Raw genomic sequence first — 55568 nt, forward strand, 5'->3', positions numbered from 1 at the left:
GGCGGTGTTGCCCGCCGCGCAGGCGGCACCGGTGCGCGACCAGCGGCCCGCGCCCTCCGGCACCTACCGCATCGATCTGCACGCGCATTTCCTGCCCCCGGACTACCGTGCCGCCCTGATCGAACACGGCCACCTCACCATCGGCGGTTACCCGACACCGGAGTGGTCGCCGGATCAGGCGCTGGCCTTCATGGACTACTACGGCATTCAGGCACAAGCACTTTCGGTGTCCGACCCGGGTGTGTCCTTCCTGAGCGGGAAGGAGGCCAACGATATGGCGCGCTACTGCAACACCTATGCCGCCGGCCTGTTCCGATCGAATCCGACGCGGTTCGGCGCCTTCGCGGTCCTGCCGATGCCCGATATCCCCGCCTCGATCGCGGAGGCGATCTACGCCCTCGACGAACTGTATCTCGACGGGGTGATCCTGCTGTCCGCCTACAACGGCGTGTACCTGGGGGATCCGCGATTCGAGCCGTTGATGGCCGCGCTGAACCAGCGCAACGCCTACGTTTTCGTCCACCCCGCGGCGATTCCCGACGGCGCCAAACCCACACTGCCGCTACCGGATTTCCTGGAAGAGTTCACCTTCGACACCACCCGCGCGGCGACCATGATGATGGTCACCGGTGTCACCCAGCGATATCCGAACATTCGCTTCCAGTTGGCCCACGCGGGCGGCACGGTGCCGTTCTTGTCGCACCGGATCAGCGTGGCCTCTCAGACCGTGCTGGGGCAGTTGTGGCCGCAGGACCTACCGAAACCCTCCGTGCTCGACATCCAGCGACAGATCTCGACCTTCTACGTCGACACCGCGCTGAGCGGCTCGGCCGCCGCGATGGCGAGTGCCACCGCGGTGATGGGCCGTGAGCACATCGTCTTCGGTTCGGATTGGCCGTTCAGCGCGTTGACTCTGCCACAGTCGGGCAGCCACGATCCGGCGCCCGGTCTCGGCGACATTTTCGACGCCGACCAGCGGATGGAGGTCGAGCACCACAACCCGCTGCGGCAGTTGCCCCGCCTGGCCCGAGCCGTGAGCGGGTAATCGTCCGATTGAGCGCCGCTGCGCTGGGTAGGTCGTTGCATGTCAGGAAATTGCGACGGAAGGGGACTCCGTGTCCGACCACAACAGTGGCCCGCGTGAAGGAATCAAGGGCGTCGTCGAGGATGTGAAGGGGAAGGCCAAGGAGGCGGCGGGCATCGTCACCGGCAACAACGACCTCGAGTCGGAGGGCCGGGCCCAGCAGGACAAGGCCGAATCGCAGCGCGAGGCGGCCGAGAAGGAAGCTCAGGCCGAGAAGGCCCGGGCCGAGGCCAACGTCGACGAGGCGCGTCAGCGGTCTCACCAGCAGGGCAGCTAGCTTCCCGACCGTTCACCCGTTCCGTGCCGGAGGAGGTTCCCGTGGTTTCACACGACGTCATCGCCCAGCTTCGCCAGGACATCACCACTGCGTCCGATGCCGGAGACGAGGCGGAAGTGCAACGGCTGCAACGCGAACTCGACACCGCGCTGCAGGCGTACCGCGAGAGCGGCGACGACGGCACGGAACGGGGAGCGGAATGAGGGAGGACACCGTGGCCGCCCGGGAGGCGGGGCGATGACCGAGGGTGCCGCCGAGCGGATCGCCGAGCTGGCCGCGGCGGCCGGTTCGACGATCGCGGTGGCGGAATCGCTCACCTCGGGCAAGATCGCCTCCGCCCTCGGCGCGGCACCGGATGCGGGACAGTGGTTCCGCGGCGGGGTCGTCGCCTACAGCCCGGAGGTCAAACGCACCGTCCTGGATATGCCCGATGTCCCCGTGGTGTCGCGGCCGACGGCCGAAGCGTTGGCGGCCAACGTGCGCAAGCTGCTCGGCGCGAGCTATTCGGTGGCGGTTACCGGTGTCGGTGGGCCCGAACCGAGTGACGGCGAACCGCCCGGCACGGTCTGGTTCGCCACCGCCTCCGAGACCGCCGTCACCGCCTGCCGGGCCGAATTCGACGGTGAGCCGGAAGAGGTGCTCGAGCAGACGGTGCGGTTCGCGCTGAGCTGTCTGCTGGACCGTTTGACCGCCGATCGGTGAACGGTTCGCGGACGAGCGCATTGTCCGCAATATTCGCAACTTCGCCGGATCGATAACGCATAACTAGGCAGTTGCAACGTATTTCGACGGGTACCCGTCCTGAGTAGCGTCCGAATCATGCGATTCACCGACGTTCTCGGGAGGTCCCGACTGTGAAGAATCACCTCGTTCGCACGCACCGCTCCGCCGAGGTGTTCCCGCGGGCCGAACACCTGGCGTGGCGCATCGCCGAGGTCGCCACGGATCCGGTCGCGGTGGCGCCGGAGACCGAAGAGATGATCGTCAACCGGATCATCGACAACGCCGCCGTCGCCGCCGCATCGATCACCCGGCGTGCGGTGGCCGACGCTCGCGCGCAGGCACTGGCGCACCCGTATCGGCCCGGTGCCCCGGTATTCGGCGTTCCCGGCACGTATTCCCCGGAGTGGGCCGCGTGGGCCAACGGCGTCGCGGTGCGCGAACTCGACTTCCACGACACCTTTCTCGCCGCCGAATATTCTCATCCGGGCGACAACATTCCGCCGATTCTGGCCGCCGCCCACCATGCCGGACGCAGCGGCCGTGATCTGATCCGCGGCCTGGCCACCGGCTACGAGATCCAGATCGATCTGGCGCGGGCTATGTGCCTGCACGAACACAAGATCGACCACGTCGCGCATCTGGGCCCTTCGGCCGCCGCCGGAATCGGTACGGCGCTCGGCCTCGATACCGAGACGATCTATCAGGCCATCGGTCAGGCGCTGCACACCACCACCGCGACCCGGCAGTCCCGCAAGGGTGAGATCTCCAGCTGGAAGGCCTACGCGCCGGCCTTCGCGGGCAAGATGGCGATCGAAGCCGTCGACCGGGCGATGCGCGGCGAGGGTGCGCCCGCGCCCATCTGGGAGGGCGAGGACGGGGTGATCGCCCGGTTGCTGGCCGGGCCCGACGCCGAGTATTCGGTACCGCTGCCGGGTCCGGGCGAGCCCAAACGAGCGATCCTCGACTCCTACACCAAGGAGCATTCGGCCGAATATCAGAGCCAGGCGCCGATCGATCTGGCCCGGCGGATGCGCGACCGCATCGGGGACCTCGGCCGGGTGGCCTCGATCGTGCTGCACACCAGCCACCACACCCACGTGGTGATCGGCACCGGTTCCCACGATCCGCAGAAATTCGATCCCGAGGCGTCGCGGGAGACCCTCGACCACTCGGTCATGTACATCTTCGCGGTCGCCCTCCAGGACGGGACCTGGCATCACGAGCGTTCCTACACGCCCGACCGTGCCCGCCGGCCCGACACGATCGAGCTGTGGCGCAAGATCTCCACCGCCGAGGACCCGGAATGGACCCGCCGCTACCACTCCACCGATCCCGCCGAGAAGGCCTTCGGCGCCCGCGCCGAGGTTACGCTGACCAGCGGTGAGTTGATCGTCGACGAACTCGCGGTCGCCGACGCCCACCCGCTCGGCGCGCGGCCGTTCGCCCGCGAGCAGTACATCGCCAAATTCCGCACGCTCGCCGAGGGCATCGTCGACGCGGCCGAACAGGATCGATTCCTCGACGTCGCGCAGCGGGCGGGCTCGCTGTCGGCGGACGAACTGCCGCAACTGACGTTCACGGTGTCCGACGAGGTGCTCGCCCGCGCCCCGAAACTGTCGAAGGGATTGTTCCGATGACCGGACTGCTCGCCGCCGCCACCTCCGCCGCCGACAAACGCGTCGCCTTCCGCGCCGGACTCGCGTCGGGGTCGATCCAGCGATTCCCCGGCGCCTTCAATCCCTTGGTGGCCAAGCTGATTCAGGACATCGGGTTCGAAGGTGTCTATGTCTCGGGGGCGGTGGTGTCGGCGGAACTGGGGCTGCCCGATATCGGGCTGACCACACTGACCGAGGTCGCGAGCCGCGGCGCTCAGGTGGCCCGGGTGACCGATCTGCCGGTGCTCGTCGACGCCGATACCGGCTTCGGGGAACCGATGAACGCCGCCCGCACGGTGGCGCTGCTCGAGGAGGCCGGCCTCGCGGGCTGTCACCTGGAAGACCAGGTGAATCCCAAGCGTTGTGGCCACCTCGACGGCAAGGCGGTAGTGCCCACCGACGAGATGGTGCGCCGCGTGCGTGCGGCGGTCTCGGCGCGGCGTGATCCGAATTTCGTCATCTGCGCGCGTACCGACGCCGCCGGGATCGAGGGCGTCGACGCGGCGATCGAACGGGCCCGCGCCTACGCCGACGCCGGGGCCGACCTGATTTTCACCGAGGCATTGAGCGGCGCGGCCGATTTCGAGAAATTCCGGGCCGCGGTCTCGATTCCGCTGCTGGCCAATATGACCGAGTTCGGAAAATCCGAACTGTTGCCGGCGCGGACCCTGGAATCGATCGGCTACAACGCGGTGATCTATCCGGTGTCCACTTTGCGCCTGGCGATGTGGGCGGCCGAGACCGGATTGCGCGAAATCCACGAGACCGGCACCCAGGCGGGACTGCTGGATCGGATGCAACATCGCAGCCGCCTCTACGAACTGCTGCGATACGAGCGCTACAACGAATTCGATTCCGACATATTCACTTTCACTCTCGGAAGGAACCAGTGATGACGAAGTCCGCGACTCCGGCGATCAACAAGGGCCTGGCGGGCGTCGTCGTCGACACCACCGCGATTTCCAAGGTGGTGCCGGAAACGAATTCGCTGACCTACCGCGGATATGCCGTCCAGGATCTGGCGGCGCACTGCACTTTCGAACAGGTCGCCTATCTGCTGTGGTACGGCGAACTGCCGAACGACGCTCAGCTGGAACGGTTCTGCCAGCAGGAACGCGCGGCGCGACGGGCCGATCGGTCGCTGCTGTCGCTGGTGACGAAACTGCCCGACACCTGCCATCCGATGGATGTGGTGCGCACCGCGATCAGCTACCTCGGCGCCGAGGATCCGCTCGAGGACGACAATTCGCCGAAAGCCAACCGCGCCAAAGCGTTACGCATGCTGGCGGTGCTGCCGACCATCGTGGCCGCCGACCATCGCCGTCGGCACGGACTCGATCCGATCACGCCGCATTCGCATCTGGGATACGCGCAGAATTTCCTGAACATGTGTTTCGGGACCGTGCCGGCGCCGGAGCTGGTGAAAGCGTTCGAAGTCTCGCTGATTCTCTACGCGGAGCACAGTTTCAACGCCTCGACGTTCGCCGCGCGCGTGGTGACCTCGACGCAGTCGGATATCTACAGCGCGGTCACCGCCGCCATCGGCGCGTTGAAGGGGCCGCTGCACGGCGGGGCGAACGAGGCCGTCATGCGCGATATGCTCGAGATCGGCGAGCCCGAGCGAGCCGAAGCATGGTTGCGGAAGAAGCTGGCGGACAAGGACAAGGTGATGGGATTCGGCCACCGGGTCTACAAGCACGGCGATTCCCGGGTGCCGACGATGAAGCGGGCATTGCTCGATATCGCCGCTGCCACCGACGGTGGCCGGTGGGTGCGCATATACGAGATACTCGAACGCACGATGGCCGAGGCCACCGGGATCGCGCCGAATCTCGACTTTCCCACCGGCCCGGCGTATTACCTGCTCGGATTCGACATCGAGACCTTCACGCCGATCTTCGTGATGAGCCGGATCACCGGCTGGGCCGCGCACATCATCGAACAGGGCGCCTCGAATGCGTTGATCCGCCCACTCGGCGAATACGTCGGGGTTGGGCAGCGCTCCGTTCTGACCTGATCGGCGTCCGGACGACTCAACCGTGCCGGATCCGCGGGGAGGCGAGGGCGGTGGGCGGCACGTAGTCGCCGACCGCGTCGCGGTGCCACCACACATGGTCGCGGCGCAGCTCTTCCCGGGTGCTGAATCGGTAGAGGTACTGGCGCACTCGCACATGGGCCGGCGGGAGGTCCGGGAAAGGGTTGTGCCGCAACAGGTGCAGGGTGGCCGGGTCGTTGATCAGCAGCCGCCGCAGGAACGGGCCCAGCCAGGAGCGGGCGTAGATCGGGGAGATGGCGGCGAACCACATCAGCCAGTCCAGGCGCAGATGGTAGGGCGCCCATTGGCGGGGCAGCCGATGCGGATCGCCGGGCTTACCCTTGAAATCGTATTCCTCCCAACGGGTTTGCTCGGTGATGTGCCGGTCGTGGGTGCCCTCGACCACCAGTTCCCATCGCCGGCGCTCGATCCGCCCGAACGCGCCGTAGGTGTTGATCAGGTGGTACCGATTGAAGCTGGCGTTCATTCGCTGGTGCCCGGACAACAGATTGCGTATCGGCCAATAGCTGAGAACGGCCACCGCGGCCGTGAAGGCGCAGACCACCGCGACGAACCATATCGGCGGATCCGCGAAGGCGGGCTGAGCGGGTAGCGGCAGAACGGTCGCGGCCGAGCGGGCGTCGATCGCGGTACAGGCCAGCAGGATCGTCAACCAGTTGAGCCAGGCGAAATTGCCCGAGGCGACCAGCCACAGCTGGGTGATCACGACGACGGCCGCGGCGACACTCGCGATCGGCTGCGGGGTGAACAGCGCGAACGGCACGACCAGCTGGGCGATGTGGTTCGCGGCCACCTCCACGCGGTGCAGCGGTTTGGGCAGGTGGTGGAACAGCCAGCTCAGCGGGCCGGGCATGGGCTGGGTTTCGTGGTGGTAGTACAGGCAGGTCAGATCGCGCCAGCAGGGGTCGCCGCGCAGTTTGATCAACCCCGCGCCGAACTCCACCCGGAACAGCAGCCAGCGCGCCAGCCACAGCACGAGAATGGGTGGCGCGGTGTGACCGTTGCCGAGAAAGACCGCCAGAAATCCCGTCTCCAGCAGCAGCGATTCCCAGCCGAACGAATACCAGGCCTGGCCCACGTTGACGATCGACAGATACAGGACCCACGCCGCCAGCCACAGCAGCATCGCCGCCCACAGCGGCACCTGATCGCCCGCCCCCGCCGCCAGTGCCACCGCCAGCGCCGCACCGGCCCAGGAGACACCGGCGAAGAACCGGTCCGAATAGTGCAGATGGAAGATGCTCGGCGAGCCCCGGAACGACGACCGGGCCAGGAAGGCGGGCACCGGCAGCATGCCCCCGGCGCCGATGAGCGCCCGGAACTGCCGCGCGGCGCCCACGAACGCGATCACATAGACGACCGCGAGGCCGCGTTGGAACACCTCGCGCGCGAACCAGTACTCGGGCGCCGTGAACCACTGCATGCTCAGGGCATACCCGCTGCGGCCCGTCGCGATGCCGGTTCAGTCCTTGAAGTAGACCAGCTGATGCGTGGTGGCCAGCGGCCTGCCGCCGGCGCCCCACAGTTGTGCGGACTGATCGAAATAGCCGCCGCCGAAATGCTGTCCCCGCGCGGTGGCGAGCACCGGACGGTCGCCGTGGGCGGCGAGAGCGGCCGCATCGGCGTGGAAGTAGACGGTGAGCGAGACGGTACTGGCGGCGACCATCCGGCCCTGCCGCACCATCACCCGCGGGATGAAGACGTCGGCCAGGGCCGTCACCGCTGGAAAGTCCACCGGGCGAGCCGGGAGGTCTCGCACCCAGAGCGTGGTCGTGGAGGTCGGTTGTTCCCGCGGATCCGACGCGATCGGCCCGCCGCCTTCGACGAATCGCATCTCGTAGTTGCGCATCCACACCGGGAACTCCGGCGGTTGCGCCACGGCCACCGATTCGGCGGGCGGCGCGGCGGGCGGTTCGATCTCGGTATCGGACCAGGTGGGCCGCCGGGCACCGCAGACGACGGTCGCGGTGGTGGTCACCGCGTCGTCCTGGGTCAGCGTCAGCAGCCAGTGCTGGGTGCTGCGGTTGGTCCGGACCGGCGTGCTCTCGATCGTGAACGGGCCGTCGGCGATGGCGCCCGCGTAATTGACGGTGATCGACACCGGTTCGGCCGCGCACCGCGGATCGTCGAGGACCGCGCGCAAGGCGGTGGCCGCGGTGACTCCGCCGAAGGGGCCGACCATATTCGAGTACTCCGCCGTAGTGCGGCCCAGATAGCGGCCCGCACCGGCGGGCGCGGGCGCGGTGGCGAGATCGAACGGGTGGGTGCCGATATCGGTCGGATTCACGAGCGGGTACTCCTTGTCTCATGCGTGCGGCCTCGGCGGCCTCGGCCCACCGACTATAACGATCGTCATAGGCGCGGTGCCCGTCCGGGTCCGAGCGGAGCCGGGACGAGTCTGGTTCGATGGACGATGTGACCCTGTTCGTCGGGACTTCCGGCTGGCAGTACCGCGACTGGCGCGGAGTGCTCTACCCGCCGGGCGTGCCGCAGCGGCTGTGGCTGGAACGGTATGCGGCCGCCTTCGCGACCGTCGAGAGCAACAACGCCTTCTACCGGTTGCCCAGTCGTGAGGTCTTCGCGGCCTGGCGGGAACGCACACCTGAGGATTTCGTCGTGGCCGTGAAGGCCAGCCGCTTCCTCACCCACGTCAAACGCCTCCGCGAGCCGGCCGAGCCGGTGCAGCGGCTCCTCGATCACGCCGCGGGACTGGGCGACCGGCTGGGGCCGATCCTGGTGCAACTGCCGCCGACCCTGCGGGCGGACGCGGGCCTGCTCGACGACTGTCTGCGACAGTTCCCCGCGACCGTGCGCGTGGCCGTCGAACCGCGCCACGAGTCGTGGTGGACACCGCGCATCCGCACCGTACTGGAGGAACGCGGCGCGGCACTGTGCTGGGCGGATGCGCGCTCGCGCCCGGTGACGCCGCTGTGGCGCACCACCGACTGGTCGTATCTGCGTCTGCACTCCGGATTGGCGCGGCCGCAACCCCGGTACGGCCGGCGCGCCCTGACCGCATGGGCGCATCGGCTGGCGGACACCTTCGGTCCCGCCGACGGTTACGTGTACTTCAACAACGATCCGGGCGGCGCGGCCGTCCACGACGCCGTGGTGTTCGCCGGGCTGGCGCGGGCTGCGGGACTGACCGTGACTCGCACCGACGTGCCTTCCTGACCGGTCACCGATTCACCCGAGGTGGTCGAGGACGGCCCGCGGGAGCGCTATCGCGTTCTGTCCCAGGGTATTTCGCGCCGTGTCGGCGGAGAGTCGCCGGACGACGGCGAGCAGTGCCGGGCCCTCGTCGAGCAGCGGGCGCACCAGCCCCACTTCGACGCAGCGGCGCAGGGCCGGCGCGAGGACCGCCTCCGCCTCCTCCGACCGGCCCACCGTCTCGAGACAATTCGCGGACAACAGTGTGGCGCACAGGGCGGCGCGCGGGCGCGCGGCGGCGTCGATCGACTGTCGCAGGGCATCGGCGCGGTGCGGCGCCCGTTCGGGATCGACCCGCAGCAGCCACCGGACGGCCGCTTCCTCGGTGAGTTCACGAATCGTCGTGGCCACGCCGTCCTCCGCTGCGCGGGCGCCGGCCGGCTCGCCGGGCACGATTTCACCGATCCCCAGCCGAATCCGCTCGAGTTCGATCCGTGCCGACAGTCGCGGGAGGGCGTGTGCGGTGGCGACCTCGGCGCCGGAGGCGAGCAGTCGCTGCGCGGCCGCGCGATCCCCGCGCAGCGCCTCGATCCGCGCACCGGTGCCGTAGACCCCGGTCAGGAAATCGACTGTGCCGCCCTCGAATCCGAATTCCACCGCGACGTCGAGCAGCTGGTGCGCCTCCGCGATCTCGCCGCGGTCGTAGAGGAAATCGCCGAGTGCGGCCGAGGCCAGGCGGGCGGTGAAGGAACTCTCCCCGGTCGTGGTGCGCGCCAGATGCAGCGCCGTGCGGAAATGCTCCTCGGCCGCCTCCTCGGCGAGTTGCTCACGCGCCGCCATCCCCGCGAAGCAGTGGCTGTACATGATGCTCAGCGCTCCGGTGATGTCGCGGAAATAGATCCGGCCCCACCGGTGCCATTCGTGGACACGGTCGAAGTCGAATCGGTGCAGCGCGGCGAAGGCGCCCAGGTTGGCCGCCGCCGCCAATACGAACGGCGGCAGCGAATCGGCGCGGGCGCGACTCTGCTCGACGGTGTCCTCGAGGCCGTCGAGGTGATCGGCGAGCGCCGCCTCCACTCCGCACAGAATCGACGCCTCGACCGCCAGATCGGATTTCCGATGTCCCGGAGGCTGTTTCGCCGAATCGGCGGCCAGCGCCAACTGCAGTGCGGTGTGCATGCGGCTCGGCCGGCGCAACAACACCGCCGCCCAGGCCAGCGCGATCTGCAGGGTCGGGTCGGCCGCCGCGTCGGTGACGGGCAGTTTCGCCGCCAGTGCCGCCAGGGTGGCCAGATGCGAATGCTGCACGAGTTCGCGAGCGTGGGCGGAGACCAGCGCCACCGCCCGCTCGGGTTCCCCGGCTGCCATCGCATGGTCGATCGCCTCGCTGAGCATGTCGTTGGCGGCGAACCATTCGGCGGCGCGACGGTGCAGCCGCGGCACGCGTTCGGGATGGTCGCGCTCCAGCCGCTGCCGCAGGAAATCGGAGAACAACGTGTGATAGCGGAACCATTCGCCGTCGTCGTCGAGGCGGCGCAGGAATAGGTCCCGCCGCTCGATGTCCTCGAGCAGCGCCCGTCCCTGCGGCCGTCCGGTCAGCGCCGCGGCGAGCGGTCCGCAGATCTTCTCGGTGACAGCGGTTTCCAGCAGTGCGGTCAGCAATCCGGGCTCGAGTGCGTCGAGCACGTTGTCGGTCAGATATTCGCTGATCGCCTGGTGCCGTCCGGACATGGTGGCGATCGCGGAACCGGGGTCCGCGCGGCCGCGCAGCGAGATCGACGCCAGTTGCAGCCCGGCGACCCAGCCGTCGGTGCCGGTCCGCAGCCGGTCGATATCGGCGTCGTCCAGTGCGAGCCCGCCCACCCGGGTCAGGAAGTCCGCCGTCTCGGAGTCGTCGAAACGCAGGGCGGCGGAGTCGATTTCGATCAGCTCGTCGCGCACCCGGATGGCCGAGAGCGGTAGTCCGATCATCTCGCGGCTGGTGATCAGCAGTTGCAGATGGTGGCAGGCGTTGTCGAGCAGGAAACGCAGCGCGGCGGTGGTATCGGCATCGGTGACGCGATGCCAGTCCTCGATGATCATCACGAGCCGCTCGCCGTCGGCGTGGATGCGGTTGATCAGCGTGGTCAGCACGTAGCGCATCACATCGTTGCCGTGTTCCTCGACCACGCGCAGCAGTTCGGTGGTCAGGGCGGGTCGCGCCCGGCCGACGGCTTCGATCAGATGCAGCAGGAACCAGACCGCGTTGTTGTCGTCGTCGTCGATGTTGAGCCAGCATGCGGCGACCCCGCGATTCACCATCCGCTGCGCCCACTGCGCGGCGAGCGTGCTCTTGCCGAAACCGGCAGGCGCGTGCACGACGATCAGGCGCGGCCAGCGCTCGGGATCCATCGAGTCCAGCAGACGGGGACGGCGCACCAGCGGGCGCGGGGAGAGCGCGGGATGGAATTTGGTTTCGGCGGTCGGTGGTGTCGTCACCAGGTCGGCCGGGGGAAGCAGGCCGAGTCGGGTCGGTTCTCCGACGCGATCGGCGGGCGCGGGTTCGGCCGCCGGAATCTCCGGTGTCGGGATCGCCATCTCGTCCACGCGCAGTCCGCGGTGGCGTTGCAGCTGCTGGGCTCGCTCACCGAATTCCATCGCGGAGACCGGGCGCCCGCCCGGGTCGGCGGCCATACTCTCCTCGATGAGTTCGCAGATGTCGTCGGGGATGCCGCCGGGGCGCAGGTCGGGAATCGGTTCCTCGGTGATGCGCAGGAACTGGGCGACCAGTCGTTCACCGGAGCGGCGCTGGTAGGCGGCGTGGCCGGTGAGCATGCAGAACAGCGTGGCGCCCAGACTGTAGATGTCGGAGGCGACCGACGGGGTGCCGTCGCGCAGGACCTCGGGAGCGGTGAACGCCGGTGACGCCGTGACCACTCCGGTGGTGGTGCGGAAGCCGCCCTCCACCCGGGCGATGCCGAAATCGGTCAGCTGTGGTTCGCCGTAGTCGGTGAGAAGAACGTTGCCCGGCTTGATGTCTCGATGCAGGATCCCCGCCCGGTGCACGGTCTCCAGCGCACCGGACAGCTTCACCGAAATGCGCAGCGCGGTCGTGATATCCAGCGGCCCGCCGTGCTGGATCCGCTGTTCCAGCGAGCCCCTCGGGTGATACGGCATCACCAGATAGGGCCGTCCGTCGCCGGTCGTGCCGACCTGCAGGATCGCGACGATATTGGGATGTTCCGGCAGCCCGCCCATGGCCCGCTGCTCGCGGAGGAATCGTTCGACACTCTCGTCGCCGAAATCGGCTGCGGCGCTGAGCACCTTCACCGCGACGATGCGGCCCAGTGCGAGTTCGCGGCAGCGATACACCACGCCGAATCCGCCCCGTCCGATGATGTGGGCATCGGCGAACCCGGCCGCTCGCAGACCGTCGTCGATCACCAGGGAGCGGTCGCGCTGGGTCGCCATGGAATCCTTGTCGGCCATCGGAACCGTTTCCGTCTGTACTGCTTGTCGCGGAGCCCGTCGCGCTGGCATGTCAAGTATAGGCTCGGCCTGCGCGGATGCCGGTGGCCGAGACCGCTCGCCCGCCCGTTCGGCAGGCGCCGTTCGGGCCGTGCGGCGCGCGCGTCGAAGGAGCAGGCGGCGCAACGGGATTCGCGCGCGGTGCCGGGCGGGGCCCGGTGACGGGGATGGTCACCGCCCGGGGCTGCTGGCATGCTGTCCGATATGGCCGACATCCGCTGGGAAATCTCCGACTCCATCGCCACGATCACGCTCGATCGCCCGCAACAGCTCAACGCCTTCACCACCGCGATGGGCGAGGAACTGATCGCCGCCTTCGACGACTTCGACCGCGACGACCGGGTGCGCGCGATCATCGTGACCGGGGCGGGACGCGCGTTCTGCGCGGGTGCGGATCTGTCGGCCGGAGCCGAAACCTTCGCCGCCGAGGCGACCGACACCTTCCGTGACGGCGGTGGTGAGGTGGCGCTGCGGATGTTCGAATCGCAGAAGCCGATCATCGCCGCGGTCAACGGACCCGCCGTCGGCGTGGGCATCACGATGACCCTGGCCGCGGACTTCCGGCTCGCCGCCGACACCGCGCGGATCGGATTCGTCTTCAATCGGCGCGGCATCGTGCCGGAATCCTGTTCGAGCTGGTTCCTGCCCCGCCTGGTGCCCATGCAGACCGCGTTGGACTGGGTGTACTCCGGCCGGCTGGTCGAGGCCGACGAGGCCTTGGACGCGGGTCTGTTCTACGCCTTGCATCCGGTTGCCGATCTGCTGGACCAGGCCCGGGCACTGGCGCGACGGCTCACCGAGCATTCGGCGCCGGTGTCGGTGGCGCTGTCGCGGCAGATGCTGTGGCGCGGCCTCGGCGCCGAACATCCGATGATCTCGCATCGCGTCGAATCGCGCGGTATCAACCAGCGCGGTGCCAGTGCCGATGCCCGCGAGGGCGTCTCGGCGTTCCTCGAGAAGCGGCCCGCGCAGTTCCCCGACAGCGTCGAGCGTGATCTGCCCGATGTGTTCGCCGGTGAGCTCGCGACCCCGCCCTTCCGGCCCGCCTGATCCGTCCGACGAGCCTGGAGGAGTGCATGATTCGCTGGAGCTGGATGTACATCGACCGGCCCGCCGCACGTTTCGACGAGGCGTTCGCCTTCTGGTCGGCGGTCACCGGCACCCGGTTGTCGGCTCGCCAGGGTGAACACGCCGAGTTCGCGACCCTCGACCCGGCGACCGGCGACGCCTACCAGGCGGCGCAGGCGGTCGGCGGGGACGGGGGCGCCCATCTCGACATCGATGTCGTCGATCTCGACCGGGCCCGCCGCGCGGCGCGCGATCTCGGCGCGACCCTGGTCGCCGATCACGACACCTGGTCGCTCGTGCGTTCACCGCACGGCCTGCCGTTCTGCCTGACCACCGGTGACGGGCGGCATATCCCGGCGCCGGTGGCCGGGCCGGACGGCACCCTCAGCCGCGTCGATCAGCTCTGTTTCGACATTCCGCCGTCGGGCTACGACGGCGAGGCCGCCTTCTGGTCCGCGCTCACCGGCTGGCCCGTGCGGCGCACCGGCCGGTCCGAGTTCGCCCGGCTGCTCGTGCCGGCGCGATTGCCGATCCGAATCCTGCTGCAGCGCTTGGACGCCGACCGGGAGCCGGGCGCCCATATCGATATCGCCTGCGCCGATGCCGAGGCGGTGGCGGCCTGGCACGAATCCCTCGGCGCCCGGCGTGTGCGGCGCGGTGCGCAGTGGCTGGTGATGAACGACCCGGTGGGCGGGGTGTACTGCCTCACCGAACGAGACCCGTTGACCGGCAAGGTGTTCCGGCGCGGGCGCGGCTGAACGGATTGCTGCAGGACGTTCCCGCGCAGCGCTCGCCGACGTCGGGGCATCGCGGTCACCGCGCTCCGCGGGCGCGCCGGGTTTAGGGGCGGGCGGCGAAACGGCGGCGAGCCGGCGGGGATCGGCGCATCCTGGAAGGGACATCGCACCAACGACCGCGCCCGAATCCGGCGATCCCGCCAGGACCGGCGCAGAGGAGGGCAGATGACCGATCAGGAGATCCGCGGGGACGGCCCCCGCAACGTCGCGCAGAAATTGATCGGCTCCCACCTGGTGTCGGGGCGAATGCATCCGGGGGAGGAGATCGCGCTGCGTATCGACCAGACCCTCACCCAGGACGCCACCGGCACCCTGGTGATGCAGGAACTCGAGGCACTCGGCCTCGACCGGGTGCGCACCGAGCTCAGCGCCCAGTACGTCGACCACAATCTGTTGCAGACCGACGACAAGAACGCCCAGGATCACGAATTTCTGCTGTCGGCCTGCCGTCGCTACGGGCTGTGGTTCTCGAAGCCGGGCAACGGGGTTTCGCATCCCACCCATATGCAGCGTTTCGGCAGACCCGGCGCGACGATGGTCGGCTCGGATTCCCATACGCCGGCCGGCGGATCGCTGGGCATGCTCGCGATCGGCGTCGGCGGTCTCGAGGTCGCGCTCGCGATGGCCGGTGAGCCGCTCTACATCACCATGCCGCAGATCTGGGGCGTCGAGCTGACCGGTGAGCTGCCGCCCTGGTGTTCGGCCAAGGACGTGATCCTGGAAATGTTGCGCCGCCACGGTGTCAAGGGCGGGCTGAACCGGATCGTGGAATATCACGGCCCCGGTCTGGAGACCCTCACGGCGATGGACCGGCACGTGATCGCGAATATGGGCGCCGAACTCGGCGCCACCACCACGGTCTTCCCCGCCGACGACGCGGTGCGCGACTTCCTGCGCGCCGAGGATCGCGCCGGCGACTTCACCGAACTGCGGGCCGACGAGGGCGCGACCTACGACGTCGACGAGCACATCGACCTGTCCACGATCGAGCCGCTGATCGCCAGGCCGTCCTCCCCCGGGGATGTGGTGCCGGTGCGCGAGGTCGCCGGCGAGCCGGTGGCGCAGGTGGTGATCGGATCCTCGGCCAACCCCGGGCTGCGTGATTTCGCGATGGCCGCCGCCATCGTCTCCGGCCGCCAGACCCACAGCGACGTCAGCTTCGACGTCAACCCGTCCTCGCGCGAGATCTTCGAGGACCTGACCAAGATGGGCGCCACCTTCGAACTGATCCGCGCCGGTGCGCGCATCCATCAGTCCGGATGTATGGGGTGCATCGGTATGGGGCAGGCGCCGGCCGTGGGCCGCAATTCGTTGCGCACCATGCCGCGCAACTTCCCGGGGCGCTCGGGCACCGACGAGGACGCGGTGTGGTTGTGCTCCCCGGAGACCGCCGCCGCATCGGCGCTGACCGGGACGATCACCGATCCGCGCGATCTGGCCGACGAGCTGGGCCTCGACTATCCGGTGCTGAATCTGCCCGCACAGGCATCGGTCAACACCGCGATGCTCGTGCCGCCGCTGCCGGTGGCGCAGGCGCGCACGGTGGAATTGGTGAAGGGCCCCAACATCTCCGCGCTGCCGGACTTCGATCCGCTGCCCGACGTGATCGAGGCGCCGGTCCTGCTGGTGGTCGGCGACAACATCTCCACCGACGACCTCTCCCCGGCCGGAGCGCGGGCGCTGCCGTTCCGCTCGAATATTCCGAAACTCGCCGAATTCGCTTTCACCCGCATCGATCCGGACTATCCGCGGCATGCGGCCGATATCTCCGCCACCACCGGGCATGTCATCGTGGGCGGAGACAACTACGGACAGGGCTCGTCCCGGGAACACGCCGCGATCGCGCCGAGGTATCTCGGGTTGCGGGCGGTGATCGCGAAATCGTATGCGCGCATCCACTGGCAGAATCTGGCCAATTTCGGCATCGTCGCGCTCGAATTCGCCGATCCCGCCGATTACAGCCGCATCGGAGTGGGCGACGTGCTGCGCATCGAGGGGCTGCGTTCGGCACTCACCGCCGGTTCCGCGATCACCGCCCACGATGTCACCGCGAATGTGGATATCCCGCTGCGGCACCGGCTTTCGGACCGGCAGGTGGAAACGGTCCTGGCCGGCGGCATCATTCCGCGGCTGGCGGCCGCACAGGCGGCGCGGGAGATGTCGACCCCATGAGCTACTCGATGAGCTTTTCGCTCTTCAACCAGTCGTAGGCGACGTCGGCGGGATCCTCGCCGTCGATATCGACGCGGCCGTTGAGTTCCTGCATCAGATCATTGGTCAGGCGTTCGGAAATCGTACCCAGCAGCTGTCGCAACTGCGGATAGCGGTCCAGGATCTCACCGCGCACGACGGCGGCGCCGCTGTAGGGCAGGAAGAATTTCTTGTCGTCGTCGAGCACGACGAGATTCAGATTCTTCACCCGGCCGTCGGTGGTGTAGATCATGCCGAAATTGCACGGCGAGCTCTTGGCCGTGGCGGTGTAGACGACGCCGGCGTCCATCCGGGTGACGTTGCCGGTGGGCACGCCGTTCGGATCGTTGTAGGGGATGCCGTATTTCTGCAACATCGGAATGAAACCGTCGGCGCGACTGAAGAATTCGTCGTCGACACAGAACGTGCGCTCGCGCACCGGCAAGGCTGCCACATCCGACAGCGACTTCACCCCCAGCCGTTGCGCGGTCGGCGTGGACACACCGAACGCGTAGGTGTCGTTGAAATTCGCCGGTGGCAGCCACTCCAGATTGTGCTCGCGCTTCTCGATGTCGTGCACGCGCTGCCAGAGTTCCTGCGGATCGGAGATCGTCTCGGTTTCGTTGTGGTAGTTGACCCAGCCGGTGCCGGTGTACTCCCACAGGATGTCGGCGTCGCCGTTGAGCTGAGCCTGCCGCGACGACGCCGAACCCGGTGCGCCGGTCAGGTCGGTGACCTTCGCACCGGCCGCGGCCAGATAGGTCGCGGTGATCTTGCCCAGCAGCACGCCCTCGGTGAAACTCTTCGACGTCACCACGAGTTTCGCGCCGTCGAGCGGTCGCTGCCCGCCGGGCAGGCTCGCGTCGTGAAAGGTTCCCGACGAGCTCACCAGACCGCATCCGCCGAGTATCGACACCGCGAGGACGGTCGCGCACACCGCCAGTGCCCGTGCCGATCTCATGACACACCTCGCGGGGTCGCGGCCAGTTCGACGAGTCTGCCCAGCCAGTCGATGATCAACGCCAGCAGTCCGACCAGGATCGCTCCGGACACGAGCAGTTTCGGCAGGAACAGCGTGACGCCCGTGGTGATCAGCGTGCCGAGGCTGGTGGCGCCGATGAAGGTGCTCAGGGTCGCGGTGCCGACCAGGATCACCAGGGCGGTGCGCACCCCGTTGAGGATCACCGGCACCGCGAGCGGTAACTCGACTCGGACCAGGGTGCGGGTGGCGGAGAACCCGATCCCGCGCGAGGCCTCGATGGTGCGCTGATCCACCTGCCGCAGGCCGATGATGGTGTTCTGCAGGATCGGCAGAATTGCGTACACCACCAAACCGACGACCGCCGTACGGAATCCGGTGCCCAGCCAGAAGGTGAACAACACCAGCAGCCCGACCGCCGGCGCCGCCTGGCCGATATTGGCGATGTTGACCGCGATCGGCTCCAGGCGTTTCAGCGCGGGCCGGGTCAGCGCGATACCCAGCGGAATCGCGACGACGACCACGATCACCGTGGCCACCACGGTCAGCTCGATATGCGACCAGATCGTGGTCTGCAGGTTGGACCAGGCCAGCGAGGCCTGTTCGGTCGGGGTGAATGTGGTCGACCGATACCAGACGATGTAGCCGATTCCGATGACGAGGATGATCAGCGGCTCGAACCAGACGTCCATCGGCAGCCGGCGCAGGCGGGTCATGATTGCCCGGCCGATTCGTGTTCGTCGTCGTCGGCGGCGACCACCGGCGTGGGCGCGGGATCGGTTCCGTCGACGTAGGTTTCGTACGAGGTGTCGTGTTCCTCGGAGCGCACATCGGCGAGTGCGGCCTGGATGGTCTCGGTCACCGCGCCGATGCCGATCGAGCCGACGACCGCGCCGCGTCCGTCGGTCACCAGGGCTGCACCCTGACTGGCCGCCAGCATCGCGTCGAGGGCGTCGTTGAGGGTCGAGGAGCGAGCGACGACCGGCAACCGCCGATCGAGGTAGTCCGAGACCTCCGGTTTGCTCGCCAGTTCGGTGAGCGAGGGCCACGACCGTGGCCGTCCGGCATCGTCGACGACCACCACCCAGGTCTGCCCGGCGGCCCGCGCGCGCTGGATCACCGCCTGCGCCGGCTCCCCGATGCGGGCGGTGACCACGTCGTCCCACTCCACGTCGCGCACCCGCTGCACGGTCAGATAGGCGAGTTTGGCGCCGGATCCGACGAATTCCTCCACGAACGGCGTGGCCGGTGCGGTGAGGATCTCCTCGGGCCGCGCGTACTGCTCGACGTGCCCACCCTCGGACAGGATGAGCACCTTGTCGCCGAGTTTGGTGGCCTCCTCGAAATCGTGGGTGACGACGACGATGGTCTTGCCGAGTTCGTGCTGAATCGCGATCAGGCTGTCCTGCAGGCGAACCCGGGTGATCGGGTCGACCGCGCCGAACGGCTCGTCCATCAGCAGCACCGGGGGATCGGCGGCCAGCGCCCGCGCGACACCGACCCGCTGCTGCTGTCCGCCGGACATGTCCTTGGGCAGGCGGTCGGCGAAGACGCCGGGATCCAGGCCGACGAGTTCGAGCAGATAGTCGGTGCGCTCGGCGATCCGCTTCTTGTCCCAGCCGAGCACTCGCGGGATCGCGCCCACGTTCTTGCGCACCGACCAGTGCGGGAACAGGCCGCCGGATTGGATGACGTACCCGATCGACTGCCGGAGCTTGTCCGGGTCCTCGCTGGTGACGTCGCGCCCGCCGATGAAGATGCGGCCCTCCGTCGGTTCGATCAGCCGGTTGATCATCTTCAGCGTGGTCGTCTTGCCGCAGCCGGAGGGGCCGACGAAGGCGACGATCTGTCCGGCCTCGATCTCGAGGTCGAGGCGGGCGACGGCCGGCTTGTCCTGGCCCTTGTACCGCTTCACGACCGAGTCGAGGACGATGGAGGCCCCGGTGACATTGCGTTCCGGCGTCGCCGGTCCGGGCCGGTCGGTCACAGCGTCGGTCATGAGAGTCCTTTTGCGATGGTGAGGCGGCCCAGCAGAACGAGTAGCGCGTCGAACACCAGCGCCACGATGACGATGAGGATCGTGCCCGTGGCCGCCGTCTCCAGGGCGTTCGCGCCGCCGAGGCGCGACAGGCCGTTGAAGATCAGCGATCCCAGACCCGGCCCCAGGACGTAGGCGACGATGGCGGCGACACCGACGATCATCTGCGTGGAGACCCGGATACCGGTCAGGATCACCGGCCACGCGATCGGCAGTTCGACGGTGAGCAGGATGCGGGTGCGGGAGAATCCGATTCCGCGTGCGGATTCCACCACCGAGGCCGGTACCGAGCGCAAGCCGACGATCGCGTTGCCGATCACCGGCAGCGCCGCGAAGAACGCCAGCATGATGAACGACGGGACGACGCCCAGCCCGAACGGCACCAGCAGCAACGCCAGCAGCGCGAGCGACGGAATGGTCAGCGCGACCCGGCTCGAGGTGAGCGAGAGCTGCGACAGCAGCGGCAGCCGGTAGACCGCCATCGCGATGAGCACGGCGACGATCGTGCCGACGAGAACCGTCTGAAACGCCAGTGACGCATGCTGATAGGTGAGGAAGGCCAGAGTGTCACCCCGCCCTCGGATGTAATTCCACAGGTTCACGGGACTCCCATCGTCAGCCCTCTGCCGGCACCCGTCCGCGCGCCGCCGCCGGACGCCGGTGTGTCAAAGACTAAATGACAGTACGGCTCCGGTTCCGCACGCCGCGCGGTTCACGCCGCTCGCGGGAGCGACTCCACGCGGGAATAGGCCTGCGCGTCACCGGCGATCACCGTGCTCGCCCGGCCGTCGACGCCGACGGGTATGTCACCGGCCAGTGTGATGCGGGTGAGCCGGCGGTGTTCGGCGCCGTCGTAGTCGTCGATCGCGTAGTGCTGGGTGGCGAGGTTGTCCCAGATCGCCACATCGCCGGGCGCCCAATCCCAGCGGGTGGTGTGCTCGAGCCGGGTCACCCGATCCTGGAACAGGCGAAACAGCGCGCGCGATTCGGCGGTGGACAGGCCGACGATCTCCTTGACGAAGCAGCCCAGCAGCAGGGCGCGTTCACCGGTCTCGGGATGGACGTGCACCACCGGATGTTCGGCCTCGAAATAGCGGGACTCGAATTCGGTTCGGTACGAACGAGTTCCGTCGTCCGGTCGGTCGTCGGTGTCGGCAGCGTAGTCGTAGCGATTGGTGTGGCGGGCACGCAGATTCTCGGCCAGCACCCGCAGCGGGTGCGGCAGTCTCAGGCCCGGCCGCGTGCCTCGAGCTTGCGTTCCAGCCCGGCGATCACGAGCTCGAGGTCGAATTCGAACTGCTCGCCGACGCGCGCGGCGCTCTCGCGGGTGGTCGCGACCTGGCGCAGGAGTGGGAACTCTTGTCCCGCTTCCGAATTCAGGGTCCGGGCGACATGTTCGGCCTGGATGTCGACGTGGCCCCGGGTCGCCTCCGCGGCCTCGCGCGCCGCCGAGTACGCGATATCGGCGAGCAGTCGCAGCGTGCGCCCGGCCTCCATCGGCTCGAATCCGGCGCCGACCAGCGACTGGAATATCCGCTCGATCGCCGCCAGCGTCGACAGGCCGCCTCGGCCACCGAATCGCACATAGGAGATCAAGACGCCGACCTGGGTGAGGGCCTCGGCGACTGCGGCGGCGAACAGCCGCAGCAGTTGCCGCCAATCGCCCTCGGCGGGCAGGGCCAAGCGGCGGAACTCGGTTTCGAAGGCGTCCAGCGCGACCAGTTCCAGCAATCCGTCGCGGTCGCTGACGTAGTAGTTCAGCGATTTGCGGTCGACGCCCAGCGCGTCGGCGACCGCTTTCATGGTGAGTGTTTCCGGCGGCAGCGCGCGGGCGGCCGCGACGATGCGATCCCGGCTCAGCCGGGGCGGACGCCCGCGGCCGCGCCGCGATGTCTGCACGATTCCAGTCCCGGACCCGGTTGTATTCCCGCCGCTCACCCCTCTCAGGCTACGGCTGCCGGCGGCGGGTCCGGACAACACGCCCGGTGGATGGATACGAGTTCGGCCAATATTTTCTCCCGCTGGGGGAAAATAAACTAGTCTCTGCTCGGGCGATGTGGGCCGCCCGAGGCGGGGGAAGGCAGTGGTGGTTGTGATCGGAACGGAAGTGCTATGTCTGCTGTGTCGCACCGGTACCCAACGAACGCCCACGCGGCGGAAGCTCCGCGCGAATGCGCCGTGGCCGAATCCGGCCGGCGCTCGCTGCGATATCAGCTGGTCGTGGTCGCGGACAATCCTGTCGAGGTCGTCTCGCGCGCCGGCGGCTGGCTGTTCGACCGAGCGGTCGCCGGCTGGGAGGTCACCGTCGCGGTCGATGCGCCCGGCGACATCCGGCCGCTGACGATTCTCGGGCTGGGCGTCCTGGATCTCGGATGTGTGCTGCGCTGCCGGCGGCAGGTGCCGATACCGCATGCTTTCGCGGTCGCCGGAGATCTGTCCGCACTCGGCGAACCGGCGCGCGAGTGGGCCCACCGATATCTGGGCAGCGCACGCACCGATGTCCGGTTCTGGGGCGATACGGAGTACCGCGACACATCGTTCGCGCAGGCCTCGCCGACGCAGTACGTGCCGACCCGTGCGGCACGAGCCTTCAAGGCCTACGCGCTCGAGGCGGTGGGCATGCGGTCGCCCGCCACCGATGTCGAATTCTTCCGCGCGGTGGTGGGTGCGGTGGCCGCGGGGTCGGGGGTGCGCACCCTGCCGGCCGGTTGAAGCGAATTACCGGACGGCCGCGATCGCCCCGTCGAGTGCGCGCTGCATCCGGCTGCCGACCACCCGGGTGATTTCGGCCGGTCGATCCGGGAAATCCGGCAGCGGCTCGTCGAGGTAGAACGTGGCGCGGCCGTCGGGGCCGTAGGTCAGGCCGAGGAAGACGAAAACCGGTGCCGCCCCGGCCTTTCGGGCGCGTGCGGCGATGTGGCCGATGCCGGTGCCGATGGTCTGCACGCGGGCCGGATCGGTTTCGTTGCAGGTGCCCTCCGGGAACAACGCGAGGTCGTCACCGTCGACCATGCGCCCGACGCAGACGTCCATCAGTTGCTGCCCGGCGGCGTAGGCGGCGCGTGGGCCGTGGTCCTTGCCGCGGAACACCGGGATGGCGCCCATGATGTCGATGCGCGACCGCTGCTCCGGCTCGGTGAACAGTTCGTCCTTGGCCAGCACACGGATATGGCCGATCCGCGGCCGGAACACGCTGCGCCAGGCGAAGGCGGCCACCGTGCGCGGATCTTCCACGCTGACATGGTTGATCGCGATGATCATGCGGCGGTTGTCGCGAATCAGCTGCCGGATCGCCGCGCGGGCACCGTCCGCATAGCGGACCGTGGGACGTTTGCGATACGCGGTGATCGCGTAGAACAGGCGCGCGCGGGTGCGGGGCGCGCGGTGGGTGCGGTAGTACTCGTAGACGGCATCGCGATTGTCGAATTCGACCGACGGGGGCGCAACGACGGGATCGGCGGTCGAGGTCGGGACGTTCATTCAACCTACGCTACCGTAACCTACGGCTGCGTAGGCAGAGGTGGGCGCAGCGGCCGTGGCGAGCCGGCGAAAGACGCCGCTCCCGTGACTACCCTCGAATGCGGGAAGCGGGGGACCGGCGATCCCGCGCCGCGGGTGCCGGACGATACGGCCGACCGAAGGGAGCAGCGCGATGGCGAGTGCACGACCGCGGGTTCAGGTCCGGCGGATCTACGACGATCCCGATCCCGACGACGGAATGCGGGTGCTGGTCGATCGCCTCTGGCCGCGCGGGATGAGCAAGGAGAACGCCCACCTCGACGAGTGGTGCAAAACGATCGCACCCTCGACCGAGTTGCGCACCTGGTACGGGCACGATCCCGCCAAATTCGACGAGTTCGGTCGCCGCTACCGCGAGGAGCTCCGAAATCCGGAACGCGCCGGCGACCTCGACCACCTCCGCGAACTCGCCGGGCGCGGCATGCTCACTCTGTTGTCGGCCACCAAGCGGATCGACATCAGCGAGGCGGCCGTACTCGCCGATCTGGTCGGGAAGAAGCCGGCGTCGCACTGAGGTGGCCGGGTGCACACCTGCCCGCTCACAGCGGATTCGCGGTGTGCCGCACGGTCCAGGCGGCGCCGCGGCCGTGCAGTGTGGTGGCGCTGAGTGGCGGAATGTCGATGCGCCAGAACGATTCCGGCGGCGCGGCGAGGGCGAGGAGCACACTCGCGCGGACGACGGCGGGATGGGTGATCGCGACGATCCGGCTTCGGTCGGCGACCATCGATTCGAGCCAGTCACGCACCCGTTCGAGCAGGTCGGTGATCGCTTCACCGCCGTGGTCGCGGTAGGCGGGATCGGACATCCAGGCCATCAGGTCGGCCGGGTCGAGAGAATCCATCTGCCTGCCCGCCCACTCGCCGCAGTCGAGATCGCGCAGGGCGGGTTCGGTGGTCGCCCGCAGACCCAGCAGGGTGGCGGTCGCGGCGGTCCGCAGTTCCGGCGCGGCCAAAACCCGGTCGGCCCGCGGCGCCGCGGGGGAGGCGGCGTCGCGGGGAAGCTCGTCGAGTGGTTCGTCGACCGGGAAGCGGGCCGTCCGCATCGCCTCGGTCATGCCGTGGCTGATCAACGTGAGCCGGGTGACGGTCGCGCTCATACCGCCGCTGCCGGCGCGGCCGCGGCCGATTCGTCCGCGCGCCGGAACAACCGCGGCGCCAGTGTCGCGAAACCCACGCCGATGACGGACCACAGAATGACCTGCGCGGCAAGGGAATAGAAGCGGAAGTAGTACAGATCGTCGGCGGGGAAGCCCGGATAGACGATCCGGCCGCTCGAATCGGTGAGCGGCCCGGGTGTTTCGGTGGCCGCGTCGCCCGGAGCCCGGTTGGCGGCCAGATGCCCGAGTGCGGGCAGCAACGCCGCGATCGCGGTCACCACCACCACGAAGGCCAAGCCCGCGGCGATGGTCGCCGTCCAATTGCCCAGGCGCGCTTGCAGTTTCCGCCCCAGCCACACGGCGCCCACCGCGCAGACCGCGGCGATCACCACCATCGACAGGTAGAGACCGGTGCGTTGCCCGATCGTGTCGGGATTGCCGATCGAGGGCGGATTGGCCGGATATTTGAGGAACGGCACGGCGTACAGCACGCCGAACATGCCGCCCGCCACGCACAGTGCGAGATTGCGCGGGCTCAAACTGCCGACACGGCCCATGAACAGGCAGTACACCACCGCGAACAGCGCGCCCATCGCGGCGCCGAAGACGACCGTGCCGAAGCCGAGGCCGATGGTCGACTGCACCGACCGGGTGAACAGTTCGCTCTCTTCCATGCCGGCCATCGAATGTCCCGCGGCCGCTTCGAGTGTCGTGTGCGCCGCGTCGCGCCCGCCCTCGTAGTCGATGGCGCGATCGATGATCGGCTCGGCCAGGATCCGCGCGAAGACGAAGGCCGCCAGCCCGCCGATCGCACCGACCAGCACACCGCGGGCGATGATTCGTTTTTCCATTGTGGGGGCTCGATCCCGCGGTCAGTGGCAGGGGTAGCCGAGGAAATGCCGTGCGTCGTGGACGAATTCGTGCACGTGCATATCGTCTCCGAAGATCGAGACCGCGCCCTGATCGATGCCGATGAAGTAGAGGGCGAGCAGAGCCAGGAGCGTGGTGCCGCCCAGCCACAGGGCCGTCGTGGGAATGGAGAGCCGAATCGACTCCAGGCCGGACCGGGGAACATAGGACGTCGCCATGTGACTCTCCTCCGGGGATTGCGCGTCCCCGCTCGATGGTGGTTACCACGCGATCCGAGTATCTGACTCACATTCCGCCCGGCGAAACGCTCACAGTGGCGCGACCGTCCCGGATTTTCACCGGGTTCCTCGAATCGTCGCTCGCACAACCATACGAAATTGCCGTTCGGCTGGTCAATCGGCGGGTTGCGAGATCGGGTCGTGACTGAAATGTCAGCGTCCTCGTCGCTGTAAGAGGAGGATTTCAGGGTAGTAACCAAGAAATAGCCATTGATCGAAAGGCGGGCGCTCATGAGCGGATTGCCGCGATACGCGGCGATGCTGGCGACCGCCGGCGCTCTGCCCGCCGACAGTGCGGCCTGGGCGTACGAGGTGAAATTCGACGGTATCCGCGCCATCGGTTACGTCGAGCGGGAATTGCGGCTGATCTCGCGCAACGGCAACGATGTCACTGCCGCCTGGCCGGAGCTCGCCGACCTCGCGCCCGCGGTGCCGCCGATCGTCGTCGACGGCGAAATCGTCGCCTTCGCCGCCGACGGCCGCACCTCCTTCGCCGCCCTGCAACCGCGGATGCACCAGCGCAATCCGGCCATGATCCGCGCACTGATGCGCTCGGTACCCGCCACCTACCTCATCTTCGACCTGCTGCACATCGGCGACCGCCCGCTGATCGACCTGCCGTACGAGCAACGCCGCGGGCTGCTGGAACAACTCGGCCTGCGCGGCCCGAGCTGGCGCATCCCGCCGCGGCTGACCGGTACCGGCGCCGATGTGCTCGCCGAATCGGCACGGTTGGGGCTCGAGGGCATCGTGTGCAAGCGGCTCGACAGTCCCTATCTGCCGGGCCGGCGCAGTCCGCTGTGGACCAAGGTCAAGAACGTGAACGATCAGGAGATCGTCATCGTCGGGTGGCGGCCCGGCGCCGGCCGTCGCGCGGGACGCATCGGCTCACTGCTCATGGGCGTGCACGACGAGACCGGGGAATTGGTCTACATCGGCAATGTGGGGACCGGTTTCACGCAGGCCATGCTCGACGATCTCCAGGCCCGGTTGCATCCGCTGCGGCGGCAGACCCCCACTGTCGCGGCGCCGGTGAAGGACGCGATCTGGGTGGAACCCGAACTGGTGGGCGAGGTGTCGTTCACGGAGCGGACCGGCGACGGGCGCCTGCGCCACCCGTCCTGGCGCGGCTTGCGGCCGGACAAGACGCCGGACGAGGTCGAAGTGCCTGGGCGCGCCGACAGCGCGCTCGATTCCTGAACGGGAAAGGGACGATTCGCCCACTGCTGCGGCTTGGGAAATCACTATAGTGACCGGGTGTCTGCTCGTGATGCATCGTGGAATCGGTTGAACCGTCTCGCGTACACAGCGCAGGTCATTGCCGTCGGCGCGCTGGCTGTGGCGTGGCTGGCGATCGGGCGGGGACTGTTCTCGGGACCGGATCTCGATGCGGGTGGCCAATTCGCCGTCAACTTCTCGATCTATTGGCCGTTCCTGTTCGTGATCAGCCCGGTGCTGTTCGTCACCGCCATTTTCGGGCTGTTGCCCTACCCGTTCGCGCCTGGCGGCACCATCGCGGGTGGACTGATTGCCAGTTTCTTCGCTCAGTGGGTGGGAACCGAGCTGTCCTTGTCCGACTACAAGCCGGAGCTACCCGGACGCCTCGACACGAGCGTTGCCGCGGCGTGCTTCGCCGTTGCCGCAGCGTTCACGGCAGCCTTCTTGCACCTGTACGGCAACCGATCCGGTCGGACGCGTTCCGCCTCGATGCGAGGCGGGGCAGCGCTGGCAGTCGCCGTTCTCGTCGGTGCGGTGGTCACGATTCCGCCGCTGATCGCGGGCAGCGGCACCCCGTCCGGTGTCCTGGCCGGGCTCGTCACCAACTCCCATTGCGGCAGGGAAGTGTCGGACTGGACGGACGAGGGACAGGCGACCGTCTATGCGGGCGACGCGACACAGTGGTCTCCGCCGAAGAACGGGCCGGACAACGTGTTCGGGGTCCTGGTCACTCTGCGTAACGGCACGGGCAGCGTCGAAACCACCCCGCCGACCGCGCTGTCGTTCCGAGACGAGCTGCCGTTTCGGTCGGGTCCGCCGGCAACCGAATTGCTGCTGCATCAGCCCGGTACCGGCAGCGGGTTCGCGTTTACTCGCCTGCGTGATCCGAAGTGTGAGGACGGCAGTAGCCGGGTGGTCTCGGCGACCTATCACTATGAGGAGTACGGCGGAACGAGCGACACTCGGCTTCGGGGCAAGGTCTCTCGTAGCAAGTAACACGCGGTGCCACGCGGTGGCGAAACGCGTGGTTCAGCGTGTGGTCGGGGCGCGCGGGGACGCTCACAGGTCCGCGCCCCAGCGGTCGACCGGGTCGGTGCCGCCGACACCGGAGGCGAATTCTCGCACCCGCAGCCGCCCGCCGGCGTCGGACGCCAATGGTGGTGTGGCGCCGCCGGATCCGTGACTCATACCGGTGAGGACTTCGCGCAGGGCGGACAGGGCGTCGATGCGCGGCGTCCAGCCCAGATCGCGCCTGGCCCGGGTGGTATCCATGATCGGCAGGCGCATCATCGCGTCGAACAGGTCGGGCGGGGCGGGGACCAGGCGCAGGCGCCAGCCGACTGCCAAGGCGGCTCGCACGGCCCCAGGTGGTACGGAAACCGTTGGCGCATCGAACAATACGCCGAGTTTCGCGCGGTCGATCACCGGATCGGCCGCGAGGTTGAAGGGGCCGTGCACACTCGGGTCGACGATGGCGAGACTGTAGGCGCTGCCGATGTCGTCGGCGTGCACCGCCTGCAGCCGCAGACCCGCCGGCACGGGCAGCACCGGAATCAGCGGCGGGCGCAGCACACTGCCCGGAACCAGCGGGCCCGCGAACAGGCGGCGCTGCTGGCTCGCGGAGGCCTGCTGGAACGTGAAGGCGGGCCGCATCCGCACCACGCGCCGGTCCGGATGCTCGTTCTCGAACAGATCGAGTAGACGCTCGACGTAGGCCTTCTCTCGCATGTACCCGGCCGGAGGCCAGCCCTCCGTGGGCCAGTCCTCGCCGACGGGATCATCGTGGTGCGCAGGGGAATACGCGCCGACCGACGACGCGTACACCAGCGACGGAACACCGGCCTGCGCGACCGCGCGCAGTACGCGTTCGGTGCCCTGTACGTTCGCGCGCCAGGTCTCGAGCGGCCGATGCGTCGGCTGGAACAACCACGCGAGATGGACCACCACATCGGCGCCGCGGAATTCGGTGAGCAGATCGTCGCAGCGTATGTCGGCACGCGCCCACCGCACTCCGTCGATCGGTTGCCGCGGCAGCCGCCGGGCCAATCCGACGATCGCGTCGATCTCGGGACGCCGCGCCAGCGCGGAGACCACCGCGGTACCGACGTTTCCGGTGGCGCCGACCACGACCACACGCATGACCGTCACCTCCCTCCCGGCGAATGCGACTGCGCCGCTTGGAGCGCGCGGGCCCGCGCGGTGAAGTCGATGCGGAAGTTGTCGAAGGTGATCGGCAGCGCCGCCGCGGGGGTGGGCTGCGGGTGCGAGCGCAGCTCGAGATCCAGTTCGTCGATCAGATGCGCCAGCAGGCTCGTGGTGAGGAACAGGACCAGATCGCGACCGGGGCATCGGGCGGGCCCGGCACTGAACGGCACCAGCTGCGGATACCGCTCGGCGCGCCCGTCGAGCCAGATATCGGGGTCGAAGCTGTGCGCGAACGGCAGGAGGTCGGGGTCGCGGTGGAAGGCAGGCACCGGAATCAGCAGGCCCGCACCGGCTTCCACGGTGAACCGCTCGGCGCCGCGGCCCCATTCGGTGTCCTCGGTGGTGTCGCGCAACACCGCGGGGGTGGTCGGCCACAGCCGTACCGACTCCAGAACACAGGCCCGCAGATAGGGCCGCGGCATGGCGCGCTCGGGCTCGTGCGCGTCCAGCCGCGCACGGGACAGGTGCTCGGGATGGGTGGACAGGACGGCGAGGGCGCGCAGGGTCGCCATACCGGCAGCGTCGAAGGCGAACAGCCAATGCGGGATCTGGCCGACCGGATCGACCGCCCCTGCGGCCGGCAGTTGCGCCAATGCGCCTGCGAGGCTGTCGGTTTCGGCCGTCTGCACGTAGTCGTAGAGTTGTTCGTAGAAGCGCTCGCGCAGGCGACGATGCGGAAGCGCGGCATAGGACCAGTTGCCCGCCGCGCGCAGCCGCCACAGCCGATCGGTGATCGAGTCGTCCTCCCGGGCGCGCCGGCCCAGCACGATCCGGCGCACCAGCCGCCACCAATCGGTGGTGAAGTGCGCCGCGTCGAGACCGCCGCGCTGCACCGCGGCGCGGATCTGTTCGCGGGCGGCATCGGCGACCACCCCGGCGAACGGATCGGCCAGGTGGTGGATCGGCCGGTCGGTGTCGAGCGCCTGTTCGTTCAGGCGCCGGCGCTGTTCGCGAGCCGCACCCTCGGAGATGAGAACCCCGTGCGGCTGGAAGGTGCGCAGCGCGGCGATCTTCTCGCGATTGGCGGGATGGAACGGAGTCGGCGCGCCGTCGAGGATCCGCGAGACGTCGGCGGGATCCAGCGGCACCAGCACCCGCCGGCCGGGCAGCACCAGTTCGACCGGGCCGCTGCCGAATTCACGCCGCAAGCGATGCATCCTGCGGACCGCGCGGTCGTCGGCGCCGACTCGCTCCAGCAGCGCCATCATGCCGCGGCGCCGGGCGATCACCCCGGCGGCGACCGGTGCCAGGCCGAGGTCGGCCAGTGCCGCCGCGGCGCGCAGTCCGGTCAGCCGGTGGGGTGATCGCCCGGGGGCCGGCGGTGGACGGGCAGGGTCGGCTGGGCTGCGCGAATCGGTTTCACCGTGCGGATCGGGTTCGCGGTGCACATCGGCCTCCTTTGGTCCTCAGCGACCGCCTACCCGGGAGGACCGGGGCGAAACGACACCCCGGGCCCCGATCGAATATTCGCCGAGAGGCCGGGTAGTGCCACGGTGATCGGGTAGTGCGACGGTGACGAGCGCACGACGAACGGGCCGGAGGTGACGATGGCACGCGAGGTCGACCCCCGCTGGAGTGACCCGCCGAGTTTCCGGCGGGCGGTGCGGTATGCGGTCGGTGTGCTGGTGGTGGCGGCGATCGTCGCCGGGGTGGCCCTGGGCTGGGCGGCCTCGCGGGATCAGTGCGCGAACGCCGACCACGTGGCCTGCGATACCGCGTCCCGGCTGGCCGTGGGACTGGTGCCCGGAATCGTGTTGTTGCTGGGCGGCATCGGCGCATTCGTCATCACCGTGCGGCAGTGGCGCGGCGGGCGGCCGTGGCCGGTATGGCAGGGCGCGGGCTGGTTTCTGTTCGCGGTGATGGTCGTGTATCTGGCGATGGCGATGGCCGCCGGCTGAACCCGGCCCCTCGTTTGGAGTAGCCGGCAGCGGGTAGGTCGTGCACGCAAGCAGTCGCCTAGGTGATGACTGTCAGCGAGGAAGGAGACCATCGTGGCCAAGACCTCCACGACCACCGATCCGATCGCGACGGTGCTGGAGCCGGAACAGCAACGGATCGCCGGTGACGCGCTGTGCGCCACCGTCGTCGATCTGATCGATCTGAGCCTGATCGGCAAGCAGGCGCACTGGAATGTGATCGGCCCCCGATTCCGCACCGTCCACCTGGCGTTGGACGAACTGGTCGAGACCGCGCGCGGCTTCACCGACGCGGCGGCCGAACGGGCCACCGCGATCGGCGTCAGCCCGGACGGGCGCGCGCACACGGTCGCGGAGAGTTCCAGCGCCGAGCCGTTCCCGGCGGGGTGGCAGCAGGACGGCGACGTGGTCAGCGCGATCGTCGCCACCCTGGCCGCGGTCGTGCGCAGGCTGCGCGAGCGGATCGACGCCTCGGAGAAGGCGGATCCGGTCACCCAGGATCTGCTCATCGATATCGCCGCCCGGTTGGAGCAACTGCATTGGATGTGGCAGGCCCAGGCCGCGTAACGCGCGCGCTGCGACGATATCTGGTTCCGGCGGCGGCCGTGCTGGCCGTCGCCGGGTGCTCGGCGCCGGGGTCGCGATTGGAAGCACCCGACGCCGTGCGGGTGACACCTATCGGGGCGATCGTGCACGCACCGGTGTGGTCCTACCGATCGGGAGCGCTCGTGGCGCTGGCGCCCGACCGCGTGGTGAAGGTGAACGGCCTGGCCGACGGCCGCGGCGACACGGTCGGTTCGGCACGCCTGCCGGCCTTGGGGCCGAACCTGCAGATCAGCCCGGTGGACGAGGGCACGGCGCTCGTCAGCGCCACCGATCGGCAGGCCGTGGCCTCGATTCGGCTGTCCGATCTGGTCGATACCGGCACGCTGTCCGCCGGACCGCGGCCGTCGTATCTCGCCCTCGATTCCGGGGAGCGGATGCTGCTGGCGCTCTCCGAGGACGGCGCCACGGTCACGCCCGTGGATCTGCACCGCCGCACCGCATGGGCGCCCACGGTCGTGAACGCGGGTCCGCAAGCCCGTCTCGACGGGGCGAACCGCAGCCGTGAAGTGGAGTTCCACATCTACGGACCGCGGGGGAGCGCGCACTACAAGGGCAGTTCCTCACCCGCGGACGAAACCGGCGCCGACGACGAACCCGTACTCGCGGCGGCGGGGGACGGCACGAAGGTCACCCGGTTGTACGTGGCGCGGCCCGGGGGCAGGCTGGTCGCCCTCGACTCCCGTCGCGACGGATCCGGAAGCGAGACGGTCGGATCCGTCGACCTGGGCGCGCCGATCCGCTATCTGGCCACCGACGACACCCGCATCTACGCCGCGACGGACCGGCAGCTGGTGGTGCTGGAAACCCGCAGCTTCGAGGGCTACGCGAACGGCACCATTCCCGTGCTGCGCCGATTCGACCTGCCGACGCGCGGAGCGCAGGGATCGGCGTGGTCGGGGATCGCCGTGGGGCCGCATCGGGTCTATCTGACCGTCCGCGACCGGCCCGAGGTAGTCTCCGTCGCCAAGCCGCAACTGTGAGAGGTGTCGCCGTGTCCGAAAACCGTGCCGGCACAGTGGATGTCGGTGAGGATCTGGATATCTTGAGTGAGCAGCTGCGGGGGTTGCGAGAGTTGGCCGCCGACCCGGATCTGACCGCGGCGGACGGCGTCGTGTACGACTTCGGCATCCGGTGGGGTGCGATGATGTCGGGACGGCTGCCGCGCGTGGTGTACTACCGCGAACGTGACGCCCTGTCCGCGGCCGACCGGGGCCGGTTCGACCGGCTGGCCGGCGAATTCGCCGCGGCCGCCGCGACGATCGAGCGCTTCCGGCTGGCCCCGGCGCGAACGGGCGGCCGGTCCGAGCCCGCCCGCTAGGCCACCGGTTCGAGCCACAACTGAGCGCGGCGCATCCGGATTCCGGTGTGCGGCACCGGACATGCGGGATTCGCGCAGGTCAGCGCGACCATATAGGAGTCGAGTTCCTCGTCGAGAAACAGGAACCCCAGATACAGCGCATCGCCGACACGGAAATCCGTTGCGCCACAGGCGGGGCAGCGTGCACGCCGTCGGTCGAGGTAGGCCAGGACGCGATCGCGTTGCCGTTCGGTCAGTTCGATGTTCTCCGGTCGCCGCGGCGGGGTCGTCGTCTGCTGGTTCGTCATATCTCGACGTCCTTGTCGTAGTAGATGTTGTCCTCCCGCCAGCCGCCCATCCCGCGGCCGATATGGGAGTAGTCGGAGACGAATTCGATCCGGTCGATCCATTTCGCCATCTTGAAACCGACCTGGTTCTCCACCCGAAGCCGAAGCGGCGCACCGTGTTCGATGGGTAGCGGCTCGCCGTTCATGCGATAGGCGAGCAGCGTCTGCGGGCTGTCGGCCAGCTCCAGATCCAGCACCTCGTAGAACTGGCCGACGCCGTCGGCGCTCGGATCGTCGCGACCGGTGTCCTGCATGGTGAGGAAGCACAGATACTTCGCGTCCGGCAACGGGCCGGCCCGGGCGACGAGTTCGCGCAGCGGCAGTCCGGTCCACTCGCCGATACTCGACCAGCCCTGTACGCAGTTGTGCAGCACCCGCTGGGTCTGCGGTTCGCCGATCGCGCGCAGATCGTCCAGGCTCAGGCGCATCGGGTGCTCGACCAGACCGCCGACGTCCAGGCGCCAATCGGCGAAATTGTGCGCGGCCATCACCTTGTACGGCAGTGCCGTGGGCGGTTTGCCGTTCACCCGATGTTCCGGCGAGAGGGCGCGGGTCGAGTAATCCTGTCGGGGTGTCAGCGGCCGGAGCAGGCCCAACCGCAGCCGGCGCACGAAGGCGCCCAGCACGCGCTGCACCGATCGCGGGTCGCGCAGGCTCCACACCGTGGCCGCGATATGCAGCAGCACGATCGCGCCGATGATCACGAACGACAGCGCGATCGCCCAATTGATATTGCGCACCTGTCCGAAGATCATCAAGGCGCTGAGCTGGCCCCAGCTCCAGAAGAACACCATCGACACGTGGATGACGATGAACACCGCGAAGGCCAGCAGACCCAGGAAATGCAGGCTGCGCGCCGACTGCCGGCCGCCGAACATACGCACGAACCACGGAAAGCGTGCCTCTACGGCCGGTGATTGCGCTGCGCCGGTGAGTATCTGGAACGGGGCGAGCACGAAGATCACTCCGGCGTAGGCGAGTTTCTGCACCGCGTCGAACGGCTGCCCCGGCAGCAGCGGCGGCAAATTGAAACTCATGTACGTCACGATGTCGTGCCAGGCCGCGGGAAACAGCGACCACGAGGTCGGGATGTAGCGCCGCCACTGGCCGGTCGCGAACAGCAGGATGTAATAGGCGAGGCCGACGAGTATCCAGCCCGCGACCGTCGCGAAATGCCAATGTCTGCCGAGACCCAATTTCTTGTGGCCGGGCAGCGCGATCAGGGAGGGGTAGCTCTCCTCCTCGTCGAGAGTGTCGTAGAGCTTGTCGGTCGGCATCCGTTTGCGGGTGAATCGCGCCCATTCGGTGCCGGGTTTGCTGTCGTCGCGCCAGAAGAGTTTCGGGTAGCTCGACAGGATCTCCACACCGCTGCGCATCGCGAAGGTCAGAAACAGCACGTTGAGCCAATGTTCGATGCGCAGCCAGGCCGGAAAATCCAAGGCGGTCATCGTGTTTCACCCCGTTCCGTTCAGTCGTGCCAGTGCTGTGCCCGCGGATGCGCCACGGTGATACCCAGCACGATCGCGGTGATCACCGCCAGGAAGGTCAGTGCGCAGACTCCGGCCACGCTGCCCGGAGCGCTGTCCCACCAGCCTCGGACCTCGGGCAGGCCGGGGAGCCCGGCGAGCCTGCTGACCACGTAAACGACCAGGAACGCGAGGCAGACGAGCCCGCCCAGGGCCCAGCCCGCGCGTGCGGTGCGGGACCCGCACACCAGCGCCGCGGCGACGACGCAGCAGGCGATCAGGAATCCGAAACCCACCCGCAGGTAGTTCGGCAGCCCCGCCTCGCGCAGCAGCACGTAAAGATGCACCCCGCCCAGACCGAGCAGCAGTGCCGCCCCGGCCGCGGTGGTGGTGCGGGGCAGGTCGACGGCGGCGTAGCGGTCCACGATCAGCGGAAGGCCACCGCGTCGAGGACGCGGCCGTCCTCGGCGGCGATGACCACCTCGTAACCGCGTTCGGTCAATCCTCTGGCGAGCTCGAACCCGATACCGCTGGACGCGCCGGTCACCAGGGCGAGGGGAGGTGTGTCGGTCATATCTCACGCCTACCCGGACAGGGCGAACACATACCTGTGCGTCGCGATCGCGGCCGTCTGTCGCCGCGCCACAGGCCCAGGTTTCGCCCGATTTCCCGCACCGGCGTGGTTGCCCGCGCCGGTGCGGGGTATGGGCTGCAGTGAGAGCCGACGACGATCAGGGGCGCTTCGCCCCGGACAGGACGCCGAACATGTCTGCAATGGATCCGGACCCGGCCAAGACTCCGGACCTGGAACCCGGTGGTGGCGTAGCCCCCGGTTCCACCCCGCCGGATACGGCACAGACCTCGGGCCTCTCGGCGCCCGAGCCGAGCACCCGTCACCATTTCCCCGCCAGCGGGGCGATGTTGATCGTCATCGTCGCGGCGATCGTACTGGTGTTCGTCGCCGTCGCGATCGCGCTGATCGTCTCCCTGGCCTGACGCTCAATCGAATTGAGGGAGGGCGCGACAGCCCGACGCATGCGTCGCCACCCGGTTCGGGTGGGACGACCTCACGAAAAATCTTTTGGCACAACATCATCGGAGAGATCGTCCGGCACCGTCCGTAAGGTCGGTGCCGGCCGTCGCGGCAGTCTCCATGCCTGCTGTGACTACCGCCCCGTCCGGAGAGACGATCCGTCGCACGCCTCGCACCGGTGCACTCCGTTGTGCGGGACCGAATTGCGGGTATCCGTCGCCGTTGACGAATAGGGCGCTACGTGCGGATCGTTCTCGGTACAGGAGAAGTACCCCGGCTGCTCGGCCGTAACCGGCGCAGTGATCGCCGATTCGAGGTGCACGCGATCAGTCGACCTCGCCGGTCCGGTCGTGCTCGGCGCCCTCCGGCGTCGTGGTGTGCGGGGGTGTGAGCTCCGGGTCGTCGTCGGCGGGTGGTTCGGGATCGCGCCACTGTTCGGCGCGGCTGGAACGGTTGCCGCGCAAGGTCCCCTGTAGTTCGTGCCGCAGGCGATCGTCCTCGCGCGCACCGTGTTTGGTGTTTCCTCGGTCCATCGTCCTCTCCTTTCGCGGATCACCGGTGTCGGAGCAGGGCAGCGACGCCGTCGGTCGGAACGGGATCTCGATCGATGGTCACGATGCCGGCGCCGGCCGCGAGCGCGGCCAGCGGCAGCGCCTCGTCGGCGCGACGGAGGTTGCTGTGGCCCGAGGGCAGGTCCGACGCCTGCACCGCGGTCGGATCCGGCCCGGCGTGCACGGCCCGGTCGCCGATGACGGCGGGGTCGATCAGCAGTGTCTCGACGTTGCGCTCGGTGAGCGCCGCAGCGACCCCGGGCAGGCCCTGCACCGCGAGTTCGTGCGCGCGGCGTTGTTCGTATCCGTCCACCAGGTCGCGAAATCGGGCTCGCGCCCGGTCCTGCAGCACCTCGGCGACCCGCCGGTCGAGGTCGGCCCGGTCGTCGTTCGCCTGCCGGGTGAAGCCGTCGAGCTGTACGACCTGCCGGTGATGTGAGGCCAGCGCGCCGACCAGCGCGGTGCGCGCGCTGATCTCGCCGGCCACCACGATCAGCCCGGCGGCGGCCCCGTCGGCCAGGCGCACCACCTCCTCGGCGGTGGCATCGATGGTCCGGCGCACCGTCTCCTCGACCCGGCTCTGCATCGAGCGATGCGACCACCCGCCACCGCGCACCTTGTGCTCCGGATGATGCGCCCCCTCGGTCCGGCGGTCGGTGCGGTGACCGTCGCCGTCGACCGTGTACAGATCGGCGCCGCGATCGTCGACCACCACGACGACGTGGGCGACGGCGGGCGGGCGCAGCTGTAGCAGCGGCAGCAGATACGGCATGTCCGACAGTCGCACGGTGGTGCGAGCGGGCGGCTCTGGCAGCGCCGCGGTGAGCAGGACACCGTCGACGTCGGCGATGACCGCCTGTCCAGCGCGCCCCGGCGGTGGATCCGACAGACCGCGCTCGACGGCGTCGAGGACGGCGCTTTCCGCACCGTCCTCGTCCAGGGTCTCGCGGACCGCGCGGCTGCGCAGCCGCTGCTGGTGCGCGGCATCCTCGGTATCGCTGACGGTCTCGATGTAGACCGATGCGAAAGGCCCTGGGCGCTCGGTCAACTCTCGTAGTCCTGAAATGGTCACGTGCGGCGGCTACCCGCACCCGCCGAGTGAAACCTCGATCCGCGCCGGAATGCGTTTGCGGGTCCGGTCGCCGGGCATCTCCGAGCCATGAACTGTGCCGGGCGGGTGAGCCGATGGATGCCGCCGATGTGACGTTCGGGGTCGAGGAGGAGTTCCTGCTGGTCGATCCCGTCTCCGGAGCCCCGGTCCCGAAGAACCGCGAGGTCGCGCGATCGGCATGCGACGCCGGTATCGATCTGCAGTTGGAGCTGACCAGCTGTCAGGTGGAAACCAGTAGTTCGGTGCATACGCGCGCGGCCGATCTGCTGCGGGAATTGCGGCAGTTGCGCGCCGCCGTGGTGCGCGCCGCGGCCGGCAACACCGCGCGACTGCTCGCGACCGGAGTGCCGCCGACCGTGCCCGACGCCTATCCGGTCACCGATACGCCGCGCTACCGCCGCATCGAGGAGCATTTCGGCATGCTCGCGCACGAACAGGGACTGTGCGGTTGCCATGTGCACGTCTCGGTGGACGATCCGGAGACCGCGGTGCAGATCAGCAATCATCTGCGGCCTTGGCTGCCGGTATTCCTTTCGCTCACAGCCAATTCCGCGGTCTACCGCGGCACCGACACGGGATACGCGAGTTGGCGCAATGTGCTGTGGCGGCGCTGGCCCAGCGCCGGTCCGCCACCGTATTTCCAATCCTGCGCCGACTACGACGCCGCGGTCGACATGATGCTGACCTGCGGCAGCATCCTCGATACCGGCATGGTCTATTGGGATATTCGCCGCTCAACGCATTTCCCGACGCTGGAGATCCGCATCAGCGACGTTCCCGTGACGGCCGAGGAATCGGCCTTGCTGGCGAGCCTGGTACGTGCCGCGGCCGTGGTCGGCCGTGCGGAGGTGCGGCGCGGCCGGCGGGCGCCCGCGGTACCGGCCGCCACCCTGCGCGCCGCCTACTGGAAGTCCGCGCGCGAAGGACTCGACGGCGACGGCGTCGATCCGCTGGACGGCCGGGTGGAACCGGCCCGCATCCGGCTGGCCCGGCTCGTCGACCATGTCACCCCGGCCTTGCGGGAACTCGAGGAGGAGCGGTTCGTGACCGAGACGATCGCCGCGGTGACCGCCCGCGGCAACGGAGCCCGGCGGCAGTCGGCCGCGCTGCGCCGCCGCGGAGCGATCGCCGACGTGGTGGACGAACTGGCCGAGGCGACCGCGGACGGCTGTTCGGTGTAGGGGAGGGTGCGTATGCGTATCGCGATCACGGGCGCGAGCGGCAATGTCGGCACGGCACTGTTGCGCGCGTTGCCCGACGCCGAGGTCGTCGCCATCGCCCGGCGGCCACCGCTCGCCGACCGGGAACCGTATGCGCGCGCAAGCTGGCTCGCCTGCGATATCGGAGATCCCGCGGCCCGTCCCATGCTGGCGGCGGCCTTCGACGGGGCGGACGCGGTGGTGCACCTGGCCTGGGCGGTGCATCCGCGCCGCAGCGACCCGCCACTGGAACGCACCAACCGGATCGGCACCGACCACGTGCTGGGCGCGGTGGCCGACAGCGGCGTGGCGCATCTGACGGTCGCGTCGTCGGTGGCGGCCTATTCGCCCGCGCCGCGCTGGACCCGCGTCGACGAGCAGCAGCCCCGCGACGGCGTACCCGGCGGTGCCTACAGTCAGGGCAAGGCCGAACTGGAACGGCGGCTGGACGCCTTCGCCGGCGAACGACCGGCGGTCGGTCTCGCCCGGATCCGGCCGTGCGGCATCGCCCAATCCGACGCGGCCGCGGAACTGGGCGACTGGCTGCTCGGGCCCTGGCTGCCGCGTTCTGCGGTCGGGCGCCCGTGGTTGCCGGTGCCGCTGTGGCCGCGGCTTCGCCTGCAGCTCGTGCACGCCGAGGATGTGGCCGCGGCGATCCGGGCCATCCTGGTGCGGCGGGCCACCGGCGCGTTCGACCTGGCCGCCGAACCCGTGCTCACCCCACCCACGCTGACCGAGATATTCGGCGGATTCCGGCTGCCCGTCCCCCGCCCGGTGCTGAGCGCCGCCGCCTTCGCGGGCTGGCGAATCGGACTGCTGCCGTTGCACCCCTCCTGGCTGAAGCTGGCCGACCGGGCCTGTCTGGTCCGGGCGGAGCGGGCGCGGCGTGAACTCGATTGGCGGCCGGCGCATTCCGCGGTCGATGTGGCGACGGAGCTTGCCGCCGGTTTGCGCGAGCACACCTCCGGCGGCAGCCCGCCGTTGAATCCGGAGCCGATGCGGTTTCGCCCGGGCCGCCCGACGCGCCAGGATCAGCGGCCGGACCATCGGCCGCGATGAACGCCGGTGACTACGGAATGCCGGCGACTACGGCTCGGGGTTGTCGGGCGCGAGGGTGCCGGGCCGAGGGGTATCGATCTTGCGGGTGTCGACGTAATGGGAGGCCACCAGATCACAGAGGCGCGCCAGCGACTGTTTGTTGCGGGGCTTGAGGGCCAGGGTCTGCAGCACGTCGGGGATGAGCCGGCCCGGCCCGCGAATCACCTCCTCGCTCATGCTCACCTCGGTGGTGTCGGCATCGATCGGCGTCATCGCCAGCCGGATCCATGCCACTCCCAGCGGCCACAACTCCGCCTCCAGTTCGATGCTGTTCGGCGGGTCCACGGCCACCACCCGGGTGGCCTGCTGAGCCATCAGCGGCCAGGCGCCGACGCTGTGATGAATCCGGGAGCCGATTCGCGGCCAGTCCTGATCCACGTCGCGCATATGGGTGGACCCCACCACCCAGTGGCCGTAGGACCAGCCGTCGGCCAGCACGGCGAACACCTGCTCGGCCGACCCGGGGACTCCCATCGTGACCTCGCCCATCAGCACACCGCCAACGCGTCGCGAATCATGTCCAGATGGTGCTGAACCACGGGCGCGGCGTTCTGTGCCAGCGCCGTGACCTGCGGGCTGCTGCCCTGCGCGGTCTCGGTGGCGCCCGCCTGCAGCGTCTGGACGTGGAAACCTTCCTGCATGTGCAGCCAGGCCAGGTCGTAGTCGCGGCCGGTCTTCATCGCCGTGTCGCGCATCTGCTGCGACTGGTCGGCGGTCGGCATCAGTGGCAGGGCGACGCCGTTCGGTATCGCGACCGCGGCGCCCATCGCCTCCAGCCGGGTGTGGTCCGCGACCAGAACGGGACCGAGATCGCGGACCTGCTGACACGTACCCATGGCCGCCGCACCGGCCCCCGACAGCATCTCGGTCATATTCCCCTGGTGGACGGCGACGAGAAAATCACTGTCCTGTGCCGACAACGCGGCCGGTTGGGCCGCGCCGACCGCGGTCGCGCCCAAGCCGAGGCCGATCGCGGCGGCGGTGGTGACCAGCAGACGATGCGGTGATCTCATGATGTGCTCCTGTTCGCCGGGTATTTGCAGGCCGGATGCCCAGCGCGGCGCGTCGTACACGTGCCGATGACGCTCACAGCACGACGGTTTCGCCGCGCGGAATCTCCACGATCCGGTCGGCCCAGCCGCGCCGGCCCATCCGGTCCCGGAAATCGCCGAGCGGGGAGGCGAAGACGGGGTAGTCGTCGTAGTGCACCGGCACCGCGCGCGGCAGTCGCAGCAGGTCTACGAGTCCGGTTCCCTGCGCCCCGTCCATCGTGACGGTGAGTCCGAAGGGCAGTCGCGGCCCGGCGGGCAGCCGCCGGGAGATCAGCCCGTAACCCAGATAGGCGTGCTGGTTGCGATGCAGGAAGTTCGGGTCGGTCAGCACCGTGATCTCGCCGAAGGACAGCAGCGTCGTCGGTGATCGACAGGTCCACAGCTGTCTCCGTCCGGTCAGCGGTCGGTGTCGTAGAGGGCGCTGTGCAAGCGGGACAACAACTTTCGCCGCGGCCATCCGGTGGGCCGGGAATCGGCCAAGGCGGCGCGGGCGGCGTTGGCGCCGCAGGTGCCGTGCACGCCGCCGCCCGGATGTGCCGACGCCGAGCCCAGATACAGCCCCGGCACCACGGTTTCGGGGCGGCCGAGCCCGGGAACCGGGCGGAACACCAACTGTTGATGCAATTGGGAAGTGCCGCCGTTGACCGCGCCGCCGACGAGATTGCCGTCGGCGCCGTGCAAATCGCTGGGCCGCTGCACGATTCGTGCGTGAATCCGGCTGCCGAAGCCGGGGGCGTAGGCCTCGAGCACGGCGTCGACCCGTTCGGCCAGCAGGTCGGCCGAGGCGTCGTCGGTGACCCCGCGCGGCAGGTGGGTGTAGGCCCACGCCGATTCGGTGCCGGGCGCCGACCGGCTGGGATCGGCCGTGGTCATCTGACCGAACAGCATGAACGGCGTGTGCGGTACCACGCCGGTGCCGATATCGGTGGTCCACCGCGCCAGCCCCGCCCGGTCGGCGCCCAGATGCACCGTGCCCGCCGCCCGAAGCTGCTTCGATCGCCACGGAATCGGTTCGGAGAGAGCGTAATTCACTTTCACGGTCGGCGCGTCCCAGGTGAATCGTTCGAGATCCGCGCGCAGCCGTTGCGGCAGATCCGCGTCGGCGAGCAGCCGGGTGTAGAGCGTCGGCGCGTCGATGTCGGCGATGACGGCCTTGCGTGCCCGCACCACCTGGCCGGCGGCGGTGATCACCCCGGCGGCGCGTCCGTCGCGGATGAAAACGCGGTCCACCGGCTGGCCGCAGTGCACCCGGGCCCCCGCCGATTCGGCGCGGTGGACCAGGGCCGCACTCAGTGCCCCGGCTCCGCCCACCGGAACCGGAAATCCGCCGTCCTGGGCGAGCATGGTCAGCAGATAGCCGTAGACACCGCTGCCGGGGGCGTCCACCGGGACATCGGCATGCATCGCGTTGCCCAGGATCAGCAGTTTGGCGGCCTCGTCGTGGAACAATTCGTCGACCATCCGCCCGACCGGCAGCATCAGGAACCGCAGATAGCGGAACAGTTCGGCGGAGCCGAGATCGCGCCACAACCCGGCCGCGCCGCGCACGGGCGGGAACGGGCCGAGGAACGACCCGAGCAGATGTTCGCGCACCTGCCGCCACTGCTCGACCAGCCGCAGCCAGGTGCGGCCGTCGCGGGGATCGCGCCGAGCCAGCGTCTCAGCCGTGGCTTCGGCGTCCGGATGCACGACGGCGGCATCCGTATCCTCGGGGCTCGACGGGTGGCCGTACACGATGGGCGCTCGGCTCCACCGCAATCCGTGATCGTCCAGACCGAGGTCGCGCAGCGCCGGCGAGGCGCCGACCATCGGATAGAACGCGCTGAACAGATCCATCCGGTAGCCGGGTACCAGCTCGGCGCTGCGCACGGCGCCCCCGGCGGTGTCCTGGGCTTCCAGCACCGCCACATCCCAGCCGTGATCGGCGAGCAGCGCGGCGCTCACCAGGCCGTTGTGCCCGCCGCCGATGATCACGGCATCGACCGGCTCGGCGTCGAGCGGCGTCGAACCACCGGGGGCGGGCGAGGTCACGGGCACTCGCTACGGCCGGGGCCGGTCGACGTCCCCGCGCCACGCACCGGATTCCTGTGGGCGCGCCTCGATGAAGTCGCGGAAACGCTCGAGGTCACCCTTGACGCGGCGATCGAGTATTCCGAGCTTGTCGGCGACGTTCTCCACGAACCCGTCCGGATCGATATCCATCTGCGCGGTGACGCGCGTGGTGTCCTCGTCGAGCCGATGGAAGGTGATCACGCCCGCATGCCGGGGACCGGCCTCCGAGGTCCACGACACCCGCTCGTCGGGGTGCTGCTCGGTGATCTTCGCGTCGAATTCGCGCGTCGCGCCGGCGACGTGCACCGTCCAGTGGGTGTGCGTGTCGTCGCGCTGCTCGACCCGCTCGACGCCCTGCATGAACTGCGGGAACGATTCGAACTGGGTCCACTGGTTGTAGGCGGTGGTCACCGGTACGTGCACATCGACCGATTCGGTGACTGTTGTCATGCTGCGACCTCCTCGTGGTCTCGGTGGGCAACGCTGACGCCATACCCGCGCCACGCGCTCGTACACGGATCACTCGGGGGTGGCGCCGAGTGCGTGCGGCGCCGCGTCGCGGGTTACCAGGTCAGAACGGGTTTGACGACGCGTCCCGCGTGGTGGTCGGCCAGGGCGGTGCCGATCTCGGTGGACGGGTAGGACCGGACCAGCCGGTCGAGCGGTAGCCGCCCGGCCGTGTAGAGCTCCAGCAACTGCGGGATGAACCGCTGCGGCACGGCGTCGCCCTCCAGGCAACCGTGAATGGTCTTGCCGCCCAAAACGATCTCGCGCATGTCGAGTTGCGGGACGCCGACGCCGAGGCCGACCACCGCCACCGCGCCACCGGTGGCCAGGGCCGCCACCGCCGCGGCGAGCACCTCCGGGCGGCCGGTGGTGTCGAGGGCATGGGTGGCGCCGCCGCCGGTGAGTTCGGCGATCGTGGCGGCGGTCTCGACGTCGGCCGGGTCGAGCGCGGCGGCCGCGCCGAGTTCGAGGGCCAGCGCACGGCGATCGGCCGAGGGTTCGACGACCAGCACCGTGGTGCCGGGCAGTGTCCGCGCGGCCAGGAGTCCGGCCATACCGACCGCACCCGCGCCGTAGATCAGGATCTGCGAATCCGGTTCGGGGGCGAGCACATTCAGGATCGCGCCCGCGCCGGTCTGGAAACCGCAGCCCAGCGCGGCGGCGACGACCGGATCGGTGTCGGCGGGGACGACGATCGTGTTGTCCGCGGTGCTCAGCGCGTACCCGGCGAAACTCGACTGCCCGAAGAAACCGTCGCGCACGCGCGTGCCGTCGACGGTGATGCGGGGCGAGCGGTCGGCACGGCCGCCGAACTGGTTCAACGCGGTGGATCGCGCACAGTACGGCAGCCGGCCGAGACGGCAGTTGCGGCAGTTCCCGCAGTGCCGGAAGGTCAGCACCACCCGGTCGCCGGGCCGCACACCCGTCACCCCGGCGCCGACGGTCTCCACCACACCCGCGCCCTCGTGGCCGAGCAGCACCGGGCGGTCGGACGCGCCGGCGGCGCGGGAGACCAGATCGGTGTGGCAGATGCCCGACGCCTCGATCCGGACCAGGATCTCGTCGGCGCGCGGCTCGTCGATCGCGACGGATTCGAGGCTGAACGGAGCCCGCGGATCACGCGACAGCGCGGCAGTGGTCAGCGGCACGGCTCAGACCCGCTCGAGCAGGAAGTAGAAGAATTCGCCGCCGGCCAGCACCAATTCGGGGCGGCCGTTCATGATGCCCATCAGCGTGTTGTCGTCGAGGCGCTTGAAGTGGTCGAACACCGCGCGGCCGTCGTAGACCATGGTCGCGGTGACCTCGCCGCGGAATTCGATATTCCACAGCGTGGCCTTGCCGCCGCCCAATTCGACATCGGAGAACAGCGTGCCGTCCTCGGCGCGGCAGATCAGCGGTTCGGCATCCATCGTCGAATGGAAGGTCTTGCCGTACCAGCCGCTCTTGTCGAGTGCGCGGCACAGCGGATGTCCGGTGCGGAAGGCGGCGCCTTTCCATTCGCCGAGGATGTCCTCGGCGCGTACCACCGCGAGGTCGGCCCACAGCCGGTCCAGCTCGTCCGTCGTTACCCCGCTCGATTGCGCCGCCAGCTCGCGCCAGCGTTCGGTCGTCCCGGTCATCGCATCCTCCACAGTTTCCCGAACCAGTTGGTTCGGCAACCTACACCCGAACCAACTGGTTCGGCAAGATAGGATCCGCGGCATGCGCGCAGCAGGCCATGCCACCAGGGAGCGAATCCTCGCCGCGGCCAAGGCGGAGTTCGCCCGCTACGGCGTGGCCGGAGCCCGGATCAACCGGATCGCGGAGGCGGCCAATGCCAGCAAGGATCGCCTGTACGCCTATTTCGCCGGCAAGGACGATCTCTACGCGGCGGTGACCGAGCAGTGGGCGACCGAGACCACCGCCGAGACCGCCCTGGACGCGGGCGATCTGCCGTCCTATGTCGGCAGGCTTTTCGATCACTATCTGCGAAACCCCGACAACGCCCGCCTGCAGGCGTGGGCGGAGATCGAACGCACCGACATCCCGGGCGCCGACGAGGCGATCCGCCGCGCGGTCGCACCCAAGATCGCCGAGATCCGCCGCGGTCAGCGCGCCGGGGTCATCACCGGCACCTTCCATCCGCTGACGCTGCTGACCCTGCTGACCGATCTCGCCCGCACCTCCGCGGTCCACGCCCTGCACGACGACGATGCCGAGGACCGGCGCGCGGCCACCGTTCTCGCGGCCCGGCGGCTGATCGCCCCCTGAGCGTGGCGCCGGTTTGCCCGCCGTGGTCGCGGGTAGCGCGAGTGCTGAGGCTCCACGCAAGCGCGGGGCTTCCACCGCCGCCACGTCGACAGGAGATCGCGATGGGTTTTCCGGAGCAGCAGCAACAGGTCCCCGGGGTGCAACAGCAGATGTCTCCGCGACCGGACTGCGGGGAGGACAGCTATCAGGGATCGGGCAAGCTCACCGGAAAGGCAGCGGTGATCACCGGCGCCGACAGCGGAATCGGCCGGGCCGTGGCCATCGCCTTCGCGCGCGAGGGCGCCGATGTGCTGATCTCCTACCTCGACGAGCACGAGGACGCCCAACAGGTCGTCGCGCTGGTGGAGCAGGCGGGCCGCAAGGCGGTCGCGGTACCTGGCGACCTCTCCGATCCCGAACACTGCAAGGCCGTCATCGACCGCGCCGCAACCGAATTCGGCAAGATCGACGTGCTGGTCAGCAACGCCGCGTATCAGATGACGCACGAAAGCCTCGACGAGATCTCCGGCGAGGAATGGGATTACACGTTCAAGCTCAATGTCGGCGCGCTGTTCCATCTGGTGAAGGCGGCCGTCCCGCATATGCCGGCGGGCGGCTCGATCATCGGCAGCTCCTCGGTGAACTCCGATATGCCCTCACCGACGCTGGCGCCCTACGCCGCCACCAAGGCGGCGATCGCCAACTTCTGCGCCAGTCTCGCGCAGATGTTGGGGGAGAAGGGAATTCGCGTCAACAGCGTGGCGCCCGGTCCTATCTGGACGCCGCTGATCCCGTCCACCATGCCGGTGGAGAAGGTGCGCAACTTCGGCGACGACGTCCCGCTCGGTCGGGCCGGGCAACCCGCCGAGCTCGCCGCCTCCTATGTGCTGCTGGCCTCCGACGACGGCAGCTACATCTCCGGCGCGCGGCTCGCCGTGACCGGCGGCCGGCCGATCCTCTGATCGGCCCGTCAATCGGTCCGGCCGTGGCCGGTCCCGGGCGGCGGAGCGGACTCCGGCCGTCCCGGCTGCGGAGAGCCCTCGAACAGGATGGGACGGTCGGCCGGGCCGAGGAACAGGCCGAACAGCAGCATCGCCGCGCCGAGGCCCAGATGCAGCCAGTTGTCCGCGGTGTTGACCGGAATGACGTTCGCGGTCGACTCCTTGTCCACGACCAGTCCGTACACCCACAGCGCGAGATAGACGACACCGCCTGCGATGAGGTAGGTCCGCGCGGTCATCGTCGTGCGGCCCATCGCCAGACCCGCGACGCCGAACACCAGGTGCACGGTGTTGTGCAGCCCCGAGACCTGGAACACCCCGAACAGTTCGGCGCCGGAATGGTGCCCGCTCCAGGTGAGCATGTCGTAGTTCGTGGTCACGCCCGGAATGAACCCGAGCACCCCGACCACCAGGAACGCCGCCCCGACCAGATAGGCCGCGGCCTGCACCGGGGAAACCCGCGCCCGATGCCGAGGTACAGATGCGGTGGCCATCGCTGCTCCCTTCGAGTGCCGACGATTCGCCCGTATCTCCGAAGGTAACCGCACCGGACCGCCGCAAACAGCGCGAAGCAGTTACAACCCGGTGAGCGCGGGTATGGCGCACACAGACCTGGGCTATCGCCAGGACCGGTCCGCTTCGTCCGCCACACTTCGTCTCCGAGGTGACCATGCATATCCGATCCGGCACAGATACGGCCGGGACGAGTGAACACGACCGCATCGCACACCCGTGGGGAACACGAACTCCGTACGGCCCCGGCCAGGCGTGGCCGGAGCGCGTGGATATGTTCCTGGCCGAAGGTGTGCGCGAGGACATGGTGGAACGCTGGGTGCCGACCGCCTCGGTGCTGCACTCCAACGGCGACGCCATGGATATCGCCGTGCACGAGGGACGCATCGTGGGAGTGCGCGGCCGCGCCGGGGATCGGGTCAACCGCGGGCGGCTGGGACCGAAGGACCTCTTCGGCTGGCAGGCCAACAATTCACCCGACCGGCTGACGGCCCCGCTGGTGCGCCGGCGCGGCAAACTGGTCGAAACCGATTGGGACACAGCCATGTCGATGGTGGCCGAGCGGACCCGCGAGCTGCTGGGCGAGCGCGGGCCGGGCTCGATCGGCTTCTACACCACCGGGCAATTGTTCCTGGAGGAGTACTACGCGCTGACCGTCCTGGCCCGGGGCGGCATCGGCACCAATCATCTCGACGGCAACACCCGGCTGTGCACCGCCACCGCCGGTGAGGCGTTGAAGGAATCCTTCGGATCCGACGGGCAGCCCGGCAGTTACGCCGACGTCGACTACGCCGACGTGATCGCGCTCTACGGCCACAACGTCGCCGAAACCCAGACCGTGCTGTGGGCGCGCATGCTCGATCGCCTGCGCGGCCCGAATCCGCCCGCCCTCGTCTGCGTCGATCCGCGCACCACGCAGGTGGCGCGCGCGGCCACCGTCCATCTGGCGCCGCGCCCGGGCACCAATGTGATGGTGATGAACGCGCTGTTGCACGAGCTGATCCGCAACGACTGGATCGACCGCGACTACATCGACGCGCATACGGTCGGATTCGACGAACTGCGCAAACAGGTCGCCGACTGCACGCCCGAACGCGCGGCACAGGTCTGTAATGTGCCGGAGGCCGATCTGCGGGCCGCGGCGCGGATCATCGGCACGGGCGAGCGGGTGCTGTCGACCGTGTTGCAGGGCTTCTACCAATCCCATCAGGCCACCGCGGCCGCGGTGCAGGTCAACAACATTCACCTGATTCGCGGCATGCTCGGCCGGCCCGGCTGCGGCGTCCTGCAGATGAACGGCCAGCCCACCGCGCAGAACACCCGGGAATGCGGGGCCGACGGCGATCTGCCAGGATTTCGCAACTGGGCCAACGATTCTCACGTCGAAGAACTGGCCCGGCTGTGGAATGTCGACCCGCAACGCATACCGCACTTCAGCGCGCCGACGCATCTCATGCAGATCCTGCGCTTCGTCGAGGACGGGTCGATCCGCTTCCTCTACGTCAACGGCACCAATCCGGCGGTGTCGGCGCCCGAACTCGCGCGCGTTCGCGCCCTGCTGTCGCAGCGGCGACTGTTTCTCGTCGTGCAGGACATCTTCCTTTCCGAGACAGCGCAACTGGCGGATGTGGTGCTGCCCGCGGCGACCTGGGGTGAGAAGACCGGCACCTTCACCAATGCCGACCGCACCGTGCACCTGTCGGAGAAGGCCGTCGAGCCGCCCGGGGACGCCCGGCCCGACCTGGACATCTTCCTCGACTACGCCCGCCGCCTGGATCTGCGCGACGCCGACGGCGCACCGCTGCTGCCGTGGCGGACGCCGGAGGAGGTGTTCGAGCAGTGGAAGCGGTGCAGCGCGGGGCGCCTGTGCGACTACTCGGCCATGACCTACGCGAAACTTCGCGCGCGCGGTGGCATTCAATGGCCGTGCACCGAGGAGCATCCGGACGGCACCGAGCGGTTGTACGCCGACGCGACATTCCGTGCGGCGCCGCAGGATTGTGAAACCTACGGTCGCGACCTGATCACCGGTGCTCCGCTGGAGCCGACCGAGTATCGCGCGCTGAACCCGGAGGGCCGCGCCGTGATCAAGGCGGCGCAGTACCTGCCGCGGCACGAGACGCCGAGCGAGGAATATCCGTACGCGCTGATCACCGGTCGTACGCTCTATCACTTCCACACGCGCACCAAGACCGGCCGCGCACCGCAACTGCAGGCCGCCGCGCCGCAGGTGTGGGTGGAGATGGCGGCCGAGGACGCCCGGCGGGAGGGATGGGACGACGGCGACCTGCTGCGCATCCGCACCCCACGCGGGCAGGTGACGGCCCGGCTGCGCACCGGCGCCATCCGCTCCGGCGTGGTCTTCCTTCCGTTCCACTACGGCTATTGGGATACCGCGGCCGGGGATCGCCCCGCCGGTAAGGACGGCACCGCCGCCAACGAGCTCACCCCCACCGAGTGGGATCCGGTCTCGAAACAACCGCTGTTCAAGTCCGGCGCCGCCGCTGTGGAACTCGTCCGGCCCGCCCGGCGATCGGAACGTGTCACCACACCCGCGGTCGAACTGGAGCGGAGTGCGCGATGAACGACCTGGACGCCATGCTCGCCGAGATACACCGCAGCGAGACCCATCTGGGAAAGCTGCTGATCCGCACCGCCGACCGGCACCGCACCGATCACGAGGTCCACCACGTGTGCCGGGACCTGCTGGTCTGGACCGACGACCATCGCCGCAAACTGGCCGCCGTCGGGGAAGACCGCGGTCTGCATCTGGACCCTTCGCCGGTGACGGCCGCCGGATCGGTGGAATCGGTCCGGAGGGCGCTCGGCACCCTGGTGGGGCGCCGCCATGCGCCCGCCCTGCTGTTGCTGCGCGATCTGCGCGAGATTCACAGCCACGCCGCGGTGGTCTCGGTGAACTGGGAAATCCTGGCGCAGGCGGCACAGGCGGGGCGAGACAGCGAACTGCTGGAACTGGCCTCCGACTGCCATCCGGAGACGTTGCGGCAAATGCGCTGGGCCAACGCCAAGATCAAGGAGACCGCGCCGCAGGCCGTCGCGACGCCGTGAATACCGCTGCCCACGGCGGGTATGCGCCCGCTATGACTGCCTCGATAGAGCAGTTGCTCCACACGCTCACCAAGGTGGTGAACGCGCTGCTGGCCCACGAGATCGACTTCGCGGTCGGCGGCGGTTGTGCGGTCTACGCCCGCGGTGGTCCCGCGAGCGACCACGATGTCGACATCTACGTCAAACCCGTCGACGCCGGCCGCGCCCGCGACATCCTGACCGCATCCGGGCTGCACGCCGTCGACCCGCCCGAGGACTGGCTGACCAAGGTGTACGACGGAAATACGCTGGTGGACTTGATCTTCCGGCCCAACTACCGCAACGTCGACGACGATCTGCTGGGCCGCGCGACCTGGATGCGGATCGGCCCGGCGGCGGCTCCGGTGCTCAGTGGCACCGATCTGATGGTGGACAAATTGATGGTCCTCGACCCGCACCGGCTCGATTTCACGCGGTTGCTGGCGATCGCCCGGGATCTGCGGGAACAGGTCGACTGGCGGCGCGCGCGGGAAGAAACCGCGGTGTCGCCGTACGCGCGGGCGTTTCTGGCGCTGATCGAGGATCTCGGAATCGGAGGTGAGGTCATGGCTCAGGACTCGGGCGACGAGGTGTTGCCGCAATATCTGGTCGCGAATCTGCGGCGGGCTTTCGCGGAGGACCCGCGCACCGCCGAACTCGGCGTGCAGGTGACCATCCGCGGCGCCGTGGTGGTGCTGTGCGGGGAGGTCGGCAGCGAACAGCAGCGCAGCGATCTGGAGGACATCGTGCGCGAGCACGCGCCGAAACTGCGCATTCACAACGATATTCGGGTTACCTCCACGCAGGCGCCCACCGTCGATCACGAACGGCTGAGCTGATGACGGGCGCCGAACGGACGACGGACGGGGTGGTACGCATCGCGGCGGTGGCCGATATCCACCTCGGCGCGGAATCGCAGGGGACCCTGCGCCCCGCATTGGAACGACTGCCCGAGGAGGCCGACGTCCTGCTGGTCGGCGGCGACCTCACCCGGCACGGCACTCTCGACGAGGCGCGGGTGGTCGCGACCGAACTGGGGGACCCCGGTGTGCCCGTGATCGCGGTGCTCGGCAACCACGATCACCATTCCGATCGGCAGGACGACATCACGGCCCTGCTGTGCGATCACGGGATCCGGGTCCTGGAAGGGACCTCCACCACGGTGACCGTGGGGCCTCACTCGCTGGGCGTCGCGGGCACGAAGGGATTCGGCGGCGGCTTCGCCGGAAAGTGCGCGAGCGTCTTCGGCGAGCGGATCATGCGCGAATTCGCCTCCTACACCGTCGATCTCGCCGACGCGCTGCACGTCGCACTGTGCCGGCTGGACACCGATGTGAAGGTCGCGCTCACCCACTATTCACCCTGCGGGGACACCCTGCACGGCGAGCCGCCCGAAATCTATCCGTTCCTGGGCTCGTATCTGCTCGGTGAGGCGATCGACACCTGCGGCGGCGCCGATCTGGCGATCCACGGGCACGCCCACGCCGGATACGAGCGCGGCACCACACCGGGTGGGGTGCGGGTGCGCAATGTGGCCCAGCCGGTGATCCGCGCGGCGTACACGGTCTACGATCTGGAGGTACCGGAGCGGGCGGCGACGTCCGGTGTGCCGGCCGAGTCGGCCGAGGCCGCGCGGACTCCGGCCTGACGAGCAATTGCGGTGTTATCCGGTTGGGAAGTGCCGCCGAACTTCTGGCAATTCCCTCCGGGCTGCGGAATCATTTGTGGAGAATACTCATCGGCGGGTGCGGGCAACTGCCGCCCGAGCGGCAGGAATTCCCTTCCCGCCGATGCGGGGAAGGATTGTTCCGGGCGATCGCGAGGCGAATTCGCGCGGCCGCCCGGCTCGGGAAGGTGGAGGCGGTCCCGCTCGGGCACCGGCCACGACGCACCCCGGAGCCCGGTGGGAAGGCTGCTGCCGCGGAGGGTTTCGCAGTACCGCTGAGCTCGCCGGACCACACCTGATGAAGATCGACGAGCGGGCCGCCGCACGCACAAACTCACGTACATTCGACCGTGCAAATGTGCTTGCATCCGTAAATGTGTCCGTAAATCACGTAACAATGCGCGCGGTTGCGCATTGTTGTTGTTCTGGCTAATGTGTCCGCATCCCGGTGGCGTACATGTGACGTTTTCCTTCGCAGGCGATGTGTCGCTGCCTGTGTCCACATGTGATCGGGTGCGAGCGTGTACTGCGGGGAGGAATGCGGTAGATATCGGACAAGGGGGAACAAAGATTGGTATTCGATGACAATAAATTCTGCATCGGTGAATATTCGAGGATATCGGGGCAGGGATATCGCGACCGGTGCCGGTAGACCCGCGCTGCTGTTCAGCGCGGTCACGACCGCCATGCGGATGCGTCCGTACGCGACGGTGTCGAGCATGCACGACAGCCGGACCTTCGGCGACCTGCTCGCCGAGGTCTCGGACAAGGCCGCGCGATTCGATACGGTGTTGCGCCGTCCGCGGGCGAGAGTCCTTGTGGCCCTCGGGAATTCGCCCGGATACATTTCGACGATGCTGTCGCTGCTCGCCCGCGGCGACATTCCGGTGCTCGCCAATCCGGCACTGCCGCTCACCGCGATGCGGGAGCTGATCGAGGAGTGCGGAATCGACGCCGTGGTCGCCTCCGGGCAGGCCGGCGGAATCCGGCTCGACGAGCGATCCTGGGCGCAGCGCACCGATTTCGACGGCGACCGCCCGGCCCTGCACCGCGACACCGAACTGTGCCGCGTCGCCTCCGCGCCGTCGCGGCGGCTGGTCTGTCTCGAATACTCCGCGACCGCGGTCCTCAACGCCGCCACAGCCTGGGTCGGTGCGAGCAAACTGCGGGAATCCGATCGGACGCTGTGTTTCGCAGGCCTGTTCGGGCGCTTCGGATTTCACACCGCCACCGTCGCCAACCTCGTCGCCGGCGCCGATCTGGTATTGCCGGCCGGAACCCACGCGCCGGGCAACATTCATCGTCACCTGGCCGCGGAATCGCCGACGGTACTGGTGGCCGAACCCGCCGTCTATCAGGCCATGGTGCAGGGCACCCGGGAGGATCTGTCGGCCGATGTCGCCGCGGCACTGCACCGGATCCGCCTGCGGCTGTCCCCGCATTCGGTCGCGTCCTCGGTGGCGGCACGGGTGCGGGCGGTATCAGGGCCGATCACCATCTGCTACGGCCTGGACGAAACCGGTCCGGTCGCATACGGCTTCGACGCCGCGGACGGGGCGTCCGGTGTCCATCTGCTGTCCGGGGTCCGCATGGAGGCCCGCTCTACCGACGGCGAACAGTACGCGCACGTGCACACCAAATCCCTGGCGACGACCTACCTCAACGATCCGGTCGAATTCGAACGCTGCCTCACCGGCGACGGCAGCTATCTCAGCCGCAGCCTGGCCGGCCTGCCCGCGTCGGTCGTCGACGCCGGCTGACCGGCGACGGCCGTAGTTCATCCGCGCCGGGTGATGCCGTCGTCGCGCGGGCGATACACAGTCGATGCGCCGGTGCTCGACGTCTCGTGAGCACCGGGACCGATCGGCCGGTGAGGAGCCACGGTGGCGAATCGACGATCTGAGCGGATGCGGGGTCGTGCCGCGGCGGCGTGGCGCTACGTCCGCACGGCGCCGTGGACGTTCTCGTGGTTGGCGCTGCTGCTGGTGACCACGATCGTGCAGCATGCGGTGTCACTCGACGATTTGAAGATCATTCTGGGTGAGCGCTCGACGAACCTGTCGAACCTGAAGAGCGATCCGCTCCACGCCCTGGTGACGAGCCTGCTGTGGGTCGCCGGCTACTTCTGGCTGCCGTATCTGGTGCTGTACTGCGTATTCCACGCACCCGCCGAGCGGTGGCTGGGCGCCCTGCGCTGGGCGATCGTCGGATTGCTCGCCCACGTGGGCGCGACCTACATCAGCGAGGGACTGCTGGGCTGGGCGATCCGGCACGGATACGCCGACCCCGCCCTCGTCGACGTGCGCGATATCGGCGTCAGCTACTTCCTCGCCGGCATCATCGGCGTGCTGACCTACCACATCGCGTATCCGTGGCGGTGGGCGTATCTCGTGGCGGCTACGGCCTGTTTCGCCGCGCCGCCGCTGATCCATTTGACCTTCACCGGAATCGGCCACTTCTCGGCCTTCCTGATCGGGCTGGCGTGCTACCCGCTCACCCGGAGCCGCACCGCTCCGACGTGGAATCCGGCGCAGGCCCGGCGCGACCGCCACCGTCGCGCGCGCGCAGTCTAGTTCATCGGCGCGCGTCCGGAAGGCGAAGTGGCGCTGAGTGTTTGCGGCGTGCTAAGAGAGTGGACGTGTTGTGGTCTGCGCGTGTTCATCTCCACCCTCGTGTGTCGGTACCGGCGCCCCCTCGCGGGAACCGGCGTTTCGCGTGGTGACCGGAGATATCGCGCGCACCCGGATCGCCGTGCCGGCCCGATCGGCCCGATCGGCCTCGGACACCGCCGACACCGCGACGAGAACGACCGCCTACCGCGGCGACCTGGACGGGTTGCGCGGTGTGGCGATCGCGCTGGTGGTGGTGTTCCACATCTGGTTCGGCCGGGTATCGGGCGGCGTGGACGTCTTCCTGGTGCTGTCGGGATTCTTCTTCACCGGACTGCTGGTGCGCCGCGCCGAACGGGGAGCCGTCGGCATCGGGTTCACTGTGCGCCGGACCGGGCGGCGGCTACTGCCGGCAATGGTCGTCGTTCTGGCCGCCGTCGTCGCCGCGACCGTGTACACGCGGCCCTACACACAGTGGTCGGATCTGGCGGGACAGACCCTGGCCTCGCTGTTCTACTACCAGAACTGGCGGCTCGCGACGAGCTGGTCGGATTATCTGGCCGCCGACCCGTCGGTGAGCCCGCTGCAGCATCTGTGGTCGATGGCCGTGCAGGGGCAGTTCTATCTGCTGGCCCTCGTCGTGGTGGCGGCGGTCGCCACCGTGCTGCGCCGCACCGGCCGCACCGCCCTGCTGCGCCCGGTCCTGGCCGCTCTGATCGCACCGGCGGCCGCCGCGTCGCTGCTGTACGCGACCCACGGGGCGGCCACTCATCAGGGCTGGAACTACTACGACAGCGGCGCGCGGCTGTGGGAACTGCTCGCCGGGGCGGCGCTGGCACTGGCCGGACCGGCCCTGCTGCTGCCGCGGATGCTGCGGGCGGTGACGGCGCTCGCCGGCGTGCTGGGCGTGCTCGCGTGCGGCTGGCTGATCGTCGACGGCGCCAACCGCTATCCCGGTCCCGCGGCGCTGGTGCCGGTCCTGGCCGCGGTGGCGGTGATCGTCTCCGGCAACAATGTCGCCGCGGCACAGATGCCGTGGCCCAATCGAATTCTCGCCTCGCGGGTGGCACAGTGGCTCGGCGAGGTCGCCTATCCGCTGTATCTGTGGCACTGGCCGATCCTCATCTTCTATCTGGCCGAATCGGGTCGTCCGCACGCCGGGCTGCGCGACGGCGCGCTGGTGGTCGCGGTGTCGCTGCTGCTGGCCTGGGCGACGCACCGGCTGATCGAACAGCCGTTGCGGTTGGGTGCGCGCGGGATGCCGATGCCGATCGCCTCGCGGCTGTATCGGCGCGGCGCGGGCACGGTGGTGTGCGTGGTGGCCGTCGTCGTGGTGGGGGCCACGGGTGCGTGGCAGTTCGGCGTGGTGCGGATGCACCCGGCGCAACCGATGCGGCCGCTGGATCCGGTGCTGTATCCGGGTGCCGAGGCGCTGGCGGCAGGGGCGCCGACACCGCAGGCCCCCATGCGGCCCACCGTCCTGCAGGCTCCGGGCGAACTACCGCCACCGACCCTCG

59 protein-coding genes, 1 pseudogene and 1 riboswitch (1 of these 61 running past the window's edge) are annotated in these 55568 nt (G+C 69.0%); of the genes and pseudogenes, 31 read left to right on the top strand and 29 right to left on the bottom strand.

Annotated features, from left to right (window positions below):
• The 7 genes from NN2_RS20505 to NN2_RS20535 form a co-directional block, all read left to right on the top strand.
• Positions 1-1045: amidohydrolase family protein (locus tag NN2_RS20505; RefSeq protein ID WP_063015535.1), on the top strand; the 1045-nt coding region annotated here is incomplete at its 5' end.
• 70 nt (positions 1046-1115) lie between these two features.
• Complete coding sequence (mbp1, locus tag NN2_RS20510) at positions 1116-1361, top strand: microaggregate-binding protein 1 (protein ID WP_030513798.1); 246 nt, start codon at positions 1116-1118, stop codon at positions 1359-1361.
• A 41-nt stretch (positions 1362-1402) separates the two neighbouring features.
• On the top strand, positions 1403-1564 hold the full coding sequence (locus tag NN2_RS20515) for a hypothetical protein (protein WP_156055505.1): 162 nt from the start codon (positions 1403-1405) through the stop codon (positions 1562-1564).
• Between the two features lie 34 nt (positions 1565-1598).
• Positions 1599-2063 carry a CinA family protein gene (locus tag NN2_RS20520; RefSeq protein WP_063015536.1) on the top strand — a complete coding sequence of 155 codons (465 nt, stop codon included), beginning with the start codon at positions 1599-1601 and terminating at the stop codon, positions 2061-2063.
• Positions 2064-2215: 152 nt separating this feature from the next.
• Positions 2216-3721 carry a 2-methylcitrate dehydratase PrpD gene (gene prpD / locus NN2_RS20525; protein ID WP_063015537.1) on the top strand — a complete coding sequence of 502 codons (1506 nt, stop codon included), beginning with the start codon at positions 2216-2218 and terminating at the stop codon, positions 3719-3721.
• Complete coding sequence (gene prpB / locus NN2_RS20530; RefSeq protein ID WP_063015538.1) at positions 3718-4632, top strand: methylisocitrate lyase; 915 nt, start codon at positions 3718-3720, stop codon at positions 4630-4632. Before prpD ends, prpB begins: the two co-directional genes overlap by 4 nt.
• Positions 4632-5756, top strand: coding sequence for a bifunctional 2-methylcitrate synthase/citrate synthase (locus tag NN2_RS20535; RefSeq protein ID WP_063015539.1), 1125 nt, complete (start codon positions 4632-4634; stop codon positions 5754-5756). Before prpB ends, NN2_RS20535 begins: the two co-directional genes overlap by 1 nt.
• 16 nt (positions 5757-5772) lie before the next feature.
• Here NN2_RS20535 and NN2_RS20540 read toward each other — a convergent pair whose 3' ends face one another.
• On the bottom strand, positions 5773-7218 hold the full coding sequence (locus tag NN2_RS20540) for a lipase maturation factor family protein (protein ID WP_063015540.1): 1446 nt from the start codon (positions 7216-7218) through the stop codon (positions 5773-5775).
• Positions 7219-7257: 39 nt separating this feature from the next.
• On the bottom strand, positions 7258-8082 hold the full coding sequence (locus NN2_RS20545) for an acyl-CoA thioesterase (RefSeq protein ID WP_063015541.1): 825 nt from the start codon (positions 8080-8082) through the stop codon (positions 7258-7260).
• A gap of 128 nt (positions 8083-8210) precedes the next feature.
• On the opposite strand from NN2_RS20545, the gene NN2_RS20550 reads away from it, so the two are divergent.
• On the top strand, positions 8211-8969 hold the full coding sequence (locus NN2_RS20550; RefSeq protein WP_063015584.1) for a DUF72 domain-containing protein: 759 nt from the start codon (positions 8211-8213) through the stop codon (positions 8967-8969).
• Between the two features lie 12 nt (positions 8970-8981).
• On the opposite strand, the gene NN2_RS20555 is transcribed toward NN2_RS20550, so the two are convergent.
• Complete coding sequence (locus NN2_RS20555; RefSeq protein ID WP_063015542.1) at positions 8982-12413, bottom strand: serine/threonine-protein kinase; 3432 nt, start codon at positions 12411-12413, stop codon at positions 8982-8984.
• Positions 12414-12656: 243 nt separating this feature from the next.
• Between NN2_RS20555 and NN2_RS20560 the strand changes: the two genes are divergently transcribed.
• From NN2_RS20560 to NN2_RS20570, 3 genes are all read left to right on the top strand, one after another.
• Entirely contained in the window at positions 12657-13502 is an 846-nt protein-coding gene (locus NN2_RS20560) for a crotonase/enoyl-CoA hydratase family protein (protein ID WP_063015585.1), read from the top strand.
• 26 nt (positions 13503-13528) lie between these two features.
• Positions 13529-14278: a VOC family protein gene (locus tag NN2_RS20565; RefSeq protein ID WP_063015543.1), complete on the top strand. Its 750-nt coding sequence runs from the start codon at positions 13529-13531 to the stop codon at positions 14276-14278.
• 204 nt (positions 14279-14482) lie between these two features.
• Complete coding sequence (locus tag NN2_RS20570; RefSeq protein WP_063015544.1) at positions 14483-16489, top strand: aconitate hydratase; 2007 nt, start codon at positions 14483-14485, stop codon at positions 16487-16489.
• Position 16490: 1 nt separating this feature from the next.
• On the opposite strand, the gene NN2_RS20575 is transcribed toward NN2_RS20570, so the two are convergent.
• From NN2_RS20575 to NN2_RS37795, 6 genes and pseudogenes are all read right to left on the bottom strand, one after another.
• Positions 16491-17468, bottom strand: coding sequence for a glycine betaine ABC transporter substrate-binding protein (locus NN2_RS20575; protein ID WP_063015545.1), 978 nt, complete (start codon positions 17466-17468; stop codon positions 16491-16493).
• Entirely contained in the window at positions 17465-18202 is a 738-nt protein-coding gene (locus NN2_RS20580; protein ID WP_030513812.1) for an ABC transporter permease, read from the bottom strand. Before NN2_RS20580 ends, NN2_RS20575 begins: the two co-directional genes overlap by 4 nt.
• The gene (locus tag NN2_RS20585) at positions 18199-19485 is read right to left on the bottom strand and encodes an ATP-binding cassette domain-containing protein (RefSeq protein WP_063015546.1); all 1287 of its coding nucleotides are present in this window, start codon (positions 19483-19485) and stop codon (positions 18199-18201) included. The genes NN2_RS20580 and NN2_RS20585 overlap by 4 nt, the downstream gene beginning before the upstream one ends.
• Positions 19482-20126 carry an ABC transporter permease gene (locus NN2_RS20590; RefSeq protein ID WP_063015547.1) on the bottom strand — a complete coding sequence of 215 codons (645 nt, stop codon included), beginning with the start codon at positions 20124-20126 and terminating at the stop codon, positions 19482-19484. Before NN2_RS20590 ends, NN2_RS20585 begins: the two co-directional genes overlap by 4 nt.
• Positions 20127-20236: 110 nt before the next feature.
• Positions 20237-20749: pseudogene (locus NN2_RS20595) on the bottom strand (TauD/TfdA dioxygenase family protein); the annotation flags it as partial.
• A 2-nt stretch (positions 20750-20751) separates the two neighbouring features.
• Complete coding sequence (locus tag NN2_RS37795) at positions 20752-21423, bottom strand: TetR/AcrR family transcriptional regulator C-terminal domain-containing protein (RefSeq protein ID WP_063910822.1); 672 nt, start codon at positions 21421-21423, stop codon at positions 20752-20754.
• Between the two features lie 213 nt (positions 21424-21636).
• Between NN2_RS37795 and NN2_RS37800 the strand changes: the two genes are divergently transcribed.
• The gene (locus NN2_RS37800; RefSeq protein ID WP_169812422.1) at positions 21637-22236 is read left to right on the top strand and encodes a hypothetical protein; all 600 of its coding nucleotides are present in this window, start codon (positions 21637-21639) and stop codon (positions 22234-22236) included.
• 6 nt (positions 22237-22242) lie between these two features.
• Here NN2_RS37800 and NN2_RS20605 read toward each other — a convergent pair whose 3' ends face one another.
• Entirely contained in the window at positions 22243-23004 is a 762-nt protein-coding gene (locus NN2_RS20605) for a 1-acyl-sn-glycerol-3-phosphate acyltransferase (protein ID WP_063015549.1), read from the bottom strand.
• Between the two features lie 172 nt (positions 23005-23176).
• Here NN2_RS20605 and NN2_RS20610 point away from each other — a divergent pair, with 172 nt between their 5' ends.
• Positions 23177-23557: a DUF488 domain-containing protein gene (locus NN2_RS20610; protein ID WP_030513818.1), complete on the top strand. Its 381-nt coding sequence runs from the start codon at positions 23177-23179 to the stop codon at positions 23555-23557.
• Positions 23558-23582: 25 nt separating this feature from the next.
• Here the strand turns inward: NN2_RS20610 and NN2_RS20615 are convergent, their stop codons facing one another.
• From NN2_RS20615 to NN2_RS20625, 3 genes are read right to left on the bottom strand one after another with little or no spacing between them, the layout of a single operon-like run.
• Positions 23583-24140 (bottom strand): histidine phosphatase family protein, encoded by a 558-nt coding sequence (locus NN2_RS20615; protein WP_063015550.1) that lies wholly within the window; start codon positions 24138-24140, stop codon positions 23583-23585.
• On the bottom strand, positions 24137-24991 hold the full coding sequence (locus tag NN2_RS20620; RefSeq protein ID WP_063015551.1) for a CbtA family protein: 855 nt from the start codon (positions 24989-24991) through the stop codon (positions 24137-24139). The genes NN2_RS20615 and NN2_RS20620 overlap by 4 nt, the downstream gene beginning before the upstream one ends.
• A gap of 21 nt (positions 24992-25012) precedes the next feature.
• Positions 25013-25228, bottom strand: coding sequence for a CbtB domain-containing protein (locus NN2_RS20625; protein ID WP_030513821.1), 216 nt, complete (start codon positions 25226-25228; stop codon positions 25013-25015).
• Positions 25229-25284: 56 nt separating this feature from the next.
• Positions 25285-25359, bottom strand: a riboswitch (cobalamin riboswitch).
• Positions 25360-25519: 160 nt separating this feature from the next.
• On the opposite strand from NN2_RS20625, the gene ligD reads away from it, so the two are divergent.
• Together ligD and NN2_RS20635 are read left to right on the top strand one after the other, a co-directional pair.
• Entirely contained in the window at positions 25520-26488 is a 969-nt protein-coding gene (gene ligD / locus NN2_RS20630) for a non-homologous end-joining DNA ligase (RefSeq protein WP_063015552.1), read from the top strand.
• Positions 26489-26545: 57 nt separating this feature from the next.
• On the top strand, positions 26546-27502 hold the full coding sequence (locus NN2_RS20635) for a hypothetical protein (protein WP_146098668.1): 957 nt from the start codon (positions 26546-26548) through the stop codon (positions 27500-27502).
• A gap of 63 nt (positions 27503-27565) precedes the next feature.
• On the opposite strand, the gene NN2_RS20640 is transcribed toward NN2_RS20635, so the two are convergent.
• Positions 27566-28645 carry an NAD-dependent epimerase/dehydratase family protein gene (locus NN2_RS20640; RefSeq protein WP_063015586.1) on the bottom strand — a complete coding sequence of 360 codons (1080 nt, stop codon included), beginning with the start codon at positions 28643-28645 and terminating at the stop codon, positions 27566-27568.
• 5 nt (positions 28646-28650) lie between these two features.
• Positions 28651-30003 carry a cytochrome P450 gene (locus NN2_RS20645; protein ID WP_063015587.1) on the bottom strand — a complete coding sequence of 451 codons (1353 nt, stop codon included), beginning with the start codon at positions 30001-30003 and terminating at the stop codon, positions 28651-28653.
• Positions 30004-30258: 255 nt separating this feature from the next.
• On the opposite strand from NN2_RS20645, the gene NN2_RS20650 reads away from it, so the two are divergent.
• The 4 genes from NN2_RS20650 (at position 30259) to NN2_RS20665 (ending at position 32551) form a co-directional block, all read left to right on the top strand.
• On the top strand, positions 30259-30609 hold the full coding sequence (locus NN2_RS20650; RefSeq protein WP_063015588.1) for a hypothetical protein: 351 nt from the start codon (positions 30259-30261) through the stop codon (positions 30607-30609).
• A 93-nt stretch (positions 30610-30702) separates the two neighbouring features.
• Positions 30703-31194 (top strand): Dps family protein, encoded by a 492-nt coding sequence (locus tag NN2_RS20655; protein WP_063015554.1) that lies wholly within the window; start codon positions 30703-30705, stop codon positions 31192-31194.
• Positions 31173-32213 carry a YncE family protein gene (locus tag NN2_RS20660; protein WP_063015555.1) on the top strand — a complete coding sequence of 347 codons (1041 nt, stop codon included), beginning with the start codon at positions 31173-31175 and terminating at the stop codon, positions 32211-32213. The genes NN2_RS20655 and NN2_RS20660 overlap by 22 nt, the downstream gene beginning before the upstream one ends.
• An 11-nt stretch (positions 32214-32224) precedes the next feature.
• The gene (locus tag NN2_RS20665) at positions 32225-32551 is read left to right on the top strand and encodes a hypothetical protein (protein WP_146100881.1); all 327 of its coding nucleotides are present in this window, start codon (positions 32225-32227) and stop codon (positions 32549-32551) included.
• Here NN2_RS20665 and NN2_RS20670 read toward each other — a convergent pair.
• The 4 genes from NN2_RS20670 to NN2_RS36445 are packed head-to-tail and all read right to left on the bottom strand — an operon-like array spanning position 32548 to position 34917.
• Positions 32548-32838: a hypothetical protein gene (locus NN2_RS20670; protein ID WP_197516737.1), complete on the bottom strand. Its 291-nt coding sequence runs from the start codon at positions 32836-32838 to the stop codon at positions 32548-32550. The two genes, NN2_RS20665 and NN2_RS20670, sit on opposite strands and share 4 nt — an antisense overlap.
• Positions 32835-34325 (bottom strand): molybdopterin-dependent oxidoreductase, encoded by a 1491-nt coding sequence (locus tag NN2_RS20675; protein WP_063015557.1) that lies wholly within the window; start codon positions 34323-34325, stop codon positions 32835-32837. The genes NN2_RS20670 and NN2_RS20675 overlap by 4 nt, the downstream gene beginning before the upstream one ends.
• Positions 34326-34345: 20 nt before the next feature.
• Positions 34346-34768, bottom strand: a complete 423-nt coding sequence (locus NN2_RS20680) for a hypothetical protein (RefSeq protein WP_063015558.1) — start codon at positions 34766-34768, stop codon at positions 34346-34348.
• A gap of 2 nt (positions 34769-34770) precedes the next feature.
• Entirely contained in the window at positions 34771-34917 is a 147-nt protein-coding gene (locus NN2_RS36445; protein ID WP_082857141.1) for an SDR family NAD(P)-dependent oxidoreductase, read from the bottom strand.
• Between the two features lie 191 nt (positions 34918-35108).
• On the opposite strand from NN2_RS36445, the gene NN2_RS20685 reads away from it, so the two are divergent.
• On the top strand, positions 35109-35339 hold the full coding sequence (locus NN2_RS20685; protein WP_030513833.1) for a DUF6480 family protein: 231 nt from the start codon (positions 35109-35111) through the stop codon (positions 35337-35339).
• 363 nt (positions 35340-35702) lie between these two features.
• Here the strand turns inward: NN2_RS20685 and NN2_RS20690 are convergent, their stop codons facing one another.
• Positions 35703-35909, bottom strand: a complete 207-nt coding sequence (locus tag NN2_RS20690; protein ID WP_063015559.1) for a hypothetical protein — start codon at positions 35907-35909, stop codon at positions 35703-35705.
• Between the two features lie 19 nt (positions 35910-35928).
• The gene (locus tag NN2_RS20695) at positions 35929-36999 is read right to left on the bottom strand and encodes an Rv2629 family ribosome hibernation factor (RefSeq protein ID WP_063910823.1); all 1071 of its coding nucleotides are present in this window, start codon (positions 36997-36999) and stop codon (positions 35929-35931) included.
• Between the two features lie 113 nt (positions 37000-37112).
• On the opposite strand from NN2_RS20695, the gene NN2_RS20700 reads away from it, so the two are divergent.
• Positions 37113-38219: a glutamate--cysteine ligase 2 gene (locus tag NN2_RS20700; protein WP_063015561.1), complete on the top strand. Its 1107-nt coding sequence runs from the start codon at positions 37113-37115 to the stop codon at positions 38217-38219.
• Positions 38220-38231: 12 nt separating this feature from the next.
• Positions 38232-39296: an NAD-dependent epimerase/dehydratase family protein gene (locus NN2_RS20705; protein ID WP_063015562.1), complete on the top strand. Its 1065-nt coding sequence runs from the start codon at positions 38232-38234 to the stop codon at positions 39294-39296.
• A 27-nt stretch (positions 39297-39323) separates the two neighbouring features.
• On the opposite strand, the gene NN2_RS20710 is transcribed toward NN2_RS20705, so the two are convergent.
• The 7 genes from NN2_RS20710 to NN2_RS20740 all read right to left on the bottom strand — a co-directional run bounded on the left by NN2_RS20710 (position 39324) and on the right by NN2_RS20740 (position 44565).
• Positions 39324-39824 (bottom strand): SRPBCC family protein, encoded by a 501-nt coding sequence (locus NN2_RS20710; protein WP_082857147.1) that lies wholly within the window; start codon positions 39822-39824, stop codon positions 39324-39326.
• A complete protein-coding gene (locus tag NN2_RS20715; protein ID WP_146098665.1) occupies positions 39824-40348 on the bottom strand; it encodes a DUF4142 domain-containing protein in 525 nt (174 codons plus the stop codon). The genes NN2_RS20710 and NN2_RS20715 overlap by 1 nt, the downstream gene beginning before the upstream one ends.
• 73 nt (positions 40349-40421) lie before the next feature.
• Complete coding sequence (locus NN2_RS20720) at positions 40422-40718, bottom strand: MBL fold metallo-hydrolase (protein WP_063015563.1); 297 nt, start codon at positions 40716-40718, stop codon at positions 40422-40424.
• Between the two features lie 65 nt (positions 40719-40783).
• Entirely contained in the window at positions 40784-42418 is a 1635-nt protein-coding gene (locus tag NN2_RS20725; RefSeq protein WP_063015564.1) for a phytoene desaturase family protein, read from the bottom strand.
• A gap of 9 nt (positions 42419-42427) precedes the next feature.
• Positions 42428-42889, bottom strand: coding sequence for an SRPBCC family protein (locus tag NN2_RS20730; RefSeq protein WP_063015565.1), 462 nt, complete (start codon positions 42887-42889; stop codon positions 42428-42430).
• 113 nt (positions 42890-43002) lie between these two features.
• Positions 43003-44094, bottom strand: a complete 1092-nt coding sequence (locus NN2_RS20735; RefSeq protein WP_063015566.1) for an NAD(P)-dependent alcohol dehydrogenase — start codon at positions 44092-44094, stop codon at positions 43003-43005.
• 3 nt (positions 44095-44097) lie between these two features.
• A complete protein-coding gene (locus NN2_RS20740; RefSeq protein ID WP_030513843.1) occupies positions 44098-44565 on the bottom strand; it encodes a DUF4334 domain-containing protein in 468 nt (155 codons plus the stop codon).
• A gap of 82 nt (positions 44566-44647) precedes the next feature.
• Between NN2_RS20740 and NN2_RS20745 the strand changes: the two genes are divergently transcribed.
• Positions 44648-45196 (top strand): TetR/AcrR family transcriptional regulator, encoded by a 549-nt coding sequence (locus NN2_RS20745; protein WP_030513844.1) that lies wholly within the window; start codon positions 44648-44650, stop codon positions 45194-45196.
• 101 nt (positions 45197-45297) lie between these two features.
• Positions 45298-46137, top strand: a complete 840-nt coding sequence (locus NN2_RS20750; RefSeq protein ID WP_063015567.1) for a glucose 1-dehydrogenase — start codon at positions 45298-45300, stop codon at positions 46135-46137.
• Between the two features lie 8 nt (positions 46138-46145).
• Here the strand turns inward: NN2_RS20750 and NN2_RS20755 are convergent, their stop codons facing one another.
• Complete coding sequence (locus tag NN2_RS20755; RefSeq protein WP_063015568.1) at positions 46146-46670, bottom strand: DUF4383 domain-containing protein; 525 nt, start codon at positions 46668-46670, stop codon at positions 46146-46148.
• 176 nt (positions 46671-46846) lie between these two features.
• Here NN2_RS20755 and NN2_RS20760 point away from each other — a divergent pair, with 176 nt between their 5' ends.
• The 7 genes from NN2_RS20760 to NN2_RS20790 form a co-directional block, all read left to right on the top strand.
• Positions 46847-49273 carry a molybdopterin oxidoreductase family protein gene (locus NN2_RS20760; RefSeq protein ID WP_082857149.1) on the top strand — a complete coding sequence of 809 codons (2427 nt, stop codon included), beginning with the start codon at positions 46847-46849 and terminating at the stop codon, positions 49271-49273.
• A complete protein-coding gene (locus tag NN2_RS20765) occupies positions 49270-49758 on the top strand; it encodes a hypothetical protein (protein WP_063015569.1) in 489 nt (162 codons plus the stop codon). Before NN2_RS20760 ends, NN2_RS20765 begins: the two co-directional genes overlap by 4 nt.
• A 32-nt stretch (positions 49759-49790) precedes the next feature.
• Positions 49791-50615: a BON domain-containing protein gene (locus NN2_RS20770; RefSeq protein WP_063015570.1), complete on the top strand. Its 825-nt coding sequence runs from the start codon at positions 49791-49793 to the stop codon at positions 50613-50615.
• 29 nt (positions 50616-50644) lie between these two features.
• On the top strand, positions 50645-51424 hold the full coding sequence (locus tag NN2_RS20775) for a metallophosphoesterase family protein (RefSeq protein WP_197516771.1): 780 nt from the start codon (positions 50645-50647) through the stop codon (positions 51422-51424).
• 620 nt (positions 51425-52044) lie between these two features.
• On the top strand, positions 52045-53202 hold the full coding sequence (locus NN2_RS20780) for an AMP-binding protein (protein WP_063015572.1): 1158 nt from the start codon (positions 52045-52047) through the stop codon (positions 53200-53202).
• Between the two features lie 147 nt (positions 53203-53349).
• Positions 53350-54015 (top strand): rhomboid-like protein, encoded by a 666-nt coding sequence (locus NN2_RS20785; RefSeq protein WP_063015573.1) that lies wholly within the window; start codon positions 53350-53352, stop codon positions 54013-54015.
• Between the two features lie 142 nt (positions 54016-54157).
• Positions 54158-55568: the 5' portion of an acyltransferase family protein gene (locus NN2_RS20790; protein ID WP_245658793.1), read on the top strand. 719 nt of this gene lie beyond the right edge of the window; the window shows 1411 of its 2130 coding nt (coding positions 1-1411); the start codon lies at positions 54158-54160; the stop codon falls past the right edge of the window.

The organism is Nocardia nova NBRC 15556 (genome assembly GCF_001613005.1).
Taxonomy (GTDB): Bacteria; Actinomycetota; Actinomycetes; order Mycobacteriales; family Mycobacteriaceae; genus Nocardia; species Nocardia nova.

Excerpts from the sequence above, each read along its gene's own strand:
- NN2_RS20520 (WP_063015536.1), top strand. The coding sequence starts at position 1,599 with ATGACCGAGGGTGCCGCCGAGCGGATCGCCGAGCTGGCCGCGGCGGCC.
- prpB (WP_063015538.1), top strand. The coding sequence starts at position 3,718 with ATGACCGGACTGCTCGCCGCCGCCACCTCCGCCGCCGACAAACGCGTC.
- NN2_RS20535 (WP_063015539.1), top strand. The coding sequence starts at position 4,632 with ATGACGAAGTCCGCGACTCCGGCGATCAACAAGGGCCTGGCGGGCGTC.
- NN2_RS20540 (WP_063015540.1), bottom strand. The coding sequence starts at position 7,218 with ATGCAGTGGTTCACGGCGCCCGAGTACTGGTTCGCGCGCGAGGTGTTC.
- NN2_RS20555 (WP_063015542.1), bottom strand. The coding sequence starts at position 12,413 with ATGGCCGACAAGGATTCCATGGCGACCCAGCGCGACCGCTCCCTGGTG.
- NN2_RS20560 (WP_063015585.1), top strand. The coding sequence starts at position 12,657 with ATGGCCGACATCCGCTGGGAAATCTCCGACTCCATCGCCACGATCACG.
- NN2_RS20565 (WP_063015543.1), top strand. The coding sequence starts at position 13,529 with ATGATTCGCTGGAGCTGGATGTACATCGACCGGCCCGCCGCACGTTTC.
- NN2_RS20570 (WP_063015544.1), top strand. The coding sequence starts at position 14,483 with ATGACCGATCAGGAGATCCGCGGGGACGGCCCCCGCAACGTCGCGCAG.
- NN2_RS20575 (WP_063015545.1), bottom strand. The coding sequence starts at position 17,468 with ATGAGATCGGCACGGGCACTGGCGGTGTGCGCGACCGTCCTCGCGGTG.
- NN2_RS20580 (WP_030513812.1), bottom strand. The coding sequence starts at position 18,202 with ATGACCCGCCTGCGCCGGCTGCCGATGGACGTCTGGTTCGAGCCGCTG.
- NN2_RS20585 (WP_063015546.1), bottom strand. The coding sequence starts at position 19,485 with ATGACCGACGCTGTGACCGACCGGCCCGGACCGGCGACGCCGGAACGC.
- NN2_RS37800 (WP_169812422.1), top strand. The coding sequence starts at position 21,637 with ATGTCTGCTGTGTCGCACCGGTACCCAACGAACGCCCACGCGGCGGAA.
- NN2_RS20605 (WP_063015549.1), bottom strand. The coding sequence starts at position 23,004 with ATGAACGTCCCGACCTCGACCGCCGATCCCGTCGTTGCGCCCCCGTCG.
- NN2_RS20610 (WP_030513818.1), top strand. The coding sequence starts at position 23,177 with ATGGCGAGTGCACGACCGCGGGTTCAGGTCCGGCGGATCTACGACGAT.
- NN2_RS20615 (WP_063015550.1), bottom strand. The coding sequence starts at position 24,140 with ATGAGCGCGACCGTCACCCGGCTCACGTTGATCAGCCACGGCATGACC.
- NN2_RS20620 (WP_063015551.1), bottom strand. The coding sequence starts at position 24,991 with ATGGAAAAACGAATCATCGCCCGCGGTGTGCTGGTCGGTGCGATCGGC.
- NN2_RS20625 (WP_030513821.1), bottom strand. The coding sequence starts at position 25,228 with ATGGCGACGTCCTATGTTCCCCGGTCCGGCCTGGAGTCGATTCGGCTC.
- ligD (WP_063015552.1), top strand. The coding sequence starts at position 25,520 with ATGAGCGGATTGCCGCGATACGCGGCGATGCTGGCGACCGCCGGCGCT.
- NN2_RS20640 (WP_063015586.1), bottom strand. The coding sequence starts at position 28,645 with ATGCGTGTGGTCGTGGTCGGCGCCACCGGAAACGTCGGTACCGCGGTG.
- NN2_RS20650 (WP_063015588.1), top strand. The coding sequence starts at position 30,259 with ATGGCACGCGAGGTCGACCCCCGCTGGAGTGACCCGCCGAGTTTCCGG.
- NN2_RS20670 (WP_197516737.1), bottom strand. The coding sequence starts at position 32,838 with ATGACGAACCAGCAGACGACGACCCCGCCGCGGCGACCGGAGAACATC.
- NN2_RS20675 (WP_063015557.1), bottom strand. The coding sequence starts at position 34,325 with ATGACCGCCTTGGATTTTCCGGCCTGGCTGCGCATCGAACATTGGCTC.
- NN2_RS36445 (WP_082857141.1), bottom strand. The coding sequence starts at position 34,917 with ATGACCGACACACCTCCCCTCGCCCTGGTGACCGGCGCGTCCAGCGGT.
- NN2_RS20685 (WP_030513833.1), top strand. The coding sequence starts at position 35,109 with ATGTCTGCAATGGATCCGGACCCGGCCAAGACTCCGGACCTGGAACCC.
- NN2_RS20690 (WP_063015559.1), bottom strand. The coding sequence starts at position 35,909 with ATGGACCGAGGAAACACCAAACACGGTGCGCGCGAGGACGATCGCCTG.
- NN2_RS20700 (WP_063015561.1), top strand. The coding sequence starts at position 37,113 with ATGGATGCCGCCGATGTGACGTTCGGGGTCGAGGAGGAGTTCCTGCTG.
- NN2_RS20705 (WP_063015562.1), top strand. The coding sequence starts at position 38,232 with ATGCGTATCGCGATCACGGGCGCGAGCGGCAATGTCGGCACGGCACTG.
- NN2_RS20710 (WP_082857147.1), bottom strand. The coding sequence starts at position 39,824 with ATGGGCGAGGTCACGATGGGAGTCCCCGGGTCGGCCGAGCAGGTGTTC.
- NN2_RS20715 (WP_146098665.1), bottom strand. The coding sequence starts at position 40,348 with ATGAGATCACCGCATCGTCTGCTGGTCACCACCGCCGCCGCGATCGGC.
- NN2_RS20730 (WP_063015565.1), bottom strand. The coding sequence starts at position 42,889 with ATGACAACAGTCACCGAATCGGTCGATGTGCACGTACCGGTGACCACC.
- NN2_RS20740 (WP_030513843.1), bottom strand. The coding sequence starts at position 44,565 with ATGACCGGGACGACCGAACGCTGGCGCGAGCTGGCGGCGCAATCGAGC.
- NN2_RS20745 (WP_030513844.1), top strand. The coding sequence starts at position 44,648 with ATGCGCGCAGCAGGCCATGCCACCAGGGAGCGAATCCTCGCCGCGGCC.
- NN2_RS20750 (WP_063015567.1), top strand. The coding sequence starts at position 45,298 with ATGGGTTTTCCGGAGCAGCAGCAACAGGTCCCCGGGGTGCAACAGCAG.
- NN2_RS20755 (WP_063015568.1), bottom strand. The coding sequence starts at position 46,670 with ATGGCCACCGCATCTGTACCTCGGCATCGGGCGCGGGTTTCCCCGGTG.
- NN2_RS20760 (WP_082857149.1), top strand. The coding sequence starts at position 46,847 with ATGCATATCCGATCCGGCACAGATACGGCCGGGACGAGTGAACACGAC.
- NN2_RS20765 (WP_063015569.1), top strand. The coding sequence starts at position 49,270 with ATGAACGACCTGGACGCCATGCTCGCCGAGATACACCGCAGCGAGACC.
- NN2_RS20770 (WP_063015570.1), top strand. The coding sequence starts at position 49,791 with ATGACTGCCTCGATAGAGCAGTTGCTCCACACGCTCACCAAGGTGGTG.
- NN2_RS20785 (WP_063015573.1), top strand. The coding sequence starts at position 53,350 with ATGCGGGGTCGTGCCGCGGCGGCGTGGCGCTACGTCCGCACGGCGCCG.